At 63.3% G+C, this 56,857-nt stretch carries 53 protein-coding genes (1 of these 53 cut by a window edge); 17 read left to right on the forward strand and 36 right to left on the reverse strand.

All coding sequences use genetic code 11. The features are described from left to right. Window positions 1–373: zinc-binding dehydrogenase (locus JWR51_RS07095; protein WP_299745602.1), on the reverse strand; the 373-nt coding region annotated here is incomplete at its 3' end. Window positions 374–479: 106 nt separating this feature from the next. Here JWR51_RS07095 and JWR51_RS07100 point away from each other — a divergent pair. Then, a complete protein-coding gene (locus tag JWR51_RS07100; RefSeq protein ID WP_299745604.1) occupies window positions 480–929 on the forward strand; it encodes a DUF488 domain-containing protein in 450 nt (149 codons plus the stop codon). Between the two features lie 39 nt (window positions 930–968). Here the strand turns inward: JWR51_RS07100 and JWR51_RS07105 are convergent, their stop codons facing one another. From JWR51_RS07105 to JWR51_RS07125, 5 genes are all read right to left on the reverse strand, one after another. Further along, a complete protein-coding gene (locus JWR51_RS07105; RefSeq protein WP_299745799.1) occupies window positions 969–2,372 on the reverse strand; it encodes an NAD(P)(+) transhydrogenase (Re/Si-specific) subunit beta in 1,404 nt (467 codons plus the stop codon). Window positions 2,373–2,380: 8 nt separating this feature from the next. Continuing rightward, entirely contained in the window at window positions 2,381–2,683 is a 303-nt protein-coding gene (locus JWR51_RS07110) for a proton-translocating transhydrogenase family protein (protein WP_299722266.1), read from the reverse strand. After that, window positions 2,684–4,219 carry a Re/Si-specific NAD(P)(+) transhydrogenase subunit alpha gene (locus JWR51_RS07115; protein WP_299745606.1) on the reverse strand — a complete coding sequence of 512 codons (1,536 nt, stop codon included), beginning with the start codon at window positions 4,217–4,219 and terminating at the stop codon, window positions 2,684–2,686. Window positions 4,220–4,340: 121 nt separating this feature from the next. Then, the gene (locus JWR51_RS07120) at window positions 4,341–4,580 is read right to left on the reverse strand and encodes an aa3-type cytochrome c oxidase subunit IV (protein ID WP_299745608.1); all 240 of its coding nucleotides are present in this window, start codon (window positions 4,578–4,580) and stop codon (window positions 4,341–4,343) included. Between the two features lie 46 nt (window positions 4,581–4,626). After that, entirely contained in the window at window positions 4,627–6,435 is a 1,809-nt protein-coding gene (locus JWR51_RS07125; protein ID WP_299745610.1) for a M3 family oligoendopeptidase, read from the reverse strand. Between the two features lie 193 nt (window positions 6,436–6,628). On the opposite strand from JWR51_RS07125, the gene JWR51_RS07130 reads away from it, so the two are divergent. Beyond that, entirely contained in the window at window positions 6,629–8,113 is a 1,485-nt protein-coding gene (locus tag JWR51_RS07130) for a sigma-54 dependent transcriptional regulator (protein WP_299745613.1), read from the forward strand. A 65-nt stretch (window positions 8,114–8,178) separates the two neighbouring features. Beyond that, window positions 8,179–10,152, forward strand: a complete 1,974-nt coding sequence (locus tag JWR51_RS07135) for a PhoX family phosphatase (protein ID WP_299745616.1) — start codon at window positions 8,179–8,181, stop codon at window positions 10,150–10,152. 56 nt (window positions 10,153–10,208) lie between these two features. On the opposite strand, the gene ppk2 is transcribed toward JWR51_RS07135, so the two are convergent. The 3 genes from ppk2 to JWR51_RS07150 all read right to left on the reverse strand — a co-directional run bounded on the left by ppk2 (window position 10,209) and on the right by JWR51_RS07150 (window position 12,465). After that, entirely contained in the window at window positions 10,209–11,120 is a 912-nt protein-coding gene (ppk2, locus tag JWR51_RS07140) for a polyphosphate kinase 2 (RefSeq protein WP_299745620.1), read from the reverse strand. 106 nt (window positions 11,121–11,226) lie between these two features. Next, window positions 11,227–12,081, reverse strand: a complete 855-nt coding sequence (locus tag JWR51_RS07145; protein ID WP_299745623.1) for an SDR family oxidoreductase — start codon at window positions 12,079–12,081, stop codon at window positions 11,227–11,229. Between the two features lie 24 nt (window positions 12,082–12,105). Next, window positions 12,106–12,465, reverse strand: coding sequence for a hypothetical protein (locus tag JWR51_RS07150; RefSeq protein ID WP_299745625.1), 360 nt, complete (start codon window positions 12,463–12,465; stop codon window positions 12,106–12,108). A gap of 89 nt (window positions 12,466–12,554) precedes the next feature. On the opposite strand from JWR51_RS07150, the gene JWR51_RS07155 reads away from it, so the two are divergent. After that, entirely contained in the window at window positions 12,555–13,448 is an 894-nt protein-coding gene (locus JWR51_RS07155; RefSeq protein ID WP_299745627.1) for a LysR family transcriptional regulator, read from the forward strand. Window positions 13,449–13,451: 3 nt separating this feature from the next. Here the strand turns inward: JWR51_RS07155 and putA are convergent, their stop codons facing one another. The 6 genes from putA to JWR51_RS07185 all read right to left on the reverse strand — a co-directional run bounded on the left by putA (window position 13,452) and on the right by JWR51_RS07185 (window position 22,811). Then, a complete protein-coding gene (putA, locus tag JWR51_RS07160) occupies window positions 13,452–17,096 on the reverse strand; it encodes a trifunctional transcriptional regulator/proline dehydrogenase/L-glutamate gamma-semialdehyde dehydrogenase (protein ID WP_299745629.1) in 3,645 nt (1,214 codons plus the stop codon). Between the two features lie 78 nt (window positions 17,097–17,174). After that, window positions 17,175–18,242 carry a sn-glycerol-3-phosphate ABC transporter ATP-binding protein UgpC gene (gene ugpC / locus JWR51_RS07165; protein ID WP_299745630.1) on the reverse strand — a complete coding sequence of 356 codons (1,068 nt, stop codon included), beginning with the start codon at window positions 18,240–18,242 and terminating at the stop codon, window positions 17,175–17,177. Then, entirely contained in the window at window positions 18,242–19,750 is a 1,509-nt protein-coding gene (gene argH, locus JWR51_RS07170) for an argininosuccinate lyase (protein ID WP_299745632.1), read from the reverse strand. The genes ugpC (JWR51_RS07165) and argH overlap by 1 nt, the downstream gene beginning before the upstream one ends. Before the next feature lie 4 nt (window positions 19,751–19,754). After that, a complete protein-coding gene (locus JWR51_RS07175; RefSeq protein WP_299745635.1) occupies window positions 19,755–20,615 on the reverse strand; it encodes a carbohydrate ABC transporter permease in 861 nt (286 codons plus the stop codon). Window position 20,616: 1 nt separating this feature from the next. Beyond that, entirely contained in the window at window positions 20,617–21,549 is a 933-nt protein-coding gene (locus tag JWR51_RS07180) for a sugar ABC transporter permease (protein ID WP_299745637.1), read from the reverse strand. Window positions 21,550–21,557: 8 nt separating this feature from the next. Further along, window positions 21,558–22,811: an extracellular solute-binding protein gene (locus tag JWR51_RS07185; RefSeq protein ID WP_299745639.1), complete on the reverse strand. Its 1,254-nt coding sequence runs from the start codon at window positions 22,809–22,811 to the stop codon at window positions 21,558–21,560. A gap of 192 nt (window positions 22,812–23,003) precedes the next feature. Here JWR51_RS07185 and JWR51_RS07190 point away from each other — a divergent pair, with 192 nt between their 5' ends. Continuing rightward, on the forward strand, window positions 23,004–24,236 hold the full coding sequence (locus JWR51_RS07190; protein WP_299745651.1) for an ROK family transcriptional regulator: 1,233 nt from the start codon (window positions 23,004–23,006) through the stop codon (window positions 24,234–24,236). A gap of 10 nt (window positions 24,237–24,246) precedes the next feature. Further along, window positions 24,247–26,607, forward strand: coding sequence for a PIG-L family deacetylase (locus tag JWR51_RS07195; protein ID WP_299745653.1), 2,361 nt, complete (start codon window positions 24,247–24,249; stop codon window positions 26,605–26,607). A gap of 9 nt (window positions 26,608–26,616) precedes the next feature. Here the strand turns inward: JWR51_RS07195 and ugpC (JWR51_RS07200) are convergent, their stop codons facing one another. Genes ugpC (JWR51_RS07200) through JWR51_RS07220 form a run of 5 tightly spaced genes read right to left on the reverse strand, consistent with a single transcriptional unit; the run spans window position 26,617 to window position 31,787 of the window. Continuing rightward, window positions 26,617–27,684 carry a sn-glycerol-3-phosphate ABC transporter ATP-binding protein UgpC gene (gene ugpC / locus JWR51_RS07200; protein ID WP_299745655.1) on the reverse strand — a complete coding sequence of 356 codons (1,068 nt, stop codon included), beginning with the start codon at window positions 27,682–27,684 and terminating at the stop codon, window positions 26,617–26,619. Window positions 27,685–27,693: 9 nt separating this feature from the next. Then, complete coding sequence (locus JWR51_RS07205; protein ID WP_299745657.1) at window positions 27,694–28,542, reverse strand: carbohydrate ABC transporter permease; 849 nt, start codon at window positions 28,540–28,542, stop codon at window positions 27,694–27,696. After that, window positions 28,542–29,411: a sugar ABC transporter permease gene (locus JWR51_RS07210; protein ID WP_299745659.1), complete on the reverse strand. Its 870-nt coding sequence runs from the start codon at window positions 29,409–29,411 to the stop codon at window positions 28,542–28,544. The genes JWR51_RS07205 and JWR51_RS07210 overlap by 1 nt, the downstream gene beginning before the upstream one ends. A gap of 52 nt (window positions 29,412–29,463) precedes the next feature. Next, complete coding sequence (locus tag JWR51_RS07215) at window positions 29,464–30,771, reverse strand: extracellular solute-binding protein (protein ID WP_299745661.1); 1,308 nt, start codon at window positions 30,769–30,771, stop codon at window positions 29,464–29,466. A 41-nt stretch (window positions 30,772–30,812) separates the two neighbouring features. Beyond that, window positions 30,813–31,787: a nucleoside hydrolase gene (locus JWR51_RS07220; protein WP_299745663.1), complete on the reverse strand. Its 975-nt coding sequence runs from the start codon at window positions 31,785–31,787 to the stop codon at window positions 30,813–30,815. 184 nt (window positions 31,788–31,971) lie between these two features. On the opposite strand from JWR51_RS07220, the gene JWR51_RS07225 reads away from it, so the two are divergent. Further along, a complete protein-coding gene (locus tag JWR51_RS07225; RefSeq protein ID WP_299745664.1) occupies window positions 31,972–32,850 on the forward strand; it encodes a LysR family transcriptional regulator in 879 nt (292 codons plus the stop codon). Window positions 32,851–32,985: 135 nt separating this feature from the next. Here the strand turns inward: JWR51_RS07225 and JWR51_RS07230 are convergent, their stop codons facing one another. Beyond that, complete coding sequence (locus tag JWR51_RS07230) at window positions 32,986–33,192, reverse strand: hypothetical protein (RefSeq protein ID WP_299745666.1); 207 nt, start codon at window positions 33,190–33,192, stop codon at window positions 32,986–32,988. A 95-nt stretch (window positions 33,193–33,287) separates the two neighbouring features. On the opposite strand from JWR51_RS07230, the gene JWR51_RS07235 reads away from it, so the two are divergent. From JWR51_RS07235 to JWR51_RS07255, 5 genes are all read left to right on the forward strand, one after another. Beyond that, complete coding sequence (locus JWR51_RS07235; protein ID WP_299745667.1) at window positions 33,288–35,333, forward strand: M3 family metallopeptidase; 2,046 nt, start codon at window positions 33,288–33,290, stop codon at window positions 35,331–35,333. A gap of 219 nt (window positions 35,334–35,552) precedes the next feature. After that, window positions 35,553–37,247 carry a L,D-transpeptidase family protein gene (locus tag JWR51_RS07240; protein WP_299745669.1) on the forward strand — a complete coding sequence of 565 codons (1,695 nt, stop codon included), beginning with the start codon at window positions 35,553–35,555 and terminating at the stop codon, window positions 37,245–37,247. Window positions 37,248–37,686: 439 nt separating this feature from the next. After that, on the forward strand, window positions 37,687–39,291 hold the full coding sequence (locus JWR51_RS07245) for a DUF882 domain-containing protein (protein ID WP_299745671.1): 1,605 nt from the start codon (window positions 37,687–37,689) through the stop codon (window positions 39,289–39,291). A gap of 144 nt (window positions 39,292–39,435) precedes the next feature. Further along, window positions 39,436–41,367 (forward strand): 1-deoxy-D-xylulose-5-phosphate synthase, encoded by a 1,932-nt coding sequence (gene dxs, locus JWR51_RS07250; RefSeq protein ID WP_299745673.1) that lies wholly within the window; start codon window positions 39,436–39,438, stop codon window positions 41,365–41,367. 220 nt (window positions 41,368–41,587) lie between these two features. Further along, window positions 41,588–41,809 carry a hypothetical protein gene (locus JWR51_RS07255; RefSeq protein ID WP_299745675.1) on the forward strand — a complete coding sequence of 74 codons (222 nt, stop codon included), beginning with the start codon at window positions 41,588–41,590 and terminating at the stop codon, window positions 41,807–41,809. Between the two features lie 23 nt (window positions 41,810–41,832). Here the strand turns inward: JWR51_RS07255 and JWR51_RS07260 are convergent, their stop codons facing one another. After that, entirely contained in the window at window positions 41,833–42,981 is a 1,149-nt protein-coding gene (locus tag JWR51_RS07260; protein ID WP_299745678.1) for a glycosyltransferase family 2 protein, read from the reverse strand. Between the two features lie 214 nt (window positions 42,982–43,195). Here JWR51_RS07260 and JWR51_RS07265 point away from each other — a divergent pair, with 214 nt between their 5' ends. Continuing rightward, window positions 43,196–44,359: a hypothetical protein gene (locus tag JWR51_RS07265; protein WP_299745681.1), complete on the forward strand. Its 1,164-nt coding sequence runs from the start codon at window positions 43,196–43,198 to the stop codon at window positions 44,357–44,359. Beyond that, complete coding sequence (locus tag JWR51_RS07270) at window positions 44,343–44,960, forward strand: hypothetical protein (RefSeq protein WP_299745683.1); 618 nt, start codon at window positions 44,343–44,345, stop codon at window positions 44,958–44,960. Before JWR51_RS07265 ends, JWR51_RS07270 begins: the two co-directional genes overlap by 17 nt. On the opposite strand, the gene JWR51_RS07275 is transcribed toward JWR51_RS07270, so the two are convergent. Continuing rightward, window positions 44,957–45,511 (reverse strand): hypothetical protein, encoded by a 555-nt coding sequence (locus JWR51_RS07275; protein ID WP_299745686.1) that lies wholly within the window; start codon window positions 45,509–45,511, stop codon window positions 44,957–44,959. The genes JWR51_RS07270 and JWR51_RS07275 overlap by 4 nt on opposite strands. 33 nt (window positions 45,512–45,544) lie before the next feature. Next, on the reverse strand, window positions 45,545–45,805 hold the full coding sequence (locus JWR51_RS07280; protein ID WP_299722400.1) for a DUF2312 domain-containing protein: 261 nt from the start codon (window positions 45,803–45,805) through the stop codon (window positions 45,545–45,547). Between the two features lie 174 nt (window positions 45,806–45,979). Between JWR51_RS07280 and JWR51_RS07285 the strand changes: the two genes are divergently transcribed. Beyond that, window positions 45,980–46,597: a DUF1036 domain-containing protein gene (locus JWR51_RS07285; RefSeq protein ID WP_299745689.1), complete on the forward strand. Its 618-nt coding sequence runs from the start codon at window positions 45,980–45,982 to the stop codon at window positions 46,595–46,597. 22 nt (window positions 46,598–46,619) lie between these two features. Further along, window positions 46,620–48,059, forward strand: coding sequence for a pyruvate kinase (pyk, locus tag JWR51_RS07290; protein ID WP_299745691.1), 1,440 nt, complete (start codon window positions 46,620–46,622; stop codon window positions 48,057–48,059). Window positions 48,060–48,119: 60 nt separating this feature from the next. Here the strand turns inward: pyk and JWR51_RS07295 are convergent, their stop codons facing one another. From JWR51_RS07295 to ykgO, 3 genes are all read right to left on the reverse strand, one after another. Beyond that, window positions 48,120–48,428 (reverse strand): TM2 domain-containing protein, encoded by a 309-nt coding sequence (locus tag JWR51_RS07295; RefSeq protein WP_299745693.1) that lies wholly within the window; start codon window positions 48,426–48,428, stop codon window positions 48,120–48,122. A gap of 101 nt (window positions 48,429–48,529) precedes the next feature. After that, window positions 48,530–48,952: a hypothetical protein gene (locus tag JWR51_RS07300; protein ID WP_299745696.1), complete on the reverse strand. Its 423-nt coding sequence runs from the start codon at window positions 48,950–48,952 to the stop codon at window positions 48,530–48,532. Between the two features lie 68 nt (window positions 48,953–49,020). Further along, window positions 49,021–49,146, reverse strand: coding sequence for a type B 50S ribosomal protein L36 (gene ykgO / locus JWR51_RS07305; RefSeq protein WP_046136523.1), 126 nt, complete (start codon window positions 49,144–49,146; stop codon window positions 49,021–49,023). Between the two features lie 218 nt (window positions 49,147–49,364). Between ykgO and JWR51_RS07310 the strand changes: the two genes are divergently transcribed. Beyond that, window positions 49,365–49,880, forward strand: a complete 516-nt coding sequence (locus JWR51_RS07310) for a response regulator (protein WP_299745699.1) — start codon at window positions 49,365–49,367, stop codon at window positions 49,878–49,880. On the opposite strand, the gene JWR51_RS07315 is transcribed toward JWR51_RS07310, so the two are convergent. From JWR51_RS07315 to JWR51_RS07355, 9 genes are all read right to left on the reverse strand, one after another. Then, a complete protein-coding gene (locus JWR51_RS07315) occupies window positions 49,877–50,896 on the reverse strand; it encodes an oligopeptide/dipeptide ABC transporter ATP-binding protein (protein ID WP_299745702.1) in 1,020 nt (339 codons plus the stop codon). The two genes, JWR51_RS07310 and JWR51_RS07315, sit on opposite strands and share 4 nt — an antisense overlap. Continuing rightward, complete coding sequence (locus JWR51_RS07320) at window positions 50,896–51,879, reverse strand: ABC transporter ATP-binding protein (protein WP_299745705.1); 984 nt, start codon at window positions 51,877–51,879, stop codon at window positions 50,896–50,898. The genes JWR51_RS07315 and JWR51_RS07320 overlap by 1 nt, the downstream gene beginning before the upstream one ends. A gap of 3 nt (window positions 51,880–51,882) precedes the next feature. Then, the gene (locus JWR51_RS07325) at window positions 51,883–52,800 is read right to left on the reverse strand and encodes an ABC transporter permease subunit (protein WP_299745708.1); all 918 of its coding nucleotides are present in this window, start codon (window positions 52,798–52,800) and stop codon (window positions 51,883–51,885) included. Next, on the reverse strand, window positions 52,800–53,723 hold the full coding sequence (locus tag JWR51_RS07330) for an ABC transporter permease subunit (protein WP_299745711.1): 924 nt from the start codon (window positions 53,721–53,723) through the stop codon (window positions 52,800–52,802). Before JWR51_RS07330 ends, JWR51_RS07325 begins: the two co-directional genes overlap by 1 nt. A 91-nt stretch (window positions 53,724–53,814) precedes the next feature. After that, complete coding sequence (locus JWR51_RS07335) at window positions 53,815–55,377, reverse strand: peptide ABC transporter substrate-binding protein (protein ID WP_299745801.1); 1,563 nt, start codon at window positions 55,375–55,377, stop codon at window positions 53,815–53,817. A 236-nt stretch (window positions 55,378–55,613) separates the two neighbouring features. Next, window positions 55,614–55,889, reverse strand: a complete 276-nt coding sequence (locus JWR51_RS07340) for a type II toxin-antitoxin system RelE/ParE family toxin (RefSeq protein ID WP_299745714.1) — start codon at window positions 55,887–55,889, stop codon at window positions 55,614–55,616. Further along, complete coding sequence (locus tag JWR51_RS07345; protein ID WP_299745717.1) at window positions 55,889–56,074, reverse strand: antitoxin; 186 nt, start codon at window positions 56,072–56,074, stop codon at window positions 55,889–55,891. The genes JWR51_RS07340 and JWR51_RS07345 overlap by 1 nt, the downstream gene beginning before the upstream one ends. A 42-nt stretch (window positions 56,075–56,116) precedes the next feature. Next, window positions 56,117–56,287, reverse strand: coding sequence for a hypothetical protein (locus tag JWR51_RS07350; protein WP_299745719.1), 171 nt, complete (start codon window positions 56,285–56,287; stop codon window positions 56,117–56,119). Further along, window positions 56,284–56,857: the final stretch of an acetyl-CoA C-acetyltransferase gene (locus tag JWR51_RS07355; protein WP_299745722.1), read on the reverse strand. It continues 710 nt past the right edge of the window; the window shows 574 of its 1,284 coding nt (coding positions 711–1,284); its start codon lies beyond the right edge, outside the window; the stop codon is at window positions 56,284–56,286. The genes JWR51_RS07350 and JWR51_RS07355 overlap by 4 nt, the downstream gene beginning before the upstream one ends.

A 56,857-nucleotide genomic window follows, 5' to 3' on the forward strand; every position in this document is an offset into this window, starting at 1 on the left:
CGACATCCGCGCCTGCGCCGCCGGTGAGTTCTCGCACGCGGTCGCGGATGCTCTCCCGCCTGGTGTCGATTGCGTGGTCGGCGCCGTATTGCAGCGTCAGCGCGCATTTCTCTGCTCCGCCTGCGGCGGCGATCGCGCGGGCGCCGAGCTGCCTGCCGATCTCCAGGATTTCCCCCGACATCTCCATGCCGGGGGTGAAGGGCAAAGGCGGCTTCACCTGATGTCTTCCGGCGATCTGCAGCGTGTCCGCAAAATTGATGCCGACAGCGCGCAGGCGCACGCGCACCTGGCCTGCACCGAGCGGCTGGCGCGGTAGGTCGGCCAGGGTCAGGACCCCCTGCGGCCCCCATTCGCGGCAGATCATGGCTTTCATTATGCCGGCAGCGCGCTCATCTTGGTGGTTTCCTCACGGCCTTGCACGGTCCCAGCTCACAGGAGATTGCGTCAAGTGTGGGGGCGTCAATGTTAGAAGCAAGGCCATGCTCCCCGAACTCATGACCATCGGCTACGAAGGAACAACCAGCGCCGAAGTGCTCGCATTGCTGCGTCGGTCGCGCGTGCAGTTGCTGATCGATGTCCGTGCCGTCGCTTCCTCCCGCAAGCCGGGCTTTTCCAAAACACTGCTGGCGGCGGGGCTGCAAACCGAAGGGATTGGCTATCTTCACCTTCCGGGCCTAGGCACACCCAAAGAAGGCCGCCAGGCCGTCCGCGCCGGCCAGCCGCACAAAATGGAGGCAATCTACGCCGAACACATGAAATCCGACCGGGCCCAGGCGGAACTGGCCCACGCCATCCAATTGGCCCAAACCGACCGCTGCTGCCTGCTGTGCTTCGAACGCGACCACACCACCTGCCACCGGCGCATCGTCGCCGAGGCCATTCACTCCGCCACCGGCCAGCCCGTTACCCATCTGGCTGTGCCGGTCTGACAGGGCGAGCCTCAGGGCAGCCCGCTAGGCTTCTCTGGCTTAGCGCCCGAGCGCCTGGACGATTTCCTCGGTCATCTTCTTCGCGTCGCCGAACAGCATCATCGTGTTCGGCCGGAAGAACAGCTCGTTTTCCACCCCGGCATAGCCCGACGCCATCGAGCGCTTGACGAACAGCACGGTCCGCGCCTTGTCCACCTCCAGGATCGGCATGCCGTAGATCGGCGATTGCGGATCGGTCTTGGCGGCCGGGTTGGTCACGTCATTGGCGCCAATGACGAAGGCCACGTCGGACTGGGCGAATTCCGAATTGATATCTTCCAGCTCGAACACTTCGTCATAGGGCACATTGGCTTCGGCCAGCAGCACGTTCATGTGCCCGGGCATGCGGCCGGCCACCGGATGGATGGCGTATTTGACGGTGACGCCTTCCTTCTTGAGCAGGTCGGCCATTTCGCGCAGCGCGTGCTGTGCCTGGGCCACTGCCATGCCGTAACCCGGCACGATGATGACCTTGCTGGCATTCTTCATCAGGAAGGCGGCGTCGTCGGCCGCGCCCTGCTTGACCGGGCGGTTGTCTTCGCCCTTGTCGGCAGCGGCGCCGCTATCACCGCCAAAGCCACCCAGGATCACCGAGATGAAGCTGCGGTTCATGGCCTTGCACATGATGTAGGAGAGGATCGCGCCCGAGGAGCCCACCAGCGCGCCGGTGATGATCAGCGCGGTATTGCCCAGCGTGAAGCCAATGCCAGCCGCCGCCCAACCCGAATAGGAATTGAGCATGGAGACGACCACCGGCATATCGGCGCCGCCGATCGGGATGATCATCAGCCCGCCGAGAACCAGCGCCAGCACGGTGATCAGCCAGAAATAAACCGGGTTGCCTGTCGTGGTCAGCAGATAGACCAGCACGACCAGCGCCACGCCGAGCACGATATGGATGGCATGACGCGCCGGCAGGATGATCGGCTTGCCGCTCATATTGCCGTTGAGTTTGGCGAAGGCGATGATCGAGCCGGTGAAGGTAAAGGCGCCGATGGCCACGCCGATCGACATTTCCACCAGCGCCTGCGCATGGATCGCACCCACTTCGCCGATGCCGAAGGCTTCAGGCGCATAGAGCGCCGCCGCCGCCACAAACACCGCGGCGAGACCCACCAGGGAGTGGAACGCCGCCACCAGCTGGGGCATGTCGGTCATTTTGACGGTGCGCGCCATATAGGCGCCGATGCCGCCGCCGAGGGCGAGGCCGCCGATGATCAGCACCCAGCTGACCACGTCGACCGGGGCGGCCAGCGCCAACGTGGTCAGGATGGCGATACCCATGCCGATCATGCCGAAGCGGTTGCCCTGTTGCGCCGAGCGGGGATTGGACAGCCCACGCAGCGCCAGGATGAACAGCACGCCCGAGACCAGATAGAAAAGGGCGGCGATATCCGCGTTGATCATGGCGGTTAGCCCTTCTTCTTGTACATTGCCAGCATGCGCTGGGTGACGAGGAACCCGCCGAAGATATTGACGCTGGCGAACACCAGGGCGATGAAGCCGAACGCCTTGGAAACCCAGTTGCCGTCAGCCGCCAACTGCACACCGACGGCGAGCAATGCGCCCACCACGATCACCGACGAGATGGCGTTGGTCACGCTCATCAGCGGGGTATGCAGCGCCGGGGTGACCGACCAGACCACGAAATAGCCCACGAAAATCGCCAGCACGAAAATGGCGAGCCGGAAGGTGAAGGGATCGATGGCTTCCATTTACTTGGCATCCTTGGCGGGAGTTGCGGGCTTTTTCGGCGCGGCCGGCTTCTTGGCTGCGGGCTTTTTGACCACCGGCGCGGCGGTTGCCGCATCGGCTACGGCTGCGACCTTCTTGGCTGCAGGCTTGGCCTTCGGTGCCACGGGAGCAACAGCTTCGGCAGCGGCCGGTACGGACTGTTCCACACCCGGCGCAGCCTTCTTGGGCGTATCGGCCATGGCGGCGACCACTGCAGGCTTCGCTGCGGCCGACTTCTTGGCAGGGGCTTTCTTGGCCGGAACCGCGCTGGCTGCGCCAGTCTTGATCGGGGCAGCCTGCGGCTCGGCCTTGGTCGATGCGGCAGGCTTCTTCGGCGCTGCCTTGACGACTGCGGCCGGCTTGGCTTCAGCAACCGGGGCGACAACAGCAGCCGCAAACTGCGGATGCACCACCGCGCCATCGCGCGTCAGCACAGTCGCCTTGACCAGTTCGTCATCCCAGTTGATCGCCAGGACCTTGGTCTTGGTGTCGATCAGCGTGGTGACAAAGGCCAACAGGTTGCGCGCATAAAGCTGGCTTGCCGTGGTGGGGATGCGACCCTGCACGTTGGTATAGCCGATGATCTTGACGCTGTTGTGCTCGACGATTGTGCCCGGCACGGTCAGCTCGACATTGCCACCGCGCTCCGCTGCCAGATCGACGATGATCGAGCCCGGCGCCATGGATTCCACCATCGCCTTGGTGATCAGGCGCGGCGCAGGGCGCCCCGGGATCAGCGCGGTGGTGATGACGATATCCTGCTTGGCGATGTGGCTGGCGGTCAATTCCGCCTGCTTGGCCTGGTATTCGGCGCTCATCTGCTTGGCATAGCCGCCAGCGGTTTCGGCCTGCTTGAATTCTTCGTCCTCGACGGCGACGAACTTGCCTCCGAGCGACTCGACTTGTTCCTTGGCCGCCGGACGCACGTCGGTGGCGGAAACCACCGCGCCCAGCCGTTTGGCCGTAGCGATCGCCTGTAGTCCGGCAACGCCGGCGCCCATCACGAACACCTTGGCGGGGCGAACCGTGCCAGCCGCCGTCATCATCATCGGGAAAGCGCGGTCGAATTCCGCCGCCGCGTCGATGACGCCCTGATAGCCGGCCAGATTGGCCTGCGAGGACAGGATATCCATCACCTGGGCGCGGGTGATGCGCGGCATGAATTCCATGGAAACGGCGGTGACGCCGGCCTTGGCCAAAGCGGCCAGCTCGACATCATTGCCATAGGGATCAAGCGCACCGATCAGCAGCGCACCCTTGGCGACACCCGCCAGGCTCGCCGCCGTCGGACGGCGCACCGTCAGGACGATCTCGGCATCCTTGAGCGCCGCCGCAGCGGTAGAGGCAACGCTAGCGCCGGCGGCCGCATAGTCGGCGTCGGGAATGCGGGCCCCAAGCCCGGCCCCCGCTTCGATCGAGACGCTGGCGCCCAGAGCGATCAGCTTGCCCACGGTTTCCGGAGTGGCCGCAACGCGGTTTTCTCCCTCGACGCGCTCGCGGACGATTGCGATTTTCATGCCGTTTCTCCTCCGGCAGCCGGCGCGTCCGAACGGACGCACGGCATGCGGTCAAACTTCATCAATGGGCTGATGCGCCACTCAGGCAGTCAGGCTTGCCGCGCCGAAACGCGGCCAGGACCTATTTCCGCGACAGCATGGCCAGCACGGCCGGCACCACGACCGACGCCAGGATCAGCACCACACCCAGCACCGGCTGTGCGCCGATAATGGCAAAATACAGCCCGACCACCAGGATAGCCAAGCTCAGGACACCATACTTCACCAGTGACACGAACCCGTCATAGGTCCGCTGGTGTTCGGCGTAGTCCATCGCGCTTTCGTTGATCATTGCGGGCAGTGGTTCGTGCTTGCTAGCCATTTCATCCTCGGAAATAAAGCGGGCCTAAAGTCTATTCGCCCAAAGTTCAATTCGGGCTGGTTGCTTCCAGTTCGTCGATCAGGCCTTCGATCATCGAAAGCCCCAAAGACCAGAATTGCGGGTCTTTCGCATCCAGGCCGAACGGCGCCAGCAGTTCGGAATGATGCTTGGAGCCACCGGCCTTCAACAACTCGAAATACCGTTCAGCAAAGCCGTCTTCGGACTTCTCATACTGCGCGTAGAGCGAGTTCACAAGGCAGTCGCCGAACGCATAGGCATAGACGTAGAACGGCGAGTGGATGAAGTGTGGAATATAGCTCCAGAAGATGTCGTAGCCTTCGTTGAGCACGATGCCGTCGCCCAGCGATTCTGCCTGTACTTCCAGCCAGATGGCGTTGATCTCCTCGGTCCGCAGCTCGCCCTGCCGTCGCGCCGTGTGCACCTTGCGCTCGAAGGTATAGAAGGCGATCTGCCGCACCACGGTGTTGAGCATGTCCTCGACCTTGGAGGACAATAGAGCAAACCGTTGCTTGGTATCCGTGGTCTTGGCCAGTAGCGAGCGGAAAGTCAGCATTTCGCCAAACACCGACGCTGTCTCGGCCAGCGTCAGCGGCGTATTGCTCAGCAGCGGCCCCTGCGCGGCGGCTAGCCGCTGATGCACACCATGGCCCAGTTCGTGGGCCAGCGTCATGATATCGCGCGAGCGGCCCATATAGTTGAGCATCAGATAGGGATGCGCGCTTGGCACTGTCGGATGCGCGAAGGCACCGCTGAGCTTGCCCTCGGCGGTCGGCGCATCGATCCAGCCGCTATCGAAGAAGGGTGCCGCCACTTCCGCCAGCTTGGGCGAAAACTTGCCATAGGCTTCCATCACCGTGGTCTTGGCGGTTTCCCAATCCCAGGTGCGCTCGTCGCTGGTCGGCAGCGGCGCATTGCGATCCCAGGCGTTGAGGGCGTCCTTGCCGAACCACTTTGCCTTCATCTTGTAGTAGCGGTGGCTGAGGCGTGGGTAGGCATCGCGCACCGCGCTTTGCAACGCGTCGACCACTTCGCGCTCCACCGAATTGGCCATGTGGCGGCTATCGGCGACGTCCTCATAGCCGCGCCAGCGGTCGGAGATTTCCTTGTCCTTGGCCAGCACATTGGTGATGTGGGTAAACAAACGTGCATTTTCGGTCAGCGTTTTGCTAACCGCCTTGTAGGCACCTTCGCGCTTCTTCTCGTCGCGTTCGGACAACAGGTGCAGCGTCGCTTCCAGCGTCAGCGTTTCGCCATCCACGTCCAGCCGCAAGCTCGCCAGCGTCTCGTCATAAAGCCGGTTCCAAGCCGAATAGGCGGTCACCGACTTGTCGTGGAACAGCTCTTCCAGCTTGTCCTCGAGCTGATACGGCTTGGCCTTCCGCAATTCGGCAAACCAGGTGCGATAGCGCGACAACTCAGCGCTTTGCGCGAAGGCCGCCTCCAGCACCTCGTCCTCGATCCGGTTCAGTTCCAGATCGAAAAACAGCACCCGCGTGGAGAGATTGGTCAGCGCCTCATTGGTATCACCCATGAATTTGGCGCGGTCGGGATCGGTAGTGTTCTGCGCATATTGCAGGAACGAGAAAGAGCCGATCTTGCCGGTCAGGTCGCCCAAAGCCTCGGTCCGCTTGATCGCCTCGATCAGCTTGCCGGCCTTGGTGAGCTCGGTGAGCTTACCCTTGTAGTCCGCCTCGAACGCCGCCGCATCGGCCTTGGCCTGCTCCAGGTCGCGCGTGAATTCCGGCCCATCCTTGCTTGGATAGAGGTCCGACAAATCCCATACCGGCAGGGCCCCGAACTGATTGTGCCCCTTCTGCGCGGCTTGATCGGTCATGGCTCATGTCTCCGGCTGGTCAAAAATGTGCGCGGACCATAGCCAGCGGGCGCGGCGATGTGAAGGGTTTTGCAAGCCCGCAAGAACTGCCTATCAGGCAAAATCCTGATGATTAATCCCCTCTTAAGTCCATGCCGTCACAATCCTCCCAAAACGGCACACCGCGATTCGAGCGGTAAACGACCGAGGTCCAATGACGCGCGTTCTGATAGTTGACGATGATCCGGTGCAGTTGCGCCTCACCGCCGAAGTCGCCAACCGCGCCGGCTTCAAGCCGCTCCTCGCCACCGGCGGCGAGCAGGCGCTGACCATTTTGCGCGACGATCGCAATATCGGCGCCATGATCCTCGATCTGGTCATGCCCGACCTCGACGGCATGGGCGTGATGGAAGTCATGGCGCGCGAGGGCCTCAATACCCCCGTCATCATCCAGACCGCCAATGCGTCGCTGGAAACCGTGGTGACCGCCATGCGCCAGGGCGCGGTGGATTATTTCGTCAAGCCTGTGGCACCCGAACGCCTGATCATTTCGCTGCGCAATGCCATGAAGCTGGATGCGCTCGAAGCCGCTGTCCGCTCCGAACGCTCGCGCCGCTCCGGCACCTTCACCGCCGCCGACATGATCGCCAAGGCCCCCACCATGGCTCGCGTGCTGTCGCTCTGCGCCAAGGCCGCCAAGTCGACCATTCCCGTGCTGATCGAAGGCGAAACCGGCGTCGGCAAGGAGCTGATCGCCCGCATTATCCAGGGCACTGGCGACCGCGCTGGCAAGCCGTTCATCACCGTCAATTGCGGCGCCATCCCGCCTAATCTGGTCGAATCCATTCTGTTCGGCCACAAGAAGGGCAGCTTTACCGGCGCCACCAGTGACCAGGCCGGCAAGTTCGCCGAAGCCCATAATGGCACGCTGTTCCTCGACGAGGTCGGCGAGCTGCCGCTCGAAACGCAGGTCAAGCTGCTGCGCGCGCTGCAAGAGGGCGAGATCGAGCCGGTCGGCGCCAGCAAGCCCGAGCGTGTCAATGTCCGCGTCATCTCCGCCACCAATCGGCGGCTGCTGAACCTGGCCAAGTCCGGCGAGTTCCGCGAAGACCTGTATTACCGCCTCAACGTCTTCCCGATCTACGTGCCGCCCTTGCGCGAGCGCCTTGAGGATGTGCCGGCGCTGGTCGCCCATTTCATCGCCCGCTTCGCCGCCGAAGCCGGCAAACGGGTCATCGGCATCTCGCCGGTCGCACTTGATCTATTGGCCAGCTACGCTTGGCCCGGCAATATCCGCCAGCTCGAAAACGCCGTCTATCGCGCCATCGTGCTGACCGACGGCGCCTTCCTCGAAAGCGTCGACTTCCCGCAGATCGTCGCCCAGATCAACGGCCGCGAACTGGCCGCCAGCGCCATCGAAACTGCGCCTACGCAGCAAAGCCCGATCCATATCGACGATGCGTTGGGACGCCAGCGCTACGCCCCCGAAGCGCCGGCGGCCATCGACCGCTTCATCGCGCCCACCGGCGAGGTCACGGCGCTTGCTGAAATCGAGCGCGCCGCCATCGTCTTCGCCATCGAGCACTATGGTGGGCGTATGTCGCAGGTCGCCCGAGCCCTCAAGATCGGCCGCTCGACGCTATACCGCAAACTGCACGAATACGGTCTGGCCGAAACCCTGCTCAGCGACGCCGCCTGAGGCTGTCACGTAACCTTCGTCTCGCCATGAAAAAGCTCCGGGCCTCAGCAAGCCCAGGAGCGTCCATGACCGACCGTCAGAAAACCCGCGAGCGCCCGACCGCGCGCCGCGCCTTTGCCCAGAGCTATGGCTCACTACTCAATGAAGGCTTCAACCGCCGCGCCCTACTCAAGGGTTTCTTGGCCACGACGGCCGTCGCCACCATGGGCGGTGCCTTCGGTGTTGGCCGCGCTGCCGCCGCCACCAATGCCTCGACACTGACCTTCACCGAGCTCGACCGCGTTCGCGACGCGGCCGACCATTGGCCCGAGGGTTATGACCGTCAGGTGCTGCTGCGCTGGGGCGATGCGATTTTTCCCGACAGTCCGGAATTCGACCTGGCGACCCTGAACGGCGCCGCTGCCGAACGCCAGTTCGGCTACAATAACGACTTCACCGTGTTCCTGCCGCTGCCGATCGGCTCCAAGACCAACGATCACGGCCTGCTGCTGGTCAGCCACGAGTATGCCAGCCCGTTCCTCATGTTCCCGGGCCTGACCGCTGACGACTACAAGGAGAAGATGACCGACGACCAGATCCGCGCGGTCATGGCCTCGACCGGCGTCTCCGTCGTCGAAGTCAAGCGCAACGGCGCGCAGTGGGAAGTGGTCAAGGACGGCCAGTATAACCGCCGCATCCACATGGGCACCGGAATGGTCATGTCCGGCCCCGCCGCCGGCGACGACCGCCTCAAGACCAATGCCGACCCCACTGGCACGGTGGTGTTCGGCACCATTTCCAACTGCAATGGCGGCCTGACCCCCTGGGGCACCATGCTGTCGGGCGAAGAAGGCGCCATGGACGTCTTCGCCGGCGACTACACCACGCTCGCCAACCAGGAACTGGTCGAACGCCAGGGCTGGGACGAAGACGAGAACGACATCTATGCCGTCTCGCGCGTCGAACCCCGCTTCAAGTTCGAGAACGAACCCAATGAATGGATGAAGTTCGACTGGGTGGTCGAGATCGATCCGATGGACCCCACCGCCAAGCCGATCAAGCGCACCGCCTTGGGCCGCATGACCCATGAAGGCGCCCAGGTCAGCGTCGCTCCCGATGGGCGCGTCGTGGTGTTCATGGGCGACGACGACGATTTCGAATATCTCTATCGCTTCGTCACCCGCGACAAGTTCAACCCGGATGACCGCGCCGCCAACAAGGACCTGCTCGATAACGGCACGCTGTCGGTCGCCCAGTTCGCCAGCGACGGCACCATGAAGTGGATCCCGCTGGTGGCCGGTGAGGGCCTGCTCACCGCCGAAGCCGGCTTTGCCACCCAGGCGGACGTCGTGCTCAACACCCGCGCGGCGGCCGACCTCGTCGGCGCCACCCCGATGGATGCGCCCGAAGGCTTTATCCCGCACACCGGCACCGGCAAGCTCTACGTCGCCATGACCGAGAACGAGGACCGCCTTCCTGCCGGTGAAGATGACCGCGAAAGCGTCAACGTCGCCAATCCGCGCGGTCCGAACCCCCATGGCCACCTGCTCGAACTCGTGCCGCCCGGCGCTCCCGATGCGCCAGACCACGCCGCCGACGCCTTTACCTGGGACGTTTTCGTCCTGTGCGGCGACCCCGCAAAGCCCGAAGACGAAAGCCTCTACCACGCCGACACCACTGCCAATGGCTGGTTCACCGATCCCGACAATATCGGTGTCGATCCCGCCGGCCGCATCTGGGTGACCACCGATGGCCCGCCGCCGGACGGGATGGCTGATGCCGTCTACGCCATGGATACCGAAGGCGAAGGCCGCGCTCTGCCTCGCCTGTTCTACATCCCGCCGACCGGCTCGGAAGCCTGCTCGCCAACCTTTACGCCCGACGCGACGAGCCTGTTCCTCTCGGTGCAGCATCCAGGCGAACTGCGCATCGATGACATGGAAGATGCTTCCTCCATGGCCGATGCCGGCACCAACTGGCCCGACTTCGTCGCCACCATGCCAGCGCGTCCGTCACTGGTCGTCCTGACCAAGCGCGATGGTGGTGTCGTCGGTAGCTAAAACAAAAAGGGCACCGGTGATCGCTCACCGGTGCCCCTCGTCTCGACTATTCGATCTCAATAAATCTCGGGCACGTACAATTCCGGCGGCACGGGCGCGCGAACATAGTCGTCGTGGCGCACGCGGCCGGGCAGTTCGACCTCAGCCTTGGGCACATCCTCATACGGAATCTGCGCCAGCAGATGCGCGATGCAGTTCAGGCGCGCCTTCTTCTTGTCCACGGCCTGCACCACCCACCATGGCGCCTCGGGCGTATGGGTGCGCGCCAGCATTTCTTCCTTGGCCTTGGTGTATTCCTCCCAATGGACGCGGCTTTCCATGTCCATGGGCGACAGTTTCCACTGCTTGAGCGGATCGTGGATGCGCATCTTGAAGCGGAATTCCTGCTCTTCATCGGTGATGGAGAACCAGTATTTGATCAGGATGATGCCCGATCGGACCAGCATGCGCTCGAACTCGGGCACGGTGCGGAAGAACTCTTCCAGTTCCTCGGCCGTGCAGAACCCCATCACCCGCTCGACCCCGGCCCGATTGTACCAGGAGCGATCGAACAGCACCATTTCGCCCGCCGTCGGCAGATGCGGCACGTAGCGCTGGAAATACCACTGGTTCTTCTCGCGCTCGGTCGGCGCCGGCAGGGCCACGGTGCGGCAGACGCGCGGATTGAGCCGCTGCGTCACCCGCTTGATGGCGCCGCCCTTGCCCGCCGAGTCGCGGCCTTCGAACAGCACCACGACCTTGAGCTTCTTGTGCTGCACCCAATCCTGCAGCCGCACCAGTTCGTGCTGCAGCTGGAACAGTTCGCGGAAATACACCTTGCGATCGACCGTTTCGGGGCCTGGCTCGGTCATCCCGTCGGCGACCAGCTCGTCGAGCCGATCGTCCTCCAACTGCATTTCGAGCTCTTCATCGAAGCTGTCGGCTATTTCCGCACGGATGCGGTCGAGATAGGCCTGCTCAGTGGACATGGTCGAATTCCCTTTATGTACGGGCACTCAAATCCGAGCTTTATGAAACTGATGTGACAGTGCCGGCGTCCGCCCGGATTATCGAGTGGACGCCTTGGCAGAGCTATTAGAACCGCTTCGCGTAGTCCCCGATAAACACATCGAAACTGCGAGCCGGCGCCCCGGTCACCGTGGCGATGTCGGTGCTGGCATCCGCCGCCTCACCCCGCTGGTAATGGGCATAATCCTCCAGCACGCCATCGGCCTGCCAGTGTGGGAAACCGAACCCGACCAACGCCTCTCGCATCTGCCCCGGCGCGATATCGACAAAGCTGACCTCCCGGCCCAGCGCTGCACCGATCTTGACGGCGATCTCGGCATGGCTCAGCGCCTCGGGACCGGTCAGCACATAGGTCTTGTCGTCATGACCGGGCTCGGTGAGCGCCGCCACAGCGACCGCTGCTAAGTCGCGGATATCCACAAGGCTGACCCGGCCATCGCCGATCGGCGCAAAGAACTGGCCGCTCTGCGTGATGGGATCGCGGAACGACAAGAACTCCTGCATGAACAGGTTCGCCCGCAGGAAGGTGTAGGCCATGCCGCTGTCCCTGATCGCCTGCTCCACCGCCGCGTGATAGCGCAGGAACCGCACCGGCGAGGCGGCGTTGGCATGGATTTGCGAGAATTTGACGATATGCCGGACGCCGGCCTTTTTGGCGGCGGCCACGAAGGTCAGTTGCTGGCCTTCGGCACGCTCCGATGAATTGGTCAGCAGAAACGCCGTGTCGATGCCGGCCAGCGCCACCTCCAGCGAGGCGGCATCGTCGAAGTCGCCGGTGACGGGGGTCACGCCGGGCAATCCCGCGAGTTTTTCCGCCCCCTTTGCCGATCGCACCATGGCCCGGCTGGCAATGTCCTTGGCTGACAGCAGCTTGATGATTTCCGAGCCAACATTGCCGGTTGCGCCTGTGATCAGGATCATTTCGAGTCTCCTATGGATTGGGGTTCAGGCCTTGCGAGCGGTATGGATTTTGACCAGCAGCACCACGGCGCTGGCGACGATGAGGCCGCCGAAAACGGGGTGCATATCCTTGGACAGGCTCGGCGCCCCATCCGGATTGAGCCGCCACAGCGCCAGCGGCACCAGGTATAGGCCAGCCATCAGCGCGGCCCACCAACGTAGCGGGCGGGCGCGGTCATCCCTAAATGCAGCGATGGTGACCAGCGCGACCGGTACGATCGCCAGCATGGCGAACTGGCCCAGCACCATGACCGGCACGGCCCAGACGGAATAGAGCACATAGCCCGGCATGGCCTTGCGGGGCTTGGCGTGGGGGATATCGATATTGATTTTGGCGGTGGTCATGATGGGCTCCTGTGTTTGCCCATCCAATATGGCCGTCACCGAACCCATCTAAAATTGACAATCTTTTTCACCCTGCTAGTACAAAATGTATGAGCAAGGTTCATTCGGCGGATTGGGAACGGCAGCGCGCTTTTTTGGCGGTCATGCGCGAGGGCAGCCTGTCGGGCGCCGCGCGGGTGCTCAATGTCGCCCAGCCAACGGTGCGGCGGCGCATCGAGGACCTCGAACTCGATCATGGCGTGGCGCTGTTCACCCGCGCGCCAAGCGGGCTGATCCCCACCGCCATCGCCCACGAATTGGCGGCACATGCGCAGGCGATGTCGAATGCCGCGGACTCATTCGTGCGCGCGGCCTCCGCCGAGGCTGGCTCCGCCTCGGGGACGGTGCGGATCACCGCCAGTGAAGTCATCGGCGTCGAAGTGCTGCCGCCCCTGCTGGCGGAACTGCGCGGCACGCATCCGGGGCTGGTGATCGAACTGGGCCTCAGCAATCGCAGCGAGGACCTGCTGGGGCGCGAAGCCGATATCGCGGTGCGCAACTTTCGGCCGGTGCAGGATGCGCTCGTCGCCAAGCGCATCGGCGCCATCGACCTGGGGCTACACGCCCATCGCAGCTTTCTCGATCGCCACGGTACTCCGACGCGGCTCCAAGACTTGGCAAACTTCGCCCTGATCGGCTTTGAACACGCCACCATCGGTGTGCGCGCCCTGCAAGCCATGGGGCTGACCCTAGAGCGCGAGGATTTTGCCTTTCGCACCGACAGCGATCTTGGGCAACTCGCGGCCATCCGCGCCAGCATCGGCATCGGCATCTGTCAGATCGGTATCGCCAAGCGCGACCCCGACCTGATCCATCTGCTGCCCGGCCAATTTGCCTTCCCGTTGGAGACCTGGGTGGTGACGCATGAGGACCTGCGCCACGTCCAGCGCGTCAGGCTGGTTTACGATGCGCTGGTAGAGGGCCTGACCGCATACGCCGCATGACCGTCAGGCGATCGCCATCAGGCTGGCATTGCCCCCGGCCGCTGCGGTGTTGGTGCTGATCGCGGTCTCGGTCACCAACAGATCAAGGCTGTATCCGCCCTGCCCCAGTGGCGCGCTCTGGACCGTGATGATCGGTCCCGGCCAATCCGTAACCCGCCGCGACACGGCACGAACCGCCGCGGCATCGCCTTCGACCAGCACCGCCGCAACGCCACCATCTCCCGCCGATTTCCGCGCCACCCGCCCACCTACAATCGGCGGCAATTGGTCGACGAGCGCCCACAATGCCGGTGACGCCTCGATCGTCGCCGAATTTCCCGTCGCCAGGATCGCGGCCAGTTGCAGCAACAGGCCATCCTCGCTGGCGGCGATGGCCAGCACCGTTCCCCGCGGCGCCGTGCCATAGACGTTGCGCTCGCCGACCGGGCCGGCCAGTTCAACCGACGCGTTGATCGCGGGATGCGTTCCATAGCCCAACGCCTGTTGCGCCAGTCCAACGCGTCCATTTGCGGCTAGCCAGTCGGTCAGCGCGGACAGCGCCAGATCGATCAGCGCGTTTGGCGCCAACCCCGCAATGCCGCCGGCTTCGCCGCGTACCAGCCGCCGCAGATAAAGCGGACCACCCGCCTTCGGGCCGGTACCCGACAGCCCATGCCCGCCAAACGGCTGCACCCCGACCACGGCGCCGATCTGGTTGCGATTGACGTAGATATTGCCGGCGGAAATCCGGCTGGTCACCCGCTCGATGGTCGTATCGATGCGCGTATGCAGCCCAAAAGTCAGCCCATAGCCAAGGGCGTTAATCCGGTCCACCAGCGCGTCGATGTCTTCGCGCCGATAGCGCACCACATGCAGTACCGGCCCAAACACCTCGCGCGTCAGTTCGGACAATTCCTGCAATTCAATCAGTGTCGGCGCCACGAACGTGCCCAGCGCCGTGGCCGGATCGAGCGGCGCTTCGACAATGGTTCGGCCCTTGGCGCGCAGTGCCGCAACATGATCGGCGATGATCTTTTGCGCCTCGGCCGTGATGACCGGCCCGATATCGGTCGCCAACCGGTCTGGATTGCCGGTCCGCAATTCCGCCATCGCGCCCTTGAGCATGGCCAGCGTCTTGTCGGCAATATCCTCCTGCAGGCACAGCACGCGCAGCGCCGAACACCGCTGTCCTGCGCTATCGAACGCCGAGGCCAGCACATCGCCAACCACCTGCTCGGTCAGCGCCGAGGAATCCACGATCAGCGCATTCTGCCCGCCGGTTTCGGCGACGAATGGCACCGGTCTTCCATCGGACAGCGTCCGCTCGGCCAATTGCCTGGCGATCAGCCGCGCCACATCGGTCGAGCCGGTGAACATCACCCCACACGTACCGGGATCACCCACCAGCGCCGCACCCATGCGGCCATCGCCAGGTAAAAACTGCAACACATCGCGCGGCACGCCGGCCTGATGCAGTAGCTCAATGGCCTGGGCCGCGATCAACGGCGTTTCCTCGGCCGGCTTGGCGATCACCGGATTGCCGGCCACCAGTGCGGCGGCCACTTGCCCGGTGAAAATCGCCAGCGGGAAATTCCACGGACTGATGCATACCACCGGCCCCAGCGGCACATGCCCGACATCTAGGCTCTCCGCCTGATCGGCGTGATAACGCAGGAAATCCACTGCCTCGCGCACTTCGGAAATCGCATTGGCCGCCGATTTCCCCGCCTCGCGAATGATCAGCCCCATCAGCCTTTCGATTCGCGCCTCCATGGCGTCAGCGGCACGACGCAGGTAAGCAGCGCGCTCGGATGGCGCCGTAGCCGCCCAGGCCGGTGCGGCGGTCTTCGCCACGTTCAGAGCCCGCGCAGCATTGTCCGGCGAGGGCTCAACGACAGTGCCAACCACATCCCGATGATCCGCCGGATTGAGAATTTGCCGCCCCGCTCCCGGCATTGGCTCCGCTTGCCATTGTACATCCACGCTCTCCCCGAGCGCTATCGCCAGACGCTGCAACTGCGGCTCGTTCGACAAATCCAGCCCGCGCGAATTTGCCCGCGTCCCGGCCAAAATATCGCGTGGCAGATCGATCGCCGGATGCGGCGCGCCAACCGGCACGATCGCCCCGGCGACCGCCGCCGGATCGTCCGCCAGCGCCGTCACCGGCACCTCCGGATCGGCAATCCGATTGACGAAGGACGAATTGGCGCCGTTCTCCAGCAGCCGCCGTACCAGATAGGCCAGCAGCGTTTCGTGACTGCCCACCGGTGCGTAGATCCGGCACGGCCGATCCAGCTTGCCCTTGCCGACGACCTCTTCATAGAGCGGCTCACCCATCCCGTGCAGGCACTGGAATTCGTACTGGCCGGGCGTGTAGGCGCCGGCCAGTTGGTAAATCGTGGCCATGGTTTGCGCGTTGTGCGTGGCGAATTGCGGATAGACCGCATCGGTCGCCGCCAGCAGTTTTTGCGCGCACGCGATGTAAGCGACGTCGGTATAAACCTTGCGCGTATAGACAGGAAATCCATCCAATCCATCAAGCTGGGCGCGCTTGATCTCGCTGTCCCAATAGGCGCCCTTGACCAGCCGCACCATGATGCGATGGCCGCTGCGCCGCGCCAGGTCGATCAGGAAATCCAGCACGCTGGGGCAACGCTTGGAATAAGCCTGCACCACGAAACCGATGCCCTGCCAACCTGCGAGCTGGGGCACAGCGCAAAGTGCTTCCAGGATATCGAGCGAAATATCCAGCCGGTCGGCCTCCTCGGCGTCGATATTGAGCCCGATGTCATAGGACTTCGCCAGCAGCGCCAGCTCAATCACCCGGGGCAGCAATTCGCCGATCACGCGGCTGTATTGTGAGCGCCCATAGCGCGGATGCAGCGCCGACAGCTTGATCGAAATCCCCGGCCCTTCATAAACGCCGCGGCCGGCCGCAGCCTTGCCGATGGCATGGATGGCCGTACGATAATCCTGCAGGTAGCGCTCAGCGTCCCGCGCCGTCGTCGCGGCTTCCCCCAACATGTCATAGGAATAGCGGAAGCCCTTGGCCTCCAGCGGACGCCCGTTTTTCAGCGCTTCGCCGATGGTCTGGCCGGACACGAACTGCTCGCCCATCAGCTTCATCGCCAGGTTCACGCCGGCCCGGATCACCGGTTCGCCCGAGCGCGCCACGAGGCGGCTGAGCGCATTCCCGAGGCCCGTTTCATCCACCGGCGACACCAGCTTGCCGGTCACCACAAGCCCCCAGGTCGCCGCATTGACGAACAACGAACGGCTGCCGCCGAGATGAGATTGCCAATCGCCCGGCGCGATCTTGTCGGCAATCAGCGCATCGCGAGTGCCATTATCGGGCGTGCGCAGCAGGGCCTCAGCCAGGCACATCAGCGCCACGCCTTCCTGGCTCGACAGCGCATATTCCTGCACCAGGCTATCCACCCCGCCACGCCGCTTCTGCGCCCGCATGGCGGTGACGGTTTTGATGGTCAATGCGCGGACAGCGGCGGCCGTCGCCGGCGGCAAAGTCGCTGCTGCAATCAGGGGCGGTACACAGTCCGGCTCGGGCAGGCGATGGGCCACGTTGATACGCGCCCGCAACGGATTATCTCCCGTCCGCCGTCCCAGAAAATCGGCAAACGGTCGCGGCTTCAGGGCATCACTGACGGGCATTCAAAAGTCTCCACAACGCAGCACGAGTCTATGCTGCCGCGCGGCGGACATCCATTGCGATAAACGCAGAAATGCTATTCAGAGCCGGCCGAGGCTGCGCTCATCGGCTGCGCTGAACAGATAGAGCGAGCCCGGCAAGGCCGAGGCGATGACGGTCGTATTCACCTTCGGCACCACTTTGCCTGGTGCGGTGGCGATCACTTCGGTTCCGGCAATATCCAGATGCACCAAGGTCTCGGAGCCGAGCGGCTCAACTGCAGTGACAAGCCCTGACACGGAGAGACCGGTTCCGGCCTCACCGACGACCAGATCATGCGGCCGCACGCCGATCAGCACGTTGCCGGACGCAATGGTCGCGGCATCGATGCCGGCAATCGCGACGCCTGGCGCCGTCAACGCAGCGCCCGCGATCTTGCCGGGCAGCAGGTTCATCGACGGGCTGCCGATGAACCGCGCGGTGAACACATCCACCGGGCTTTCGTAGAGCTCGGTTGGCGTGCCCACCTGCAAAATCCGTCCGTCGCGCATCACCACGATCTTGTCGGCCATGGTCATGGCCTCGATCTGGTCGTGGGTGACGTAGACGATGGTGGTGCCCAGCCGCTGATGCAGCCGCTTGATCTCGATGCGCATCTGCGAGCGCAACTGCGCGTCGAGATTGCTCAGCGGCTCATCAAACAGAAAGGCCACCGGGTCTCGTACCATGGCCCGGCCAATAGCGACGCGCTGGCGCTGGCCACCCGAAAGCTCTGAGGGCCGACGCGCCAGCAGGTCTTCCATGCCCAGCGTCTTTGCCGTTGCCAGGATACGCTGGTCCTTGTCAGCCTTGCTCAGCTTGGCGGTATAGAGCCCGAAGCCGATATTCTGGGCTACGCTTAGGTGCGGATAGATGGCGTAGTTCTGGAACACCATGGCGATGTTGCGCTGCTTGGGCTCGCGCTCGTTGACCACCTCGCCGCCAATCTTGAGCGTGCCGCCGGAAATGTCCTCCAGACCCGCGATCATGCGCAGGGTGGTCGACTTGCCACAACCGGATGGGCCGACCAGCACCACGAATTCGCCATCGGCAATATCCAGGTCGATGCCATGCACCGCCGTGGTCTTGCCATAGGTTTTGACCAGCCCTTGCAGTTCGATATTCGCCATCAGGCCGCTCCTACCAGGGCAGAGAATTTGTTGTTGAGTTCGCTGACTGCTGCCGCTTCGACATCGGCATGTCGTTGGATTTGCATAGCAAACTCGGCGGACTTTTCGCGATAGCCGGCAATTGCCGCGGCCAGCGGCTCTGGCGCCGGACCACCAAATCGGCTGCGCACAGCCACGAAATGCTCGGGCGAAACCAGCTCGGCGAACAGCGCCGCGTCGATGGCCGTCTTGCGGCCGGTGGCCTTTTCGAACGCGGCGAGGAACGGTGCAAAGCCATCGACCGGCAGGTTGCCATCCATCGCGACCACGGCCTTCGCCACGGCTGCAGCGATCTCGTGGCCCTCGCGGAATGACAGGTTTTCGCGCCGCACCAGGCTATCGGCCAACTCGGTAATGGTGATGCAGGAGCGGCGGATATTGTTAGCAACACGCGCTGGATCGATACGGATTTGCGCCACTAATGCTGCAAATAAGTCCAGCACCCGATAGGCACTGTCGAAGGCCTGATAGCCCATGGCCTGGGTCTCGCCCTCGCTGTCGTTCATGTCGGTGAAGGGCGTATTGTGCATCACGTCGAGCATGGCGCGGGCGCGGCCAAAAGTCTGGCTGGCGAGATGGCGCAAATGCTCGATCGGCACCGGATTACGCTTCTGCGGCATGATCGAGGAAATCTGAACCAGCGCGTTCGGCACATAGACCTGGCCGACCTCGAAACTGGTCCAGAACTGCAGGTCCTGGATCGGCCGCCCGAGATGCAGGAACATCAACTCGATGGCCCCATAGGAGCCGGTGATGTAATCCACCGCCGCGATGCAGCTATAGGAGTTCTGGAGCGGCGCGGCGAAGCCGAGCAGGTGCGCCACCCGCGCCCGGTCGATCGGAAAGCCTGATGTGGTGATCGCCGCCGCACCCATCGGGGAAAGATCGACGGTCTCGCGTGCCTCGAACAGCCGCACGATATCGCGGCCCAGCACTTCGATGACGGCAGCAAGGTAATGCCCAAAAGTGGTCGGCTGTGCGGGTTGGCCGTGTGTGTACGCCACGATCAGCGTAGCCTTCTCCCGCTCGGCCGCCGCCACCAGCGCGTCGTAAAGCGCCAAGGCCTTTTCTACCAGAGTATCGATGCGGCTCTTCAGCCCCAGCTTGAACAGTGTATGATCAATGTCATTGCGTGACCGGGCGGTATGCAGACGCCCCGCCAGATCCGGTCCGAGCCGAGCCTTCAGTTCCTTCTCGATCAGAAAGAAAAAATCCTCGACCTCGCCGGTATAGACCAGCTTGGCAGGATCGACTTCGGCATCGATAGCCTCCAGCGCCCGGGCAATCTTGCCCGCCGAGGCGGCATCCAGAATCCCGGTTTCGACGAGCATGACCAGATGCGCCCGGTCGATGGCGCGAAAGCCCTCGACATGATGGGTCTTGGCGCCGTCGAACAGCGGCCGCAGCACGGTCTCCTTGTAAACCGGATCGGGGAAGACGCTGGTATCGCTCAAACGCGGATCGGTCATTGCTCTAGCCCTTTAACCCGGCCAGCATCACGCCGCGCACGATAAACCGTTGCAGGACCAGAAACACCACCAGCGTCGGAATCGTCGCCAGCGCCGCGCCGGTCATGATCATTTCCCAGCGCGTATCCTGCGCGTCCGAGAAACTCGATAGCCCGACCGGCAGCGTATAAAGCTCGCGACTGGTGGTGACGATCAGCGGCCAGAAGAATGCCGTCCAATTGCCGAGGAAGGTGAAGATCGCCAGCGCCGACAGAGCCGGCGCCACTAGCGGCATCGCCACTTTCCACCAGATCTGGAATTCGTTGAGCCCGTCGATCCGCGCGGCTTCGAGGAAATCGTCCGGCACGGTTTCGAAGAACTGCTTCATCAGGAACGTGCCGAAGGCCGTCATCATGCCGGGGAACATGATGCCCCAATAGCTGTCGAGCCAATGCAGTTGGCTGCTCATCAGGTACCAGGGGATCACCAGCATTTCCGTCGGGATCATAAGGGTCGACAAGATGGCGAGGAAGATGAAATAGCGGCCGCGGAACTCGAACTTGGCCAGCGTGTAGCCGACCAGGCTATCGAAGAACACGTTGGACAGCGTCACCGTCGTGGCGATGAAAGTGGAATTGCCGAACCAGCGCAGGAAATTACCGTCCGACAGCACCTTGATGTAGTTATCGAAGCTCGGCGCGGCCGGGATCAGGCGCAGGTCATAGACCTGGCTGGCGGTCTTCAGCGACGTCGAAAACATGTAGAGGATGGGCATGACCATCAGTAGCCCGCCCAGGAGCAGCAGCGTCCAGATCAGGATTTGACCCGGCCTGATGCGACCGAATTTCAGGGGCTGGCGGATGGCGTCGGTGGCAATCGTCGTCATCTCAGCGGTTCCTCAACACAAACAGCTGCAGCAGCGACACGATCAGCAGGATGGTGAACAGCACCACCGTTTGCGCCGCCGCATACCCCATGTCGAAGGACGAAAACGCCGTCTGGTAGATCATCAGCACGATCGGCTTGGTCGAGCCCAGGGGCCCGCCCGGATCGTTGCTGGTCATGTTGTAGACAGAATCGAAAATGCGCAGGAAACCGATGGATGAAAACACCACGAGAAACACCGTCGTTGGTTTCAGCAGCGGCAGCGTGATCTTGCGCAGGATCGCGCCCTCACCCAGCCCGTCGATGCGCGCGGCCTCATAGTAGGTCGACGGAATGGCGCGCAGACCGGCGAGAAAGATGATGACCTGAAAACCCAAGCCCGCCCAGATCGCCGTCACCATGATGGCCGGCAGACCCTGCGTGGTCGATTTGAGGAAGGGCTGCTGCGGAATGCCGAACTGCGACAGCAATCCGTTGATCAGCCCGACCGGCACCGGCTGATAGATCCAGCGCCAGACCCAGGCCAAAGCCGCCGCCGTGGTCAGGAAAGGCAGGAAATACAGCGCCCGGATGAAGCCGTGCATGAACCGCACGCGGTCCAGATAATAGGCCACGAGGAATGCGACCAGGAGGCTGATCGGCGTACCGACGATGAGATAGGTGAAGGTATTGCGGAACACCTTCCAGAACTGCGGATCGTGCACCAGCTTGTCGTAATTCTCGAGACCCACGAACTGCGCGGGCTTGAGAATGTCCCAATCGGTGAACGAAATCCAGAACGCCTGGAAGGTCGGATAGAACCGGATCCAACCGTAAAAGATGATGGGCAGGGCGAGAAACGCCCAGGCCCAGATGACGCGCTTGGTGCGGATCGAGAACCGGTCCCAGACACGGCCCCTCGGGGCCGTGCCATCGGTGATTGCGCCTTGCGCCACGGTGCCGCTTACTTCGCCGCGGCGTCGATGATGGCCTGCTCGGCCGTCGCGGCCTCGGCCACGGAATCGGCCGGCGACTGGCCTTCGAGCAACACGCGGTTGGCCATGTCGATGGCCACCTGGCGCTGCCCGGCTTCATCGACAAACTGGGTCGTGTGCGCATAGTCCAGCGCCTTGAGGAACGGCGCCAGGATCGGATCGGCCAGGTTCGCGTCGGTCATCGCCGCCGACTTGCGGGCCGGCAGTTCGCCCACCACGTCAAGCCAGATCTGCATGGCCTCGGGCGACGACACATAGGCCAGGAACTTCTCGGCGGCGGCGAGTTCTTCGCCCTGCGCCGAAGCGCCGATGCCATTGGCAAAATAGCTGGCATAGTTGGAACGCGTGCCATCGGCACTGGCCGGCAATTCGGTCACGCCCCATTCGAACTGGTCGATGGTCTTGAACGAGCCGAGCCGGAATGTGCCGTCGATGGTCATCGCCGCCATGCCACCGCGGAACGCCGCCTGGCCTTCATCCATGAAGCCGGCCTGACCGACCTTCTGCACATTCTGCAAATCGGTATAGAATTGCAGTGCCTCGGCGCCGCCCTTCTGGCCGTAGGTTACGGTGCGATAGTCGTCGCTATAGGGCACGCCGCCGAACTGGCGGGTCAGCACTTCGCGCCACCACTGGTGGTCCTGCCCGGCCATGTCCATGGTGATGCCTTCGGAAATCAGATTGCCGGCATCGTCATGCTTGGCGGTTGCCACGGCGGCGGCAACCAGTTCGTCCAGCGTCTGCGGCGGCTTGGAGGGGTCGAGCCCGGCTTCCTCGAACAGCTTTTTGTTATAGAACAGCGCCAGCGAGCGCACGGCGGTCGGCAGGCCGTAATAATCGTCGCCGCGCTTCATGGCGGTTACGATGGGGAAGAAGTCCGCTTCGATTGCATCATGCGGGAATGCCGTTGGCGACAGCGGCTGCAACACGCCGCCGCTCTGGAACTTGTCGAGCCAGCCATAGAACAGCTGCAGCACATCCGGCCCCTGCCCGGCGGCTTTCGCCGCGATCACGCGGGTCTGGTAATCGTCATAGGGGAAGGTGGTCTGCTTGACGGTGATGTCGGGATTGGCTTTTTCGAAATTGGCGATCAACTGATCCATCGCCGTCACGCGGGTCTCGTAGGCGTATTGCCAGTATTCGATTTCCACCGCCTGGGCCGCGCCCAGCGTCAGCAGACTGATCCCCGCGGCAAGGCCGGCGAGCATGAACCGATTGCGCATCATAACCTCCTTAAGGCCCGCCACCCCGGCGTTCCCAGCCAAGGTCCAAGCGGACAAAATCCCCTGTTTTCGAGCGCGGGCAAAGCCCCATCTCAAGCCTTACAGGTCAGCCGACGCGGTCAAACTTGTCAATACAATAATCTACTTGAGTTATTCGAAGCCGGGAAATAGCCTTCCGCCATGGACCGGGATTTGAGCAAACGCGAAAAATCGGGAACGCGCGGGAGCCTGGCCATCGGCAGCAATCCCGAGCGCAACCGGCTGCACAACCGCCGCGTCGTGCTCGATCTGGTGCGCAGCCAGGGCCATCTCGGCCGCACCGAAATCGCCCGCCGCGCCCACCTGACGCCCCAGGCAGTCACCAATATCGTCGACGAACTGGTGACGGAAAACCTGTTGATCGAACTGGGCCGCCTGCGCTCGGGCCGCGGCCAGCCGCCGATCCAGTTTGCGGTCAATCCCGATGGCCCGATGACCGCAGGCATCGAAATCGCCGCCGATCACATCGTCATCGTCCTGCTCGACCTGTCCGGCCGCCTGCGCGCCCAAATGGTACGTCCGGTCGCCAATACCAGCCCCACCTATATCCTCGCCGATCTGCGGCTGGCGGTGGATGAATTGCGCCTATCGGTGCCCGGCATTGCCGTCAACCTGCTGGGCGTCGGAGTGGTTATGCCCGGCCCCTTCGAAATCGAGGGCATGAGTTCGGTCGGTCCCGCCACTCTGTCGGGCTGGACCGGGCTCGATACCAAGGCGCTCGCCGCCGAGGCTATCGGCGAGCCGGTCGAGATCGAGAACGACGCCACGGCGGCCGCCGTCGGCGAACGGCTGTATGGCGCCGGCCAGGCCTTTTCCAGCTTTGGCTATGTGTATTTCGGCGTCGGCCTGGGCCTCGGCATCATCCAGGAAGGCCGCCCACTGCGCGGCTCCTATGGCAATGCCGGCGAAATCGGCCACTTCGTTGTCACCCCGCGCAACCGGCCGGCGCTTTATGGCCCCGAGGGCAACCTGGAGCGCTTCGTCTCGCTCTATGCCCTGCGCGAAAAACTCGCTGCCGCCGGCATCACCGCGGCTGACGTCGATGACCTGCAAGGCCTGCACGACGCCGGCAATCCGGTGCTGCTCGCATGGATCGCCGAAGCCGCCGATTATCTCGCGCCCACGGTCGCGGCACTGGAAAACCTGCTCGATCCCCAGACCATCATTTTCGGCGGCGCCCTGCCTGATTCTGTAATCGACGCGCTCATCGCGGCGCTCGATCCCATGCCGGTTTCCGTCGCAACCCGCCGCGCCCGGACCGCGCCGCGCGTCATCCGCGGCCAAACCGGGCAGTTGACCGCAGCGCTCGGGGCTGCTGCATTGCCCATGCTCGAAACCGTGACGCCACGGCTGCATCTGGCACCCGGCCTTTCCGCCGCGTCTTGAGGACTTTGTCATGTTGACCGCCAGCGAGCGTCTCGCCCGTCAGAAATCCCGTCCCCTCCTGGTCGAACTGCACCGCGCCCTCACAAGGCTGATCTCGACGCTGACGATGATGAATACCGGCGCCCATCCGGATGACGAGCAATCGGGCATGCTGGCGACCATGCGCTTCGGCTATGGCATGCGCATCATCGTCGCCTGCTCGACGCGCGGCGAAGGCGGCCAGAACAGTCTTGGCCCCGAACGCTCCGGCGCGCTGGGCGTGGTGCGCAGCCGCGAAATGGAGGAAGCGGCTCGCATCCTCGATGCCGATATCGCCTGGCTCGGCCACGGCCCGGACGATCCGGTGCACGATTTCGGCTTCTCGAAGAACGGCGTGGACACTTTGGCGCGCTGGGGCCGCGAGCGCATCATTGAGCGGCTGGTGATCGCCTATCGGCGCGACAAGCCGGATATCGTCATTCCCACCTTCCTCGATGTACCCGGCCAGCATGGCCATCATCGCGCCATGACCGAGGCGGCCGAAGTCGCCATCGCGCTCGCCGCCGATCCGGCCTATCTGACGCCGGGGCTGGATCCTTGGGCGGTGGCCAAATATTACCTGCCGGCCTGGTCTGGTGGGGGCGATACCTATGATGACGAAGTGCCGCCGCCCAATGCCAGCGTGCGCGTCCTCGCGCCCGGGCTGGACATGCCGACCGGCGCGGCGTTCGATGCCATAGGCGAATGGTCCCGTGCCTATCACGCCAGCCAGGGCATGGGCCGCTGGAAGAATGCGCCCAAGACCGAGTGGCCACTGCACCTCGTGCGTGGCCCGCTTGGCGCGGAAAACGATATCCGCCAGAACCTGCCCGCAACGCTGGGCGAACTCGCCGATCTGTTACCCGGTCCTCATGCCGCTCCGTTGCGGGCAGCGCAATCAGGCATCGACGCCGCATTGCGTGCCTTTCCCGATCGCCCGGCCATCACCACCGCGCTCCTTGCTGCGGCCGACGCGCTTGAGATCATTGCCGAGGACGAGACACTCGCCCCGCATGCACATCGCCTGGCCCGCAAACGCGCCGAGATCGACGCCGCCCTGCTGCTCGCCGCGGGTATCTCCCCGATCGCCTGGGCCGAACCCAACCGCCCCGCGCCCGGCGGCAACGCCACGCTGAATATCAGCATCGGGCCAGAGCCGTTTGCCACCATGCCGGTCGCCAAGGCACCGCTCCATATCGGCGCCGCCGTAGCCGGGGATAGCGTCGTCAGCTACCCGATTTCCGTCAATTCCCAGGCCCCGCTCAGCGGTCTCTACGCCCCCGGCTTTTCCAGCCTGGGGGGCAATGGCGAACTCAGCGTTGAAATCGAAGCTGTCATCGGCGGCCGGAGTGTGCGCGGCAATGTCGATCTGGAGGAGCCATTTAGCGTGGGCTCGGCCCAGTCGGTGACGCTTGTGCCCGAGACCATCATCCTGGGATCGAGTCGCACGGCCGACCCGCTGCGAGTCGCCATCCGCTCGCCTTCGCCCATAACCAATGCCGTGCTGATTGGCCCTGCCGGCTGGGGCGTCATGCGCAGCGAAGCTGGCTTCACCATCACCCCCGCGGCGCCGCTCGCCAATGGCCTCTATCGCCTGCCCCTGATGTTGGACGGCCGCCAAGCCTATCGCCAGACCCCGATCGCCTATCCCCACATCGGGCGCACGCAGTTCGTCACCGCGCAGGCGCTCAACGTGCTGGCGCTGGACCTGACGCTGCCCGAGGCGGCGCGTATCGGCTATGTGGGCGGCGGCAGCGACCGCGTCGGCGTCTGGCTCCGCGCCATGGGGCTGAATGTCACCGATCTCCATGCGGCGGCGCTAGCTGGCGACCTGTCCGAGCTGACCACCATCGTCGTCGGCACCCTGGCCTTCGGCGCCCGGTCCGACCTCGCCGCGGCTACCGAAAAGCTGCGCGACTGGGTCGAGGCCGGCGGTCATCTGCTGACCCTTTACCACCGCCCGTCGGACGGCTGGACGCCCGATACCACACCACCGCGCCGCGTCGTCATCGGCTCGCCCTCGCTGCGCTGGCGTGTCACCGATCCCACCGCACCGGTCGATATGCTCGCGCCAAAGCACAAGCTGCTGACCGGCCCCAACTCCATTGGCCCAGATGACTGGGCTGGCTGGGACAAGGAGCGCGGCCTCTATTTTGCGTCCGACTGGGACGGTGCCTATGAGCCCCTGCTTGCCATGCACGACGCCGGTGAAAAGCCGCTAACCGGCGCGCTGATTTCCGCGCCCATCGGCAACGGCCGCCATACCCATACCAGCCTCGTGCTGCATCATCAGTTGGACCGGCTGGTCCCGGGTGCCTTCCGGCTGCTGGCCAATCTCGTACAACCGGCGTGAGGCGCTAGGCTATCGCAGGCGCCCGCCGCTGGCCGCGTCGAACAGGAAGGCACGAGCCGGATCGAACCCGATATCCAGGCGCGTGCCAGCGGCCACGGTGCGGCTGTCGCGCAATTCGATGGTTAGCGGCTGCACCCCGCCCGATTGGCCATAGGCATAGGACGCGCCGCCCAGATGCTCGACCAGATCGACCATTACCCCCAGCCGCACGCTGCCGGTGGGTGAAAAATGCTCGGGCCGAATGCCAAGCAGCAGGTCCGCACCCGGCGCCGGCAGGCTCGCGAGTGGCAGGGGTACGGCGACGTCACCAAAATCGGGCAGCACCACCGCGCCGTTCCTGACCTCAGCGCGCAAAAAATTCATCCGCGGCGAGCCGATGAAGCCGGCCACGAACATGTTGTCCGGCTGGTCGTACAGATCGAGCGGCGTGCCCACCTGCTCCACCCGCCCGGCACGCAACACCACGATCTTGTCGGCCAGGGTCATCGCCTCGACCTGGTCATGGGTCACGTAGATCATGGTGGCGCCAAGCTGCTCATGCAGCCGCGCGATCTCCAGCCGCATCTGCACCCGCAGTTCGGCATCGAGATTGCTCAGGGGCTCATCGAACAGGAATACTTCCGGATTGCGCACGATGGCGCGGCCGATAGCGACGCGCTGTCGCTGTCCACCCGAAAGCTGCTTGGGCTTGCGCGCCAGCAATTCGCCCAGATGCAGGATCGCGGCGGCCTCATCGACCTTGCGCTGCACGTCGGCCTTGGGCATGCCGTTCATGCGCAGCCCGAAGCCGATATTGTCGGCCACGCTCATATGCGGATAGAGCGCATAGGACTGGAACACCATGGCGACGCGGCGCTGCGCCGGATCGAGATCGGTCACGTCGCGCGCGCCGATGGCGATGCGGCCGCTGCTGACCTCTTCGAGCCCCGCGATCATCCGCAGCAGCGTGGACTTGCCGCAACCGGACGGCCCCACGAACACCACGAATTCGCCATCGGCGATCTCGAGATCGACGCCGTGGATGATCGGGGTCTGGTCGAAGGATTTCTTGACGCCTGCAAGCGTGAGACCGGACATGAAATTCTCCTAGCCCTTGATGCCCGCGCCAGCGAGCCCCTGGACATAATAGCGCTGCAGCGGAAGCAGCAAGGCGATGGGGATGAGCGCGGTGATCACCGACACGGCGAACAGCTGGTTCCAGATGGTCTGGTATTGCTGCTGGAATGCCGCCATGCCGACCTGGATGACCTTGAATTGCTGGCTCGGCATCGCCAGCAGCGGCCACAGGAACGCCTCCCACTGGAAGATGAACAACAGCAGCGCCGCGCTGATGCAGGTGGGTATCGACAGCGGCACATAGATGCGCAGGAGGATATTGAGCCAGCTCACGCCATCGAGGCGCGCTGCTTCCGCATAATCCTTCGGCACTTGGCTGAAGAACTGGTAGAACAGGAACACCGCCAGCCCGTTAGCCACGCTGGGCACGATCAGCGCCGCGATATTGTCGAGCCAGCCCAATTGCTGGGTCACCGTATAAAGCGGCAGCGCGATGGCCTCGAACGGCAACATGAAGCTGATGATGATCAGCGTCAGGATGATGGCCTTGCCCCTGAACTGGAACATCGCGAAGGCAAAACCCGCCGCACCATTGACGATCAGCCCCGCCACCATGGTGATCAGCGCCACCAGCATGGTATTGCCGATGATCATGCCGAAACCACGCTCAAAAATGCCGCTATAGGCCTCGAGCGTCAGTGGCGACGGCAGCAGCGCCTTGGCGGTGAACGGAAAGATATCGGCAAACACTTCGCCATTGGGCCGCAGCGACGAGACGATCGCCCACCACAGGGGCAGCACGAAGATAAAGGCGATGACCGCATAGGCCAGATGGCGCAAGCCCAGCCCGACGCCGCGACGAACGGTGGTAGCGGCCATCAGCGTGCCTCCCTTCGGCCCGACAGCAGTCGGAATTGCAGCCCGACAATGACCAAAAGGATGGCGACCACCACCACGATAATGGCCATGGCCCGGCCCATATCGCCGAACACGAAGCCGGACTTATAGGCCTCATACATCAGCACATTGGTGGAATCGGCCGGCCCGCCCTGGGTCAGCATGAAAATGGGCGCGAACAGCAGGAAATTGATCGACACATCGGCCACCAGCACGAACAGCAGTGTCGGCCGCAGCAGCGGAATGGTGATGAAGATCAGTCGCTGCCACGCCTTGACCCCATCGATCCGCGCGGCGTCGTAAATCTCGGGCGAGATATTCTGCAGCCCGCCGATAATGAAGATCATCCAGTAGGAAATGCCCTTCCAGGTAGCGATGGCGATGATCGAATAGAGCGCCAGCGATTCCGCCGTCAGCCACGGCTGCGCTGGCACACCCGCAATTCCGATGACCCCGTTCACCAACCCATCCTGGCTCAACATGATGCGCCAGATGATCACCGCCGTCGGCAGCGACACCCCGATGGGGATGAGAAACAGCACGCGATAGACGCCGACACCCTTGAAATTCTGCACATAGAGCAGCGCCAGCCCCAGCGCCAGGGCGATCTGGATCGGGTTGATCAGGAGGTTGAACCAGAGCGTGATCTTGAGCGAATTCCAGAACGCGGAATCGGTCAGCAGCGCCACGTAATTGTCGAACCCGACAAAGACCGAGTTGCCACGCAGCACGTTGAAGAAGCTGTCATTGACCGCCAGGGCGATCGGATAGAGCCGGAAAACGACAAGCCCGATCAGAGCGGGTACCAGCAGCAGTATGATCAGCAGAACTGGCGTCCGAGATTGGGTCATGCCGTTTTCCGGTAAGCGCGACCCCGGGGACAGCCGGGATCGCGCGTTCATATCAGGGGGCGACGCGCGCCGCGGCGGCTTCGAACTTCTGCACCGCGCTCGCCAGAGCATCGGCAACCGGCACGCCGTTGGCAATGTCCACGAAGGCCGTGCGGAAGGCATCCTGCAACTGGCCGTAAGCGGCCGTCACCGGACGGGCCTTGGCGGTGTTGAGCGAGTCATAGACGCCCAGGCGGAACACGTCCTGCGGGAAAGCGTCGAAATCGGCGCCCGTGCTGATCTGGTCGAGCAGGGGCTTATAGGTCGGCAATTGCTGCAGCGAGTCGAACCACACCTTGGTGCCTTCGGCCGAAGTCGTCAGATAGCTGGCGAAATCGAAGGCTTCGGCCTGGTTGGCCGAGGCCGCATTGACGCCCACATACCAGCTCCCGGTCGGCGTCAGCACCTTGCCACCCTCGAAATAGGGATAGGGTGCCACGCCAAAGTCGACGCCGCTGGCGGTCAGCCCCGGCAAGTTCCAGGTGCCGCCTGCCAGCATGGCGAGTTTGCCATTGCCGAACAACTGCGCGGCCTCGCCATAACCTAGGCTCTTCGGGCTCACGCCCCATTCATTATAGAGATTGGCCCAATAGGTCGCTGCCTTGGTCCAGGCCTCGCTGTCCAGATACCCCTTGGCCGTATAGCCGTCCGGCCCAATCACATCGGTGCCCAGCGACTCGCCGAATGGCTGGAGCTGATAAAGCTCGCCGAACTGCTCGACAGTGAAGCCATAAGTGGTGGTGCGCCCACCCTCCTTGACCGTCAGCTCCTGCGCTGCATCGGCGACTTGTTCCCAGGTCCAGCGCTTGGCCGAGGCCAGCTCGTCCACCTGCGCCTGGCTGGCGGTGCTACCCGCGGTCAGGCCATCGGGCGGCGTAATGCCGGCCGCCGCGAACAGCGCCTTGTTGTAGAACATCACCTGCGCCGAATTGTTGATCGGCAGGGCATATTGCGTGCCGTCATATTTGCCGGCATCCAGCGCACTGGTCACCAGGTCCGCCGTGCTGATGCCCGCATCCACCGGCGACAGGAACCCGCGCGAGGCGTAGCTCGCCACCAGCGGCGCATCGACATAGACCAGGTCTATCCCCGCATCCTTGGAGCGCAAACGCAGTTCCGCCACCTGGAAGAACTGCGCGAAGGGATAGGGCTGCAGCTTGATCGCGACGCCCGGGTGGGCCGCCGTATAGGCATCGGCGACCGCCTGCATGGCGGTGGTGTCGCCACCCTCGATCACGATCATATTGAGCGTCTTGTCCTGCGCCATTGCGGTGCCGGCAAGCATGCTGGCAACCAGTCCGGCGACGATGGCAATCTTCATAGTCTTCACGGGGCACCTGTTGGGGCTGGAGAGATCGGAGGTTAGGCGGAAATCCTACCCGTGGCCCAGATCAGGGCCTCGGTCACGAGGGCGGCGAAACGGGGGGCATCGGCCTGCATGGCCACGCCGACATTCTTGACGCGCTGGTCATGCGCCGGATCCTGCGGGCGCAGGTCGATCAGCGTCTGCCCATAGGTCTCGGCATCGCCGACGATCACGTCGCCCGGCAATTGCGCCATGGCAAACAGGCTCGGATCGATCAGATAAGCGATGGTGCAGGGATCGTGCAGCGGCGCGCCTGGCTTGTCGGCCCCGGCGAAGCGGTAATAGGTGCCGCAATAGAAATCCATGATATCGGCCACCACGTTCGCGTCCGGACGGGCCGCGCGGACGGCGGCGACATCCTGCCGCCGCAGCAGCGTCTGGTGGGTAGCGTTGAGGCCGAACATCACGAGCTTGACGCCCGAGCGGAACACGATGCGCGCGGCCTCGGCGTCGGCCCAGATATTGAATTCGGCGGCCGGAGTGACATTGCCCTCGCCCGCCGAGCCGCCCATGAACACGATCTGCTTGATCTTGGTTGCAAGGTCGGGCCGCAATGCCAGAACCAGAGCTAGGTTGGTCATCGGGCCGATGACCACCACGGTGATCTCCCCCGGATTTGCGTCGACGATGCGAATGATCGCGTCGACCGCATGCCCCTTCTCCGCCTGGCGATCGGTCTGCGGCAGGTCGACGCCGACGCTATCCAGCCCGCTCGGGCCGTGGAATGCCGCCGGGAATTCATAGCGATGCAGCAGCGGCTGCACGGCGCCGCGATAGACCGGGATGTCCAGGCCGAACGCTGCGACGATGCGCAGCGCATTATTGGTGGTGTTGTCGAGCGAGGCATTGCCGCACACCGTGGTGATGGCTTCGACCTGGATACTGTCATGCCAGGCGGCCAGCAGGATGGCGGCCATATCGTCATGGCCGGGATCGCAATCGATGATCACGCGATGGGAAGGATTGGACACGCCGCTGCACTCGCACTGATATTGTTTCAATAAGCTGCATCATGACAGCGATCACACGCGCCGAGAAAAACCCGGCCAACGCGCATCCAGTGCCCCGCAGACAAAGGAAATCCTAGGCTGGACCCGTTCCGGACAACAGCATACTATTGCTCTGTTCAGTTGACTTTTCCTGATGGATCGCCCGATGCTGCATCTGCTCAATGCCTTGCGGGCCTTCGAGGTCGCGGCCCGCCTTGGCAGCGTGCGCAAGGCCGCCGAGGAACTGCGCGTCTCCAATGGCGCCGTCAGCCGGCATATCAAGAATCTGGAACAGGAATTCGGCATCGCGCTGTTTGAGCGCGGCAACCGGTCGATGAAGCTGACGCCGGCGGCCGCCACTTTCGCCGCGACCGTCACCGAGGCCTTCGCGTCGATCACCCGCGGCACCGAGCACCTGCACACGACCCACAGCCAGGCGACCATCATGCTGACCGCGCCCGACACTTTTCTGCTGCGCTGGCTGGTGCCCCGCTTGCAAAGTCTGGAAGCCGCTTTAGGCGGAATGTCGGTGCGCCTGACCACCTGGACGCGCGAGATCAATCCCGCCGACCGTTCCATCGATGTCTATGTCGGGGTGGGCCCGCTACTCAATATTCCGGGCATGACGGTCGCCGCCGTAGCGCCTGAAACCTTCGGCCCCGTGGTCAGCCCCATGCTGGTGCGCGACCGCGAGCCGACCCCCGAATTCCTCTGGAGCCTGCCCCGGCTCGACATTCGCTGGCCGCCCGATATGTGGACCAACTGGTCCCGCGAGGCCGGCGTCACCCTGCCACCGCGCGAAACCATCTGGTACGACGCGCTCTCCTTCAGCGTGCAGGCCGCCGAAGCCGGGCTTGGGGTCGCCATCGGCCCCGGCCCTGCCGTCTGGGATGCGCTCGAACAGGGCAGGCTGATTGCGCCGCTGGGCATGACCACGCGGCAAGGTAGCTGGTTCCTCGCCTGGCGCGACGATCGCTCCAGCCGCACCATGCACATCATTCGCCGCTGGTTCGAACAGCAGATGACCGGCGAACTGCGGCCCTAACGCCGCCCTCATAGCTCCTCCACGGAGTCATTTCCCGCGCAGGCGGGAACCTCCGTTTTCTTTGTCGGTCGCTCAACAGAGGTTCCCGCCTGCGCGGGAATGACCCGGTGGGGAGGATTTGATGGCAAATGTCGTCTAGCTCTCTGCCGCATAAGCCGACAGCAACCAGGCAACGAGGCCCGATCGCACCAGCAGCTCGCTTGGCGGCGCTGCTGCCGATGGCGTAAACCCATGCCGCCGCAGCGCCGCGTCCATAGCCATCGCCCGGTTCTGGGGGTTGACCACCGCCAGCGTGCGATCGGCAATTTCTGTGGCCAGGGTCTTGGACATGCGTTTTGCCATGAAATATCTCCGGACACCTTTTAGCCTAGGCTCCTGCGATTTCTGCGCTAATTTGATGCGCGCCGTCGTCGGAAATGCACTCAAGCAGGACGCCCATGAATAACCCATTGCTGACCGCCTGGACCACACCCTTCGAGGCACCGCCCTTCGCCGAGATTGCGACGGAGCATTTCGAGCCCGCATATCTCGCGGCCCTCGGCGCGCACCGGCAAGAAATCGCCACCATCGCGGCTTACCCGGCGACACCCGATTTCGACAATACGATCGCCGCGCTGGAGCGCAGCGGCGCCTTGCTCAAGCGCGTCGACATGGTGTTCTCCCAACTTGCTTCGGCCAATACCAATGAGGCGCTGCAAGCCGTCGAGCGGCAAATTTCTCCGCTGCTGGCGCGCCATTGGAACGCGATCTATCTCGATGCGGCGCTGTTCGCGCGGGTGGACGCGCTCTACCAAACGCGCGCGGACCTCGGCCTTGCGCCGCCCGAGGCCCTCCGCGTCCTTGAGCGCTATCACCTCGATTTCGTCCGCGCCGGCGCCAACCTGACTGAAGGCGACCGCGCCCGCTTTGGCGAGATCGTCGAACGCCTTGCAGTGCTCGGCACCCAGTTCGGCCAGAACGTGCTGGCCGACGAACAGGGCACAATCTTCGCTCTGTCCGAGGCCGAAACGGACGGCCTGCCCGACTTTGCCCGCGTCGCCGCCGCCGGGACCGCCAAGGACCGCTCCGTCAACGCCCCCTATGCCGTCACCACCTCGCGTTCCAGCGTCGAGCCCGTGCTGCATTTCGCCCGCGACCGCAGCGTGCGCGAAAAAGTCTGGTGCGCCTTCGTCAAGCGCGGCGCCAATGGCAATGAGAACGACAACAGCGCCGTCCTCGCCGAAATCCTGCGCCTGCGCAGCGAACTGTCGCAATTGCTGGGCTATCCCAGCTATGCCCATTTCAAGCTGGCCGACAGCATGGCCAAGACCCCTGACACCGCCCGCGACCTGCTCGAACAGGTCTGGGAACCCGGCCGCCAGCGCGCCATGGAGGATCGCCAGGCGCTGCAGCAATTGATCACCGATGAGGGTGGCGATTTCGCGCTCGAGGCCTGGGACTGGCGCTATTACGCCGAACAGCTCCGCCTCGCCCGCTACGATTTCGACGAGACTGAAATCAAGCCTTATCTCGAACTCGACCGCGTCATCGAAGCCGCCATGTACACGGCCGGCCGCCTGTTTGGCCTGACCTTCGAGCCCCGCACCGATATCCCGGTCTATCATGACGACGTGCGCACCTGGGTGGCGTTGCGCGACGGCCACCAGGTCGGCGTGTTCTACGGCGACTTCTTCGCCCGCCCCAGCAAGCGCAGCGGCGCCTGGATGACCTCGTTCCGCGACCAGGAAAAGCTGGACGGCGCGGTGCTGCCGCTCATCGTCAACACCTGCAATTTCCTCAAGCCGCCGGCCGGCGAGCCCGCCTTGCTATCGCTCGACGAGGCCCGCACCGTGTTCCACGAATTCGGCCACGGCCTGCATGGCCTCCTGTCGGATGTGACCTATCCGCGCATTTCCGGCACCAGCGTGGTGCGCGACTTCGTCGAGCTGCCCTCCCAGCTCTACGAGCACTGGCTGGAACAGAAGCCAGTGCTGGAACGGCTGGTGCATTACCGCACCGCCGAGCCCATTCCGCAGGACCTGATCGAGCGCATGAAACTGGCCCGCCAGGCCAATACCGGCTTCGAAACGGTGGAGTTCGTCTCCTCTGCCATCCTCGACATGGACTATCACTCGGACCCTGCTGCGGGCGAGATGAGCGTCAACGCCTTGGAACACCGCACGCTGGAGCGCATCGGCATGCCCCGCGAAATCGCGCTACGGCACGCCAGCACACATTTCCTGCACCTGTTCACCGGTGACGGCTATGCGGCCGGCTACTACAGCTACCTGTGGTCCGAAGTGCTCGACGCCGATGGCTTCGAAGCCTTCGCGGAAACCGGCGACCCCTTCGATCCAGCAACCGCCGAGCGGCTGTTCAAATACATCTACTCCGCCGGCGGCTCGCGCGAGTATGCCGAGGCCTACCGCCTGTTCCGCGGCCGCGATCCACAGATTGCAGCGCTGCTGGCCAAGCGTGGCTTTGCGGTTCCGGTCCCATCCTAACGGCTCCCCGTCGTCTACATTCACTGCGCATTCATCATTGCGGCCATAAAACTTCGCGCAGGTCCCAAGTTGCAGCGCCGCCACAAAGATCGCTCACAACATTGCGAGCGATTGCGCCCGTTAAGATTTGCGGAGTATTGATTTTTTCATGCGGAACGACTGGTCGGAGCCCCTGATTCTGGCCTGATCCGAGCCCGCGACAGCGCCGCCGGAGTTCGCATGAACAAGCTTATGGTCTGCCTTTTCGCCGCTCTCGTCGGTGCCGGCACCGCTCTGCCGGCAATGGCGCAGGACGCGGCGACAGCGCTACCCACCCGAGTGGTGATCGCTCCGGCCCAGAGCGAGCTGGCCCGCATCATCAAGACCGGCCTGGCGGCCGCCTATTACGGCGCCCCCAAGGGCAGCACGGCCTATAACGAGGCCCAGAAACTCTACTTCTTTTACGGCGAACGCCATTTCGAGCCACTGTGGCTGGAACAGGCCGCCCACGGCGACGTGGCTTTTTCCGCCTCGGCCCAGAAAATTCTCAAACTGTTCCTGGCCGCCGGCAGCGAAGGCCTGCGCCCCGGCGATTATCTGACGCCCGATCTCGATGTCGCCGGCGCCAAGGGCGACCCGCTCAAGATGGCAGCGCTCGAAACCGCCTTCTCTGGCGCCACCATGCGCTATGCCAGCAATATCTATACCGGCCGCATCCGCCCGCTCTCGCTGTCGGAAAACCTGGATATCCAGCCCAAGCTGCTCGACCAGTCGGCATTGATGATGCAGCTCGCCTCGAGCGCCGATCCCGTCGCCGTGCTCAACGCGCTGGAGCCGACGCATCCCGAATTCCTCGCCCTCAAGGCGGCCCTGGCCAATTTCGACGATGGCAGCGTCGACCAACCCGTCCACATCGCCGATGGCAAGACGCTCAAGCCCGGCATGAGCGACGACCGCGTCCCGCTGCTGCGCGAGCGCCTCGAGCTGCCCGCTGTGGCCGACACGACCTATGACGACGCGCTGATCGAGGCCATCAAGACCTTCCAGGGCAGCCTGGGCCTGACCACCGATGGCATCATGGGCCCGGCTACCGTCGCTGCGCTCAATGGCGGCACGGCCATCACCCGCAACGACATCCTGGCCAATATGGAACGCTGGCGCTGGATGCCGCGCGACCTCGGGGCCTTCAACGTCTTCGTCAACCTGCCCGAATATCGCCTCGCCATCTACCGCGACGGTGCCGAGGTCTACACGACGCGCGTCGTCATCGGCGCCACTGCGCACCAGACGCCGATTTTCTCCAATGCGATCCAGCACATCGTCGTCAATCCATACTGGAACGTCCCGGCCTCGATCGTGCGCAACGAAATCGCGCCCAAGACCCGCGCCAATCCGGGCTATATCGCCGGCCAGAACATGGAACTGCTCTATGGCGGCAAGGTCGTCAGCGCGTCCTCAATCGACTGGTCGGCGGTGGGCGGCAGCTTCCCGTTCAGCGTGCGCCAGCGCCCCGGCGCCGGCAATGCCTTGGGCCAGATCAAGTTCCTGTTCCCCAACAAGCACGACGTCTACCTGCACGACACGCCGTCCAAGTCGCTGTTCGCCCGTGACTACCGCGCCTATAGCCATGGCTGCGTGCGCGTACAGAACCCGATGGAATTCGCCGACGCCCTGCTGGCCAACGAAACCACGATCAGCCGCGCCTCGCTCGAAGCCATGTTCGGCACCAGCGAGCGGTGGGTAAATCCCGAACACCAGATTCCGGTGCACCTGGCCTATTTCACCCTGCGCGTGCAGCCCGACGGCAGCATCCGCTCCTTCGGCGACGTCTATGGCCACAACGCCAGGCTGATCGAAGCGATGGGCCTGAACGCCCCTGACGTTGCCCCCGCCGCCGCTCCCGTATCGGTCGAAGACGGCGCGCTGTCTCCCTGATCTGCTGGTTATCGCGGCAGCTGCGATCGATAGCCGCTGATTTGTTGACTGCTACCTCGCCACACCCACCGGCCTTCCCGCGGACTTGATCCGCGGGCCTTTCGCCGCTTGTGCTAGGTTGAGAGTGGCCCGCGGATCAAGTCCGCGGGAAGGCCGAGTTTGGGGCCAGTTTCATTGCCCACGCCACAGCGTCCAGCGTCGCCCCACACCCCGTTAACCCCTGCTTCACACTTTCGCCTTGGTTCAGCCAGTTTTTGCCAGTAAAAATGCAACTGTGAGGGGTCCAGTTACACGCCCTTGCGGTCTCGTTAGCGTTAATAAGTTCTACGCGACTTTCCGCTAAAATCAGACCACAGTGCAGTGACCGGGCAGAGTACAGCGTGACGGGGACAGCTTCTTGATACGCAACCATCTCCTGCGGCTCGTCTTGAGCGCGCTTATGAGCATTACTATGCTGCTGCCGTCCCTGACGGTTCCAGCCAGTGCAGCCAACGAGCGCAGCCTTTACCTCTATTATACCCACACCGGCGAAACCGCTCGCATCGTGTTCAAGCGCAATGGGCAATATGTCCAGGCGGGCCTGAACCAGCTCAATCAGATGCTGCGCGACTGGCGCCATAACGAACCTGCCAAGATGGACCCGGCTTTGTTCGACCTGGTCTGGGAAGTCTACCAGGAAGTGGGCGGCACCCAGCCCATCAACGTGGTCTCGGCCTATCGTAATCCCGCCACCAATGCGTCGCTGCGCGCTGTCGCCGGCTCTGGCGTCGCCGAAAATTCGCAGCATATGCGCGGCAAAGCGATGGATTTTTTCATTCCCGGCATTTCGCTGACCAAGCTGCGCGCCGCCGGCATGCGCCACCAGGTCGGCGGCGTCGGCTATTATCCGACCTCCGGCAGCCCCTTCGTGCATCTCGATACCGGCAATGTGCGTGCCTGGCCGCGCATGACCAAGGCGCAGCTGCAGCAGATCTTCCCGGACGGCAAGACGCTGCATGTGCCCACCGACGGCAAGCCGCTGTCGCAGGCCGGCCGCCAATATGCCCAGGCGCAATGGCAACAGTGCCATCGGGTGCCGTGCAACGGCAACACGCGCTATGATGAAACCCAGATCGCCAGCAATGATGGCGGCTCGGGCCGGTCGCTAGCCGATATGTTCTTCGGCAAGGGCGAGCAGGCCCCGGCCGGTGCCCCGGCGCCCGTGCAGATGGCGTCCGCGGCTTCCACCGATATCGCCCCACCCATTCCCATGATGCGCCCCGCTGCGCTTGGCGCGCCGACCCAGATGGCCGCCGTCGATCAGCCGCCGCTACCATTCTCGACCACCGGCAGCGCGCCGCTGGACGATGCCGAACTGCTGACCGCCAGCGCCGCGCCGATTCCCGCGACCAAGTCGCAGGCTTTGCTGATGGCCACATCGGCAGCCCTGCCTGAAGGCAATCCGGAAACTGCCGTGACCGCGCTTGCGGCGCTGACCGCCCCCGTGCCGCAGCCGCGCCTGCAGATGAGCAATCCGACCGATGCCATGCTCACCGCCTATGCGCCCGTGCTGACCCAGGACCCCGAGGCGCAGCGCGCCCTGCAGATGATCATCGAGCGTAGCACCACCGCCAGCGCGCGACCCAAGGCGCCGATCGCTGTGCTGCCACCGCTACCGGGCACCGCCAATGGCCTGCATACCGCCTCGCTCGGCAGCCAGCCAGCCGTCAACGCGCTGATGGGCCTGTTCGGCAATGGCCGCGATACAACCAAGCAGCGACTTGCGCCCGCTGCAGCGGCCTTGAGCCCGCGTCCCGACGTCAATGCCATGCGCGACGTCGAGCTGATCGCCCCCGATCTTGAACATGTCGCCGAGGTATTCCTCACCCCGGTGGTCATGACCTCCGATCATTTCGCGGTCATCTTCGACCATGACGAGGCCGATTTCGATCCCACCACCGAAATGGGTCGCTACGTCACCGTCATGGGCGCTGCCGGCGTTCCGGCGGAATTGAGCGCCACGCGCTTCCAGACCGGCCGCCCGCCGATCGTTGCGTTCAACTAGACGCGACGGCGCCGCCCCAATTCCAGCATGATCGCAACTTAGCGCTAGGCTGCGGCGTTTGGCGCATCAGGCTGTTACGGTTGCAAAGCCAAGGGCCTCGGCCTAAACCTCGCTTGTCACAATCCTTGGTAAAGGATCGCCCGCTTGCCCGACAAGCCGCTTACCCCTCTGCTCGACACCGTATCGACGCCCGCCGACTTGCGCGCCATGCCGCGCGAAAATCTGCGCGCCCTGGCCGATGAACTGCGCGCCGAAGTGATTGACGCGGTCTCGGTCACTGGCGGCCATCTGGGCGCCGGGCTCGGGGTGATCGAATTGACCGTGGCGCTGCACGCGGTGTTCGACACGCCGCATGACCGCATCATCTGGGATGTCGGGCACCAGGCCTATCCGCACAAGATTCTCACCGGCCGGCGCGACCGCATCCGCACGCTGCGGCAGAAGGACGGGCTATCCGGCTTCACCCGTCGCGCCGAAAGCGAATACGATCCGTTCGGCGCGGGGCATTCGTCGACCTCGATTTCGGCCGGCCTCGGCATGGCCGTTGCCAGCGACTTGCAGGGCAAGAAGCGCAATGTGGTAGCGGTCATCGGCGACGGCGCCATGTCGGCCGGCATGGCCTATGAGGCGATGAACAATGCCGGCGCCATGGATGCGCGGCTGATCGTCATTTTGAACGACAACGACATGTCGATCGCCCCGCCCACCGGCGCGCTCAGCGCTTATCTGGCGCGGCTGGTGTCGAGCCCCACCTATCGAGGCATGCGCGAAACGGCCAAGACCGTCACCAAGAAACTGCCGCAGTTCTTTCACGAGCCGGCCCGCCGCACCGAGGAATTTGCCCGCTCCTTCTTCACCGGCGGCACGCTGTTCGAGGAACTGGGCTTCTACTATGTCGGCCCCATCGACGGGCACAATCTCGACCACCTGCTACCGGTGCTCGACAATGTGCGCGATGCCGGCGATGGCCCCATCCTGGTCCATGTGGTCACCAAGAAGGGCAAGGGCTACGGCCCGGCCGAGGATTCCGCCGACAAGTATCACGGCGTGTCCAAGTTCAATGTCATCACCGGCGCGCAGGCCAAGGCGCCCTCGAATGCGCCGTCCTATACGTCCGTGTTTGCCGAAAGCCTGATCCAGGAAGCCACCGACGATCCGCGCATTGTCGCGGTTACCGCCGCCATGCCTTCGGGCACCGGGCTGGACAAATTCGCCGAAATCTTCCCGGACCGCATTTTCGATGTCGGCATTGCCGAACAGCATGCCGTGACCTTCGCGGCCGGCCTCGCCACCGAAGGCATGAAGCCGTTCGTTGCCATTTACTCCACCTTCCTGCAGCGCGCCTATGACCAGGTCGTGCATGACGTGGCGATCCAGCATCTTCCGGTGCGCTTTGCCATCGACCGGGCGGGCTATGTGGGCGCCGACGGCCCCACCCATGCGGGTAATTACGACGCTGCTTATCTCGGCGCCATTCCGGGCATCGTGCAGATGGCCGCGGCCGACGAGGCCGACCTCAAGCACATGGTCGCCACCGCCACCGCCTATGACAATGGCCCCATAGCCTTCCGCTATCCCCGCGGTGACGGCATGGGCGTCGACATGCCCGTGCGCGGCATTGCGCTGCCGATCGGCAAGGGCCGCATCATGCGCCAGGGCGGCACCATCGCCATCCTCAGCTATGGCACGCGGCTGGGCGAAGTGCTCGCCGCCGCCGACAAACTGGCCGCTTTGGGCCTCAATCCCACCGTCGCCGATGCGCGCTTCATGAAGCCGCTCGACGAGGAATTGATCGCCCAACTGGCACAAAATCACGATGTGCTGCTGAGTGTCGAGGAAGGCTCCATCGGCGGCTTCGGCAGCCACGTGGCAACCTTCCTCGCCAGCAACGGAATGCTCGATGGCAAGCTGCGCTTCCGCCCGCTGATGATCCCCGATCATTTCGTCGAGCATTCCAGCCAGGCCGACATGTATGCCGCCGCCGGCCTCGACCGGGCCGGGATCGTGGCGACCGCGCTGACCACGCTCGGTTACGACAGCGCGGCGCTTGAGGCAGCACTTGGCAAGATCAGCTAGGGCCTTCAGCGTTTAATCCCACCCCCCTCTCTTCCCGTGGGCTTGACCCGCGGGCCTTCACCAGCACGGCACAAGCGGCCAATGGCCCGCGGGTCAAGCCTGCGGGAAGAAAGCGGTGTGAAAGGCCACGAACCGGAAAATCAGCTTGCTATAAGGTTTTAGCGAGACAATTAACCCGATTGAGATGCCGGGCGGCTATCACCAGCTCAGAGGTGATGTCATGACGACGATTTCTGCGATGTCCAGCGGCGTAGCCGGCCTTCAGCGCGCAACGCAGCGGCTTGAGAAGAGCGCGGCCAGCATTGCCAACCCGAATTCGGGTGGCGACATGGCGGAGGACCTGATCAACGCCCTCATCGCCAAGCTCGATTTCGAAGCCTCGACCAAGATCATCAAGGTCGCCAGCGACATGCAGAAGTCGGCGATCGATATCCTGGCCTGAGCCTTGATCCGATCGCCTGTCGCCTACTTCCAGGTGAAGGCCCGGGTCACCGCATAGTTGAACACCGAGCTCATCACCGCGCCCGCAAGACCCGCCGCAAAGGTCTGGTGATCGAGATTATAGATGCCACTCGCCACCGAGATATTGGCGATCCCGCCCAGCGCGCAGATGGCGTAAAACCCGATCAGCCCGAACACCAGCTTGCGGCCATGCAGGCGGCGATCGGCATAGGTCAGATTGTTGTTGAGCCAGAAATTCCAGGTCATCGCCACCATGGTGGCGGCGATCTGCGAGATCACGAAATTGGCGCCCAGCGAATAGGTGAACAAGCCCAGCGTCGCCATGTGTACGACCACGCCGGTCACGCCCACGAGGCCAAACAGCAAAAAGCTCGGGGGCAGGATGCCACCGCTGAGCTTGGACGCCCACAGGCCGAGATACTGGATCACGATCAGCGGGTTCATCTTGCTCTCGCCGGCATGGCGCGGGCGGAACGTATAGGGCACTTCGGCAATCTGCAGCGGCTTGCCGGAGCGCGCCGAGGTCACGATCAGGTCGATCAGGATCTTGAAGCCGTCATTGGCCAGCTTGGGCGCGACATTCTCGAAGATGTCGCGGCGCACCAGGAAAAATCCGCTCATCGGATCGCTGATTGGCTGTCCGGCGATCATCGCCGCCATCTTGGTGGCGAGCCGGCTGCCCGACAGGCGCGTGGCGCTCAATCCGGTTGCGGCCGAGCCTTCGCCGGCAAAGCGTGTACCCACAACGAGATCTGCCCCCGCCAATGCCTTTTCCAGCATCTGCGGCAGGATGGCTTCGTCATGCTGCAAATCGGCGTCGATCACTGCCACATAAGGCGCCGATGTCGCCGCCATGCCCTCGACGCAAGCCGAGGACAATCCGCGACGCCCAAAGCGGCGGATACAGCGCACATTGGCGTAAACGCGGGACATTTCATTGACGACTGCGGCGGTGCCATCGGGACTGTTGTCGTCGACGACGATCATCTCCCAGGCCGTCGCGCCAAGCGCAATCGCCAGTTTCTCGTATAGAAGCTCGATATTGCCCCGCTCGTTGAAGCTGGGGACAATCACCGCCAGTTGCGGCGGATGGCCGGTGGCGACGGGGTGGCGGAGGCTGTCAACTTTGGCTTGGCTACCGATTTCCGTCATGCAATTTCCGATACAGGTCGCGTTGTTTTGATCTGGCTGGCACCTAGCTGGCAAAAAGCACAGAAATAAGGATCGGTTGCATGCAAGTCTGCAATGGCTGCCCTGCGCAGGACGCAGGCGTCTATTTGCAACCATCCCCGTTGCGTCGGTTGACAAGTGCTGTCCGGCGCGGCCAGTTCATTTGCGCCCAGTTCGCGCGTATCGAGGACCACACGTGCAGCACATGCTCCAGCCGGCCATCGCGACCAGCCGTTCCCGCGCTGCACTCATCTTCATCCTGCCCCTGCTGTTCCTCGTGATCGGCCTGGCGCTGCGGTTCCTTGCCTTCCGCGTCGCCCAGCCTGAGGCCGACCCGTCAGCTTTCATCACCGCCATGTGTCGCTGGGATTGCAGCTGGTACATCAAGATGGCGCAGACCGGCTACGATCCGTTCCCCGTCCCCAGCCGCATCAATTCGGGGAACTGGGCATTTTTCCCGTTCTACCCGCTGCTCGTCGGCGCGGTCCGCCTGCTGCTGCCCTTCGCCACGCTCGTCACCGCCACCGGCCTGTCGCTGCTCACCACCTATACGGCGGCGGTCGTCGCCTGGCCGCTGTTCGACAAGGATCTGCGCGCTTTCACGCTGTACGCCGCCTTTCTGCTCAGCGGGCCGTTCTCGTTTTACTTCACCAGCTTTTTCACGGAGCCGATGTTCGTGCTGATGACGACAGTGGTCTTCGTCATGCTGAAGCGCTCCAATTATCTGGGTGCCGGCCTCGCCACGATCCTGCTGTCAGCCACCCGCATCGTCGGCGTCTTCGCCACGCTATCCATCGTCGTGCAGGCGGCGCTCGATCACCGGGCCAGCACCGGCTCCTGGCGCGGCCTGGTCGGCGCCTTTCTCAAGCGGCCCAACCTGCTGCTCGCCATATTCATCGCGCCGCTCGGGCTGTTCGCCTATATGGCCTTCCTCAATTTTTACATCGGCGATGGCCTGGCCTTTCAGCACGTGCAGCGCTCCTGGGGTCGGCCGTTCGGCAATCCGCTGTTTTTCGTCTGGCAAGGCCTGACGTCCTGGCCCGACATGGGATTTTGGCCGACCACCTCGCAATGGCTGGCCATGGCCGCGGTGCTCGGCATCGTGCTGACCGTCGTGCTCGCCTGGCGCCGCCAATGGGCCCAGGCCCTGTTCGCCTTCATCTCGCTGACCCTGCCATTATTTGCCGGGCTGGCATCGGTCATCCGCTTCACTGCTGCCATGGTGCCGGTCACCGTACTGGCCATGCAATTGCTGGCGTCGCGGCGTTGGCTGTTCGCGCTCGGCCTGCTCGCGATCCTGGTGTTGGGCTATGTCATCCCTCTGGCCTGGTTGGGTAACAACAATGTCCCTCTTGCCTGATCCCAAGCCGGGCTCGCCGCGCTTTATCGCCACCTATGCGCTGGTCGCCGTGCTGGCGCTGCTCGAACTGGTCATCGCCTGGCAGGCGATCCACCCCAACGTACCCGAGGCCTACCGCGCCTATTACATCGACCACACCACGACCTGCATGCGCCAGCCGGTGACGGGCGCTTATGCGATGGGCGCCACGATCGACTTCCGCTCCGGCGGCGACGACACCAGGGAATTGCGCCCCTGCGGCTGGGAAGGCCCCGTAGGTAATGGCATGCATGCCCTGGGCGAGACTGCCCGCCTGCGCTTTGCCACCGGCGCCATCACCGCACCCATGACCCTGACCCTTGAGATGACCGCGATCGATATGGATGGTATGGCCGATCAGCGGGTTGTGGTATCCGCCAACGGCACGCCGGTGGGTACCACCACCATTGCGCGCGGCAAGACGGTCACCGTGCCATTCGCAATTCCGGCGGGCATTGCGGCCGAGACCGGTCTACTCGATATCGTGATGGATTTTCCCGATGCGGTGAACAGCCGCCCCGGCGATTCTAACACCCGCAAGCGCTCGATCAAGCTGACCGAGGCGACGCTAAGCCCAACCTAGTCGGGCAAGCGGTACCGCGAGGCGTTGCACTTGTTTCGTGTCCAATAGTCGCTGACGGGCTGGAACGAGCCGGTCGCCAGCTTTTGAATGCGGGCGGTAAACGCCATCGCCTGGCACTCATTCGTCCCCGCAACCACATGCACCATTTCGTGCAGCATGGTGGTCTGGCGCAGTTCATCCGCCCCCGGCGAAAAGAAGCGCGGACAGATGACCAGCGATACTGCGCCCTGCTGGATCGCCGGGGTCACATAGGCGGCGAAGCCGGAGCACAGCCCCCGTTCGCTCTCGTTGGTGACCAATTGCACATCGAGCGGCGCGCCCCAGAGCGAGGAGGCAAACCGCCGCTGCACCAGCGCATCATGATATTCCTGGGTTGGCACACCCATGCTCACGGCATCCAGACCCGGCAGCGCGCGCTCGAAGGTCCGCGCCGCCGCCCGCAAGGCGTTCTCGATCATGTCGTCTTGCTGGGCCTGGGCCGGCGTCAGCCCGAGCAGCAGCGCGATTGCCGCCGCCGCAAAACCCCGCACCGCCGCAAGATAGCGGCTCACGCCGCTATCTCCAACCGATGCGGGATCATGGGATCAGTCCTCGCTCGGCGCCGCCACCATGCCGAGGGCCGACATATAGAGCTCCAGGATCGCTTCATGCTCCTGGCGCTCGCTGGCATCCTGCTTGCGGATACGCACGATCTCGCGGATCACCTTGGTATCGAAGCCATTGCCCTTGGCCTCGGCATAGATTTCCTTGATGTCGGCGGCGATGGCGGCCTTTTCTTCTTCCATGCGCTCGATCCGTTCGATGAACGCACGCAACTGGTCCTGGGCAACACTCTCTTCAGCCATCGACAAAGTCCTTTTCGGTTCAAGCCTGGGTTCAACCCTAGTGCGGGCTTCGGTTCAAGCGCTTTTGTGCCCAATCCACATGCCCGCTGCCACACCTGAACCCAATTCGGTCAAATCGAGCCGATAGCCATTGACGCAACGCGCCCTTGCGCTCAAAAAGTGGCTTCGATCCCCATGATTTCCGGCACGCTCTTGCACAAACTCCGTCTCGGCCTGACCCTTGTCGGCGCGCTGATTGCCAGCCTTGCGTTTTTTTCCCTGCCGGCCCGGGCTGATTTGCGCGTCTGCAACGAGACCGCCAATCCGCTGACCGTGGCGCTCGGCTACCGTGCCGAACGCGGCTGGATGAGCGAAGGCTGGTGGCAAACTCCGCCCGGCGATTGCCGGGTTTTGTATCAGGGCAATCTGGAGCGGCGTTTCTATTACGTCTTCGCGGCCGACGACATTGGCGGTGGCGCGTGGGACGGCTCGGTGTTCATGTGCACACGTGACGAAACCTTCACGATATTCGGGGTTGAGGATTGTCTCGCACGCGGTTATGAGCGCACCGGGTTCTTTGAAATCGATACACAAAACCGTAGTGACTGGACTCTACAACTAACCAACGATGGCGACGGCCCTGGCTCACAAGGGACTGACAGCCCGGAAGGCGACGATCCGACCTTCCTGGTCGATCCCGATGTTCCTGGCGCACCGCCGCTGCCGCCTGACGAAACGCCGATGGACGGCGTGCCCGACTTGCCACCCGATGACGCACCGATGGACGGTGGGCCACCACCGCCGAACAACTGACGACCAACCGGACGGAACCGCAATGAGACGCATGAGACGCGTAAAGATCGTCGCCACCCTCGGGCCCGCGAGCCACGACGAGCGGATGATCGAGGAGCTCGCCCGCGCCGGCGCCGACGTGTTCCGCATCAATATGAGCCACGCCAGCCACGAAGTGCTGCACCAGACCGTGGCGCGCATTCGCAATGTCGAAAAGACGCTGTCCCATCCGCTGGGCATCCTGGTCGATCTGCAGGGCCCCAAGCTGCGCGTGTGGAAATTTGTGGGCGGCTCCGTCCAGCTGGTTGCTGGCCAGAAATTCACCCTCGACAGTGACAACAACGACACCGGCAATACCGACCGCGTTTACCTGCCGCATCCCGAGATCATCGAGAGCGTTTCGGTGGGCGACCGCCTGCTGCTCGACGATGGCAAGCTGGCGCTCAAGGCCATCAAGGTGGGCAATGGCGCCATCGAGACCGAGGTCATCTATGGCGGCAAGCTGAGCGACAAGAAGGGCGTCTCCCTGCCCGATACGCTCCTGCCGACCGGCGCGCTGACCGAAAAGGACCATGCCGATCTGCTCGAAGGCCTCAAGGCCGAAGCCGATTGGATCGCCCTCTCCTTCGTGCAGCGTCCCGAAGACATCATCGATGTGCGCAAGATCGTCCAGGGTCGCGCCGGCGTCATGGCCAAGATCGAAAAGCCCCAGGCCATCGATCGCCTCGAGGAAATCATCAAGCTCAGCGACGCCATCATGGTGGCCCGCGGCGACCTGGGTGTCGAGCTGCCGCTCGAAACCGTACCCGGCCTGCAAAAGCGCATGATCCGCATGGCGCGCCGGTATGGCAAGCCGGTGGTCGTCGCCACCCAGATGCTGGAATCCATGATCGTCTCGCCGGTGCCGACCCGCGCCGAAGTGTCGGACGTGTCGATCGCCGTGTTCGAAGGCGCCGACGCCATCATGCTCTCGGCCGAATCCGCGTCGGGCGCCTATCCGGTCGAAGCCGTCTCGACCATGAACAAGGTTGCGGTGGCCGTCGAAGGCGACGCCAATTATCGCGGCATCATTCGCGCTGCCCAGACCGAGCCTGAAGCCACCGCGGCCGACGCCATCTCGGCGGCGACCCGCCAGGTTGCCGAAACGCTCGACCTGGCCGCCATCGTCACCTACACCGCCTCTGGCTCCACCGGCATCCGCGCCGCCCGCGAGCGCCCGTCCAAGCCGATCATCGCGCTCTCGCCCAATCACCGCACCATCCGCCGCCTGTCTGTGGTCTGGGGCATCCATTGCGTGCAGACCGAAGACGCCATCAGCCTCGAAGACATGGTCGACCGCGCCTGCGTCATCGCCTACCAGGAGGGCTTTGCCCGCCCCGGCGACCGCATCGCCATCACCGCCGGCGTTCCCCTGGGCACCCCCGGCGCCACCAACATGCTGCGCATCGCCTTCGTGCGCCAGGACGGCGCCGGCTCCAGTTGACAAGACTTTTCCATTAGACGGTCAAAGGCCCGCGCAAGCGGGCCTTTTTTTACGCCTGCCTTAGCGCCGCGACGAGAACACGCGGTCGGCAATGCGTGTGTTGCGGCCCGCCACAATGCCGGGGATCAGCAGCGCATCGATCAGCCACCAAAGCCCGACGACGAACCACAGAAAGCCAAGAAATCCAAACGACACCAGCGTGAGCACCAGTGTCACCGCCGATAGCGCCAGCATCATAAAGCCGCTGATCGGTCGGCCAAGATAGAACCGGTGTGCGCCCACATAGCCGAGGAAAAACCACAGCAAATAGGCGACGAGCAGCGACTTCTTTTCGATATCGTATTGAGCCGAGGTCCGATCCATCGTCATTGCATCTTCTCCGTTTGCTCGAAGATGGCCCTAAACTCCCCAGGTTCAAGTCCTGCAGTTCAGACCGGACAGGCGTGCAGTGCGGCAGGGTTGGTTGCCGCCTAGGCTTCCAGCACGCTCTTGAGCGTCAGGAAATCGGTAGTGATCCACTCGATGGTTGAATCAAATTCCGCGTCACTCATGCCGGCGCGCCGGAAAAAGGTGAACAGCAGTTCGCTGCCCTCTTCGTTGGCGACGACGCGCATTGGCGTGAACAGCGGCGTCTCACCCGGCACGAACTGCGCGTGGTCAAGCACGCCGAATTCATTGGGCGGCGTGAACCGATAATGCCGCGGGCCGCCCGGCGTCATGGCAGACCAATCGCCGCCCTCGAGCGGCACGAATGTTGCCTCGTCCACCGCTGCCCATTGCGAAAAATTGCGCGGATCGGCCAGGAATCTATACACCACGGCGTAGGGGCGTTCGATCTGCAGCGTGATGGTGTGGGATCGGCGCATTTTTAGGTTCCGCAACAGCGCGAGCATGGCACAGTTCGCGACAAACAAAAGCCCGCTTGCGCGGGCTTTTTATTTCGTACGGTACGAAACCAAGCTTAGCCCTGGCGGGCCTTGTAGCGCTTGTCGACCTTGTTGATGATGTAAACGCGACCGCGACGGCGGACGAGCTTGTTCGCGCGGTGGCGAGTCATCAGCGCCTTCAGCGAGTTGCGGACTTTCATCGTATATCCTCGATTAAACAAAAGGGGCGCCTGAGCGCCCGAAGAATTGGCCGGAACATAGGGAAATCGCCAACGTCTGTCAACGCGCCCGCGCGGGTTTTCCGCCATGCTCGACAAGTAGGGGTTTGGGGCACCGCCAAGCTCGCCATTAACCCCATGGATAGAATGCTAAGCTATTGTCCTGGAACCTAAATTAACCCAACGGTCGGCAACTCGTCATGGCACAAGTGTCCATTCCCAAGCATGGCGTGCTGATCGCCGACCCCAGTGCGAACATGGTTTCCCTGATCGGCGGCATGCTGCGCGGCATCGGCCGGCGTGATTACCGCGAAGCCAATGACGCCCAGACCGCCATGGACGAACTCACCAACCGGCAATTTGACGTTCTCGTCATCGATGACGGGTTGGATGGGCTCGACGGCGTCGAACTGGTCCGCCAGTTGCGCGCCTCTGTCGACAGCCCCAACCGCTACCTGCCCGTCGTCATGATCTCCGCCGCGCCCGACGCCAGGCGCATTGCCAAAGCCCGCGACGCCGGCGTCACCGAATTCCTGCGCAAGCCCTTTGCCGCCGCCCACCTGCAGGCGCGACTAGTCTCGATCGAGGCCAATCCTCGCGGCTTTATCAAGGCCGAGGCCTATAAGGGCCCCGACCGGCGTCGCAAGACCATCGATATCGGCGATAGGGATCGGCGCGACGAGGCCCCGCTGATCCTGACTCCCAAGGCGAGCTAGACGCCGAGCACGGCGTCTTCGGGCACCCCGATCTCGCGCCAGCGAATACACGCCACCAGCCGGCCGTTCTCGATGGTTTCCAGCGGCGGCCGCACTTCGGCGCAGCGCGGTTTGGCGAAGCGGCAGCGCGTCCTGAACGTGCAGCCCGAGGGCGGATTAATGGGCGAGGGAATTTCGCCCTTCAGCCCGTCGATATTGCGTTGTCGCGCCAATTTCGGATCTGGGATGGGTACCGCCGTCAGCAGCGCCCGCGTATAGGGGTGGCGCGGTTCTTCATAAATCTCGTCGCCCGTCGCCAGCTCGACAATGCGCCCCAGATACAGCACCAGAATGCGGTCCGACACATGCCGCACCACGCTCAGATTGTGCGAGATGAAGATCAGCGTCAGCCCGAACTCGTCCTTGAGTTCGCTGAGCAGGTTGAGGATCTGCGCCTGGATCGATACGTCGAGCGCCGAGACCGGCTCGTCGCAGACGATCAGCTTGGGCTCCGTGATCAGTGCCCGCGCAATGCCGATGCGCTGCGCCTGCCCACCCGAGAACTCGTGCGGATAGCGGTTGATCATCTCGGGCAGGAGGCCGACGGCCTCCATGGTTTTGAGCACGCGCGCCCGCCGCTCGTCCTTGTTCAATTCCGGGCGCAAAGTACGCAGCGGATCGGCGATGATCTCGCCCACCGTCATGCGTGGATTGAGCGAGGCCAGCGGGTCCTGGAAGATGATCTGCAGGTCCGCTCGATGCTTGCGCATCTCCTCGGCCGGCAGCTTGGTCAGGTCCTGCCCCAGCCACAGCACCTGGCCTTCATCGGGCGCCAGCAATTGCAGGATGCAGCGGCCCAATGTGGACTTGCCGCAGCCGCTCTCGCCCACAATGCCCAGCGTCTCACCCTTGCGGATGGTGAAATTGATATCGGCCAGCGCGGTCAGCACCAGCGGCCGCGAAAGCAGCCCGCCCGAAATCGAGAACGTCTTCTTGAGATCGCGGATTTCCAGCAGGTTGATCGGAGTCTGGTCCATCAGGCGACCTTTCCATAGGCCATCGGGCCTTCGTAGAAACACGCCTTTTCACGGCCGCTACCCGCATCGGTCAGCGGCGGTCGCTCAATGAGGCACCGATCGAACGCGAAGGCGCAGCGCGGATTGAACGAGCAGCCCTTGGGCAGGTGTTCAAGGCTCGGTGGCAGGCCCTGGATCGGGTCGAGCCGCGCCGCCCGCTTGGCGATGTGCGGCGTCGAATGCAGCAGCCCCAGCGTATAGGGATGGCGCGGATCGTAGAACAGATCATCCACGCCCCCCTTCTCCACGGCGCGCCCGCCATACATCACCATCATCCGGTCGGCGACGCCTGCGACGACGCCCAGGTCATGGGTGATCAGCACCAGCGAGGTACCGAAATCGTCAGTCAGCGTTTTGAACAGGTCGAGCATCTGCGCCTGCACCGTCACGTCCAACGCCGTAGTCGGCTCGTCGGCGATCAGGATTTTGGGCTGGCACAGCAGCGCCATGGCGATCATCACGCGCTGACGCATGCCGCCCGAGAGCTGATGCGGATAGGCATTGGCGCGCTTGGCCGGCTCCGGGATACCGACCCGTTCCAGCATTTCGATTGCCGTGTTGGTGGCTTTGGCCTTGTCGAAGCCGCGATGCTTGACCAGCACTTCGCTGAGCTGGGTTTTGATCTTGAGGCTTGGATTGAGCGACGTCATTGGATCCTGGAAGATCATCGCGATGTCCTTGCCGCGATAGCGATCCAGCTGGTCCGTCGCCATCCCGATCAGGTTGACGTCTCCCATCATCGCACGGCCGCCGGTGCGCCCATTGCGCGCCAGCAAGCCCATGATGGCGAGGAAGGCCTGGCTTTTGCCCGAACCGCTTTCACCCACCACGGCAAGGGTTTCGCCCTCTGCCAGGTCGAAATTCATCTCGCGCACGGCGTGCACTTCGCTGTTGTGCAGCGCGAAGGTTACCGACATGTTTTGTACGGAAAGTACCTGTTTCATCGCTCAACGATCCTTTGGATCGAGGGCATCGCGCAGGCCGTCCCCGATATAGGAAAAACACACCAGCATCAGCACGAGAAACAGTGCCGGACCGAACAGCATCCAGGGCAGTGCCTCGGCCACCGGGGCGCCGAAGGAAATCAGCGTACCCAGCGACGTCTGCGGCTCCTGCACACCCAGGCCGAGATAGCTGAGGAAGCTCTCGGTCAGGATGATCTCGGGCACCGTCAGGGTGGCGTAGATCACCACGGGGCCGGTCAGGTTCGGAACGATATGCCGGAAGATGATGGCGAACGGCTTGGCGCCGCCGGCCCGTGCCGCCTCGATGAACTCGCGTTCCTTGAGCGACAGCGTCTGCCCCCGCACGATGCGCGCCATGGTTAGCCATTCGAGGCACCCGATGCCCACGAAGAGCAGCACCGGCGAACGCCCGAAAATCACGACGAGGATGATGACGAAGAGGATGTACGGGAGCGCGTACATGATATCGACGAAGCGCATCATGGCGGCATCGATGCGGCCACCGAAGTAACCCGCGATGGCCCCATAGGCGATGCCGATGACCACCGACACCACCGTGGCGACGCCCGCCACCGTCAGCGACATTTGAGTGCCTTGCAGAATGCGCGCCGCCATGTCGCGGCCGTTCTGATCGGTGCCCAGGAAATGGCCCTTTGAAAAATCAGGCGGCTTGCGGATCGAGGTCCAGTCGATCTTGTCATAGGGCCAGGGCAGGAAATACGGCCCAAAGATCGCGATCAAGATCACCGCAGCCAAGAGGAAAATCGAGACCAATGCCGCCTTGTTGGCGAACAGCCGGCGCAACGCATCCTGGGTCAGCGAGCGCCCCTTGGGCGCTTCGCGTTCCAGCGCGTCGGCATAGGCCGTCAGGGTTGTGTCTTTGCCCGTAATCCCGGCCATCAGTTCAACCTCACTTTGGGATCAAGCCAGGCATAGAGCACGTCCACGATGAGATTGAGCGCCAGGATGATGAAGACGTAGAGAATGGTCGTGCCCAGCACGAGGCCGTAGTCACGGTTGAGTGCGGCGGTGATGAAATACTTCCCGATCCCCGGTAGCGCGAAAATCTGCTCCACCACCAGCGAGCCCGTGAGCAGATAGCTCAGCCCCGGCCCGAGATAGCTCACGACCGGCAGCAGCGCCGGCTTGATTGCGTGTCGGGTCAGGATCAGCGCCGCGCCCAACCCCTTGGAGCGAGCGGTGCGAATATAATTGGTACCCAGCACCTCGATCATCGAGCCACGCACCAGCCGCGCTACGCGCGCACCATGCGGCATGGCCAGGATGAGGATGGGCATGACGAGATTGATATAGCTGCCCGCGCGATAGCCACCCACCGGCAGCCAGCCGAGATAGACCCCGAAAATCAGCTGCGCCAGGTTGGCCATCAGGAAATTGGGAATGATCAGCGGGATCAGCACCACAAAAACCAGCAGGTAGTCCGGCCACCTATTCTGGTTCACCGCCGCCAGCGCCCCGGCGACAAGGCCGGCGATCGTGCCGACGATGAATGCGGTAAATCCCAGCATCAAGGTGAATGGCAAGCCGATCGACAGCAGCCGCGACACGGTGAAATCTTCCATCACCATGGACGGCCCAAAGTCGCCACGCAGCACGCCGCCGACATAGAGGAAGAACTGCGTCAGGATCGGCTGATCCAGATTGTAATGCGCGCGCAGGTTCTTGAGCACATTGACCGGCAGCGCGCGCTCGCCGTCGAACGGGCCGCCCGGCGCCAGGCGCAGGATGAAGAAACACACCGTAATGGTGAGGAAAACTATCGGGATCGCCGACAGAACGCGACGAAACGCGTAGGAAATCATGGGGTGACCTTTCCCGTCATACGGCCGCCAGCAGCCGGAGGGAACAAGGCTGGATCGCGTGCGTCCACACGCGATCCAGCGGTTTGCAGGACTATTCCGACTTGGTCATCCAGCGGACGCGATTGATGTCCTTGGCGTTGGCCTCGAAGCCCGTGATCTTGGGCGAGACAACGTTCTTGGACACGTACCAATAGATCGGAATGGCGGCGAAATCGTCCATCGCCAGCGCTTCGGCCTGGTGCATCAGGCCGGCGCGCTTGACCAGATCGAGTTCGCTCGACGCCTGGGTCATCAGCTCATCATACTTGGGGTTGGAATAACGGCCATAGTTATTGCCCCAATTGACGGTGCCATCGGTGCCGGTCACGCCGGTCTTGAGCAGGTCGAGCGTGTTGCTGGCGTCATTGTAGTCGAGCAGCCAGCCGGCACGGCCGATCTGGAAGTCGCCGGCATTGAGCGCGTCGTAGTGCACGGCGGTCTCGGCATTGAACAGTTCGACCTCGACGCCGATCTGCTTCCACATATCGGAGATGGCGACGGCGATGCGCTGGTGGTTGTCATTGGTATTGTAGCGCAGCTGCAGCTTGAGCGGGTTTTCCGGAGTGTAGCCGGCTTCGGCCATCAGCGCCTTGGCTTCTTCTACGCGCTGCTCGTAGGGTTCGGTCGACCATGCTGGCGCGTAGGCGGCGCCATCGTAGTTGCCGGTGCCGGGCGGCACCCAGCCATAGGCCGGCAGTTCGCCGGTACCCAGAACGTCGGGCCCGATCACGTCACGCAGCACGGAGATCGACAGCGCCTTGCGGATGTTGACGTTGTCCAGCGGCGGCTTGGACTGGTTCATCACGTAGTAGTAGACGCCCAGGAACGGCTCGACACGGGCCTGACCCGGATACTGGTCCTTGAGCAGCTGATACTGGTCGGATGGGAAGTCGGTCAGGATATCGAGTTCGCCGGCGCGGTAACGGTTCAGCGCTGCGGTCAGATCCTGAGTGTTTTCGAACATGATCTCGTCGATCTTGAGATCAGCCGCACCGTAATAGGTGTCCGACTTGACGGCCTTGACGTAGGAGCCGGGGACCCATTCGGTGATGTTGTAGGGGCCGTTGCCGACGATATTGCCGGGCTGCGTCCACTGGTCACCAAACTTCTCGATGATGTCCTTGCGGATCGGATAAGCGGTGTAATGGGTCAGGGCCTGGAGAAAATAGGGGGTCGAGGCTTCGAGCGTGATCTCGAGGGTCTTGTCGTCGATGGCCTTGACGCCGAGCTGGCTGAAATCGGTGATTTCGCCGGCCGCGATCTTGGTTGAATTCTTGATCGGGAACTGCAGATAGGCGTATTCGGCAGCCGTTGCGGGATCGAACAGGCGCTGGAAGGCATCGACGAAATTCTGCGCCGTCACGTCCACGCCATCGCTCCACTTGGCATCGGCGCGTAGCTTGAAGGTATAGACGGTGCCGTCATCCGAAATCGTCCAGGACTCGGCCTGGCCGGGGATCGGATCGGCATGAATGTCTTCGGCAACGAGGCCTTCGAGATATTCACCAACGATGCGATTTTCCCAATCGCCGGAAACCTTATGCGGGTCCAGCGAGCCAGGCTCGCCACCATTGCCTAGGTTGAGGGTAACGGCCGATGCCGCCCCAACCATCATCAGCGCCAAGGCGCCTGCGGTCGCGACCGCTTTGAAAACCTGGGTGAACTTCATGCTCGTGCCATCTCCTGTGGACTATTCCTGATGCTATTATGTGCTCCAGACTCTGCGGCCCGGATGCCCTCGTCTATGCCAGCGGATTTGACCCGCCGGTCAAGAAGATTGGACGGTATCCTGCCTTTTCGTCCACTGACAAGTAAAACCTTGACCTAAACGTCAACTGCTCAAGGATTTTTTCAGGGGTATTCCCGGCGGGCGTGCAGGACGGAGACGATCCGTACGTCAGCGGCTCGAACCTGATAAATGACGATATAGTTTGGGTGAGCGATAAGCTCTCGCATGCCGTCCTCACGGCCGGGGCGCCCGATGTAGGGGTGGCGCGATAGCGGCAATATGGCGTCTTCGATGCGATCATGGAGCTTAATGGATGCTCGCTTATCGAACTGCGCTATGTAGCCGATGATGTTGTCGAATTCATCCAGTGCCTGCGCACCCCAGACAATTGGGAGCATTAGGCTGACTTTTTCGCGCTATCCCGAATGGTCTTGCGAATACGCGCCATTGCCTCGTCATGTGGCACATCTGGGCGTTTGTCGGCTAGCGCCGCCTGCACCTTGGCCCGGAACCACTTGTCGTAGCTGTCGGCCTGTTCCTGGGTTTCAAACTCGGAAATGATCGGATCGAGCTTCTTGGTCATTGCGGACCTCCTGCCTTTAGCTTGGCACGATGGGATGCGCTGTCAAGCGGGCGGGCCGCCACCTATGCCCAATTGCTGCCAGGCCGTGATCGCGACCGCCGCCGCGATCAGCACAACCCAAGGCAGCCAGCCCGGCATTTTGGGCGGCACCTTGTTCGGCTGCTTTTCCGGCTTCTTCTCAATGCGCCGGAATTTGACGACGTTATCGTTCATGCAGCCTTCTCCACCAGCGCAGTCACACCTTGCCCGCCGGCGGTACATACTGAAATCAAGGCGCGCTTGCCAGCACCCGTCGCCAGCAGCTTGGCCGTCAGCCCGAGAATACGCGCCCCGGTCGCGGCAAAAGGATGGCCATAGGCCAGGCTCGAGCCCTTCACGTTGATCTTGGTTGGATCGATGGTGCCCATAACCTGGTCGCGCCCGAGCACATCCTTGCAATATTGCGGATCGTTCCAGGCCGCCAGCGTGCAAAGCACTTGGGCGGCGAAGGCCTCGTGCAGTTCGAAATAGTCGATATCATCAAAGCTCAATTGCGCCCGCGCCAGTAATTCGGACACCGCGATAGTCGGCGCCATCAGCAGCCCTTCGCCATGAGCGAAGTCATTGCCGGCGACGCGGCCCATGGTGAGATAGGCCAGCACCGGCAGGCCGCGCGCCTTGGCCCAGTCTTCGCTGGCCAGCAGCACCGAGGAGGCTCCATCGGTCAGCGGCGTCGAGTTCGCGGCGGTCAGCGTGCCGCGGCCCGAGGTCTTGTCGAAGGCGGGCTTCATCGTCGCCATTTTG

Source organism: Devosia sp. (assembly GCF_028290625.1).
Taxonomy (GTDB): domain Bacteria; phylum Pseudomonadota; class Alphaproteobacteria; order Rhizobiales; family Devosiaceae; genus Devosia.

What these genes read in the sequence shown, in the direction of transcription:
- JWR51_RS07155 (WP_299745627.1), top strand. Translation starts at nt 12,555, where the DNA reads ATGAGCAAGGTTCATTCGGCGGATTGGGAACGGCAGCGCGCTTTTTTG.
- JWR51_RS07320 (WP_299745705.1), bottom strand. Translation starts at nt 51,879, where the DNA reads ATGAAACAGGTACTTTCCGTACAAAACATGTCGGTAACCTTCGCGCTG.
- ugpC (WP_299745630.1), bottom strand. Translation starts at nt 18,242, where the DNA reads ATGGCGAATATCGAACTGCAAGGGCTGGTCAAAACCTATGGCAAGACC.
- JWR51_RS07325 (WP_299745708.1), bottom strand. Translation starts at nt 52,800, where the DNA reads ATGGCCGGGATTACGGGCAAAGACACAACCCTGACGGCCTATGCCGAC.
- JWR51_RS07350 (WP_299745719.1), bottom strand. Translation starts at nt 56,287, where the DNA reads ATGAACGATAACGTCGTCAAATTCCGGCGCATTGAGAAGAAGCCGGAA.
- JWR51_RS07125 (WP_299745610.1), bottom strand. Translation starts at nt 6,435, where the DNA reads ATGACCGATCAAGCCGCGCAGAAGGGGCACAATCAGTTCGGGGCCCTG.
- pyk (WP_299745691.1), top strand. Translation starts at nt 46,620, where the DNA reads ATGAGACGCATGAGACGCGTAAAGATCGTCGCCACCCTCGGGCCCGCG.
- ugpC (WP_299745655.1), bottom strand. Translation starts at nt 27,684, where the DNA reads ATGTCCGGTCTCACGCTTGCAGGCGTCAAGAAATCCTTCGACCAGACC.
- JWR51_RS07335 (WP_299745801.1), bottom strand. Translation starts at nt 55,377, where the DNA reads ATGATGGTTGGGGCGGCATCGGCCGTTACCCTCAACCTAGGCAATGGT.
- JWR51_RS07345 (WP_299745717.1), bottom strand. Translation starts at nt 56,074, where the DNA reads ATGACCAAGAAGCTCGATCCGATCATTTCCGAGTTTGAAACCCAGGAA.
- JWR51_RS07130 (WP_299745613.1), top strand. Translation starts at nt 6,629, where the DNA reads ATGACGCGCGTTCTGATAGTTGACGATGATCCGGTGCAGTTGCGCCTC.
- JWR51_RS07340 (WP_299745714.1), bottom strand. Translation starts at nt 55,889, where the DNA reads ATGCTCCCAATTGTCTGGGGTGCGCAGGCACTGGATGAATTCGACAAC.
- putA (WP_299745629.1), bottom strand. Translation starts at nt 17,096, where the DNA reads ATGCCCGTCAGTGATGCCCTGAAGCCGCGACCGTTTGCCGATTTTCTG.
- JWR51_RS07235 (WP_299745667.1), top strand. Translation starts at nt 33,288, where the DNA reads ATGAATAACCCATTGCTGACCGCCTGGACCACACCCTTCGAGGCACCG.
- JWR51_RS07270 (WP_299745683.1), top strand. Translation starts at nt 44,343, where the DNA reads ATGTCCCTCTTGCCTGATCCCAAGCCGGGCTCGCCGCGCTTTATCGCC.
- JWR51_RS07175 (WP_299745635.1), bottom strand. Translation starts at nt 20,615, where the DNA reads ATGACGACGATTGCCACCGACGCCATCCGCCAGCCCCTGAAATTCGGT.
- JWR51_RS07285 (WP_299745689.1), top strand. Translation starts at nt 45,980, where the DNA reads ATGATTTCCGGCACGCTCTTGCACAAACTCCGTCTCGGCCTGACCCTT.
- argH (WP_299745632.1), bottom strand. Translation starts at nt 19,750, where the DNA reads ATGACCGATCCGCGTTTGAGCGATACCAGCGTCTTCCCCGATCCGGTT.
- JWR51_RS07135 (WP_299745616.1), top strand. Translation starts at nt 8,179, where the DNA reads ATGACCGACCGTCAGAAAACCCGCGAGCGCCCGACCGCGCGCCGCGCC.
- ykgO (WP_046136523.1), bottom strand. Translation starts at nt 49,146, where the DNA reads ATGAAAGTCCGCAACTCGCTGAAGGCGCTGATGACTCGCCACCGCGCG.
- JWR51_RS07195 (WP_299745653.1), top strand. Translation starts at nt 24,247, where the DNA reads ATGTTGACCGCCAGCGAGCGTCTCGCCCGTCAGAAATCCCGTCCCCTC.
- JWR51_RS07150 (WP_299745625.1), bottom strand. Translation starts at nt 12,465, where the DNA reads ATGACCACCGCCAAAATCAATATCGATATCCCCCACGCCAAGCCCCGC.
- JWR51_RS07120 (WP_299745608.1), bottom strand. Translation starts at nt 4,580, where the DNA reads ATGGCTAGCAAGCACGAACCACTGCCCGCAATGATCAACGAAAGCGCG.
- JWR51_RS07215 (WP_299745661.1), bottom strand. Translation starts at nt 30,771, where the DNA reads ATGAAGATTGCCATCGTCGCCGGACTGGTTGCCAGCATGCTTGCCGGC.
- JWR51_RS07185 (WP_299745639.1), bottom strand. Translation starts at nt 22,811, where the DNA reads ATGCGCAATCGGTTCATGCTCGCCGGCCTTGCCGCGGGGATCAGTCTG.
- JWR51_RS07310 (WP_299745699.1), top strand. Translation starts at nt 49,365, where the DNA reads ATGGCACAAGTGTCCATTCCCAAGCATGGCGTGCTGATCGCCGACCCC.
- JWR51_RS07280 (WP_299722400.1), bottom strand. Translation starts at nt 45,805, where the DNA reads ATGGCTGAAGAGAGTGTTGCCCAGGACCAGTTGCGTGCGTTCATCGAA.
- JWR51_RS07330 (WP_299745711.1), bottom strand. Translation starts at nt 53,723, where the DNA reads ATGATTTCCTACGCGTTTCGTCGCGTTCTGTCGGCGATCCCGATAGTT.
- JWR51_RS07210 (WP_299745659.1), bottom strand. Translation starts at nt 29,411, where the DNA reads ATGACCCAATCTCGGACGCCAGTTCTGCTGATCATACTGCTGCTGGTA.
- JWR51_RS07145 (WP_299745623.1), bottom strand. Translation starts at nt 12,081, where the DNA reads ATGATCCTGATCACAGGCGCAACCGGCAATGTTGGCTCGGAAATCATC.
- JWR51_RS07115 (WP_299745606.1), bottom strand. Translation starts at nt 4,219, where the DNA reads ATGAAAATCGCAATCGTCCGCGAGCGCGTCGAGGGAGAAAACCGCGTT.
- JWR51_RS07230 (WP_299745666.1), bottom strand. Translation starts at nt 33,192, where the DNA reads ATGGCAAAACGCATGTCCAAGACCCTGGCCACAGAAATTGCCGATCGC.
- JWR51_RS07225 (WP_299745664.1), top strand. Translation starts at nt 31,972, where the DNA reads ATGCTGCATCTGCTCAATGCCTTGCGGGCCTTCGAGGTCGCGGCCCGC.
- JWR51_RS07240 (WP_299745669.1), top strand. Translation starts at nt 35,553, where the DNA reads ATGAACAAGCTTATGGTCTGCCTTTTCGCCGCTCTCGTCGGTGCCGGC.
- JWR51_RS07315 (WP_299745702.1), bottom strand. Translation starts at nt 50,896, where the DNA reads ATGGACCAGACTCCGATCAACCTGCTGGAAATCCGCGATCTCAAGAAG.
- JWR51_RS07245 (WP_299745671.1), top strand. Translation starts at nt 37,687, where the DNA reads ATGAGCATTACTATGCTGCTGCCGTCCCTGACGGTTCCAGCCAGTGCA.
- ppk2 (WP_299745620.1), bottom strand. Translation starts at nt 11,120, where the DNA reads ATGTCCACTGAGCAGGCCTATCTCGACCGCATCCGTGCGGAAATAGCC.
- JWR51_RS07110 (WP_299722266.1), bottom strand. Translation starts at nt 2,683, where the DNA reads ATGGAAGCCATCGATCCCTTCACCTTCCGGCTCGCCATTTTCGTGCTG.
- JWR51_RS07100 (WP_299745604.1), top strand. Translation starts at nt 480, where the DNA reads ATGCTCCCCGAACTCATGACCATCGGCTACGAAGGAACAACCAGCGCC.
- JWR51_RS07295 (WP_299745693.1), bottom strand. Translation starts at nt 48,428, where the DNA reads ATGACGATGGATCGGACCTCGGCTCAATACGATATCGAAAAGAAGTCG.
- JWR51_RS07260 (WP_299745678.1), bottom strand. Translation starts at nt 42,981, where the DNA reads ATGACGGAAATCGGTAGCCAAGCCAAAGTTGACAGCCTCCGCCACCCC.
- JWR51_RS07255 (WP_299745675.1), top strand. Translation starts at nt 41,588, where the DNA reads ATGACGACGATTTCTGCGATGTCCAGCGGCGTAGCCGGCCTTCAGCGC.
- JWR51_RS07300 (WP_299745696.1), bottom strand. Translation starts at nt 48,952, where the DNA reads ATGCTCGCGCTGTTGCGGAACCTAAAAATGCGCCGATCCCACACCATC.
- JWR51_RS07205 (WP_299745657.1), bottom strand. Translation starts at nt 28,542, where the DNA reads ATGGCCGCTACCACCGTTCGTCGCGGCGTCGGGCTGGGCTTGCGCCAT.